Origin of the sequence: Saccharothrix sabaoui, assembly GCF_051756985.1 — a bacterium.
GTDB lineage: Bacteria > Actinomycetota > Actinomycetes > Mycobacteriales > Pseudonocardiaceae > Actinosynnema.
Genome location: NZ_JBPKJK010000048.1, coordinates 1 through 57480, shown reverse-complemented (window position 1 = coordinate 57480; position 57480 = coordinate 1). Strand labels below are relative to the sequence as shown.

53 protein-coding genes are annotated in these 57480 nt (G+C 74.1%); 26 read left to right on the top strand and 27 right to left on the bottom strand.

Annotation, left to right across the window (positions count from 1 at the left end):
• Positions 1-292: 292 nt before the first annotated feature.
• Positions 293-2605, bottom strand: a complete 2313-nt coding sequence (gene pcrA, locus ACR807_RS17335; protein ID WP_438922359.1) for a DNA helicase PcrA — start codon at positions 2603-2605, stop codon at positions 293-295.
• 217 nt (positions 2606-2822) lie between these two features.
• Between pcrA and ACR807_RS17330 the strand changes: the two genes are divergently transcribed.
• A complete protein-coding gene (locus ACR807_RS17330; RefSeq protein ID WP_438922358.1) occupies positions 2823-3128 on the top strand; it encodes a chorismate mutase in 306 nt (101 codons plus the stop codon).
• Here ACR807_RS17330 and ACR807_RS17325 read toward each other — a convergent pair.
• A complete protein-coding gene (locus tag ACR807_RS17325) occupies positions 3097-4194 on the bottom strand; it encodes an arginase family protein (protein ID WP_438922357.1) in 1098 nt (365 codons plus the stop codon). The genes ACR807_RS17330 and ACR807_RS17325 overlap by 32 nt on opposite strands.
• Positions 4195-4258: 64 nt before the next feature.
• On the opposite strand from ACR807_RS17325, the gene ACR807_RS17320 reads away from it, so the two are divergent.
• The 6 genes from ACR807_RS17320 to ACR807_RS17295 all read left to right on the top strand — a co-directional run bounded on the left by ACR807_RS17320 (position 4259) and on the right by ACR807_RS17295 (position 11117).
• Positions 4259-4576 (top strand): hypothetical protein, encoded by a 318-nt coding sequence (locus tag ACR807_RS17320; protein ID WP_438922356.1) that lies wholly within the window; start codon positions 4259-4261, stop codon positions 4574-4576.
• A gap of 208 nt (positions 4577-4784) precedes the next feature.
• Entirely contained in the window at positions 4785-5693 is a 909-nt protein-coding gene (locus ACR807_RS17315; protein ID WP_438922355.1) for a hypothetical protein, read from the top strand.
• A 254-nt stretch (positions 5694-5947) separates the two neighbouring features.
• Positions 5948-6643, top strand: coding sequence for a hypothetical protein (locus ACR807_RS17310; RefSeq protein WP_438922354.1), 696 nt, complete (start codon positions 5948-5950; stop codon positions 6641-6643).
• Positions 6644-6802: 159 nt separating this feature from the next.
• Positions 6803-7681 (top strand): hypothetical protein, encoded by an 879-nt coding sequence (locus ACR807_RS17305; RefSeq protein WP_438922353.1) that lies wholly within the window; start codon positions 6803-6805, stop codon positions 7679-7681.
• Positions 7682-8039: 358 nt separating this feature from the next.
• Positions 8040-9395 carry a serine/threonine-protein kinase gene (locus ACR807_RS17300; RefSeq protein WP_438922352.1) on the top strand — a complete coding sequence of 452 codons (1356 nt, stop codon included), beginning with the start codon at positions 8040-8042 and terminating at the stop codon, positions 9393-9395.
• A gap of 105 nt (positions 9396-9500) precedes the next feature.
• Complete coding sequence (locus tag ACR807_RS17295) at positions 9501-11117, top strand: serine/threonine-protein kinase (RefSeq protein WP_438922351.1); 1617 nt, start codon at positions 9501-9503, stop codon at positions 11115-11117.
• 30 nt (positions 11118-11147) lie between these two features.
• On the opposite strand, the gene ACR807_RS17290 is transcribed toward ACR807_RS17295, so the two are convergent.
• The gene (locus tag ACR807_RS17290) at positions 11148-12041 is read right to left on the bottom strand and encodes a LysR family transcriptional regulator (RefSeq protein WP_438922350.1); all 894 of its coding nucleotides are present in this window, start codon (positions 12039-12041) and stop codon (positions 11148-11150) included.
• Positions 12042-12104: 63 nt separating this feature from the next.
• On the opposite strand from ACR807_RS17290, the gene ACR807_RS17285 reads away from it, so the two are divergent.
• The 3 genes from ACR807_RS17285 to ACR807_RS17275 all read left to right on the top strand — a co-directional run bounded on the left by ACR807_RS17285 (position 12105) and on the right by ACR807_RS17275 (position 15003).
• Complete coding sequence (locus ACR807_RS17285) at positions 12105-13040, top strand: DMT family transporter (protein WP_438922349.1); 936 nt, start codon at positions 12105-12107, stop codon at positions 13038-13040.
• Between the two features lie 184 nt (positions 13041-13224).
• Entirely contained in the window at positions 13225-13635 is a 411-nt protein-coding gene (locus ACR807_RS17280) for an SsgA family sporulation/cell division regulator (protein ID WP_438922348.1), read from the top strand.
• A gap of 24 nt (positions 13636-13659) precedes the next feature.
• Positions 13660-15003, top strand: coding sequence for a serine/threonine-protein kinase (locus tag ACR807_RS17275; RefSeq protein WP_438922347.1), 1344 nt, complete (start codon positions 13660-13662; stop codon positions 15001-15003).
• Between the two features lie 51 nt (positions 15004-15054).
• Here ACR807_RS17275 and ACR807_RS17270 read toward each other — a convergent pair whose 3' ends face one another.
• Positions 15055-15705: a response regulator gene (locus ACR807_RS17270; protein WP_306743570.1), complete on the bottom strand. Its 651-nt coding sequence runs from the start codon at positions 15703-15705 to the stop codon at positions 15055-15057.
• 20 nt (positions 15706-15725) lie between these two features.
• Positions 15726-16985, bottom strand: coding sequence for an ATP-binding protein (locus ACR807_RS17265; protein WP_438922346.1), 1260 nt, complete (start codon positions 16983-16985; stop codon positions 15726-15728).
• A 60-nt stretch (positions 16986-17045) separates the two neighbouring features.
• On the opposite strand from ACR807_RS17265, the gene ACR807_RS17260 reads away from it, so the two are divergent.
• The gene (locus ACR807_RS17260) at positions 17046-18257 is read left to right on the top strand and encodes a PspC domain-containing protein (RefSeq protein WP_438922345.1); all 1212 of its coding nucleotides are present in this window, start codon (positions 17046-17048) and stop codon (positions 18255-18257) included.
• Positions 18250-18453 (top strand): hypothetical protein, encoded by a 204-nt coding sequence (locus ACR807_RS17255; RefSeq protein WP_438922344.1) that lies wholly within the window; start codon positions 18250-18252, stop codon positions 18451-18453. Before ACR807_RS17260 ends, ACR807_RS17255 begins: the two co-directional genes overlap by 8 nt.
• Positions 18454-18536: 83 nt before the next feature.
• Here ACR807_RS17255 and guaA read toward each other — a convergent pair whose 3' ends face one another.
• Entirely contained in the window at positions 18537-20096 is a 1560-nt protein-coding gene (guaA, locus tag ACR807_RS17250; RefSeq protein ID WP_438922343.1) for a glutamine-hydrolyzing GMP synthase, read from the bottom strand.
• A gap of 51 nt (positions 20097-20147) precedes the next feature.
• On the opposite strand from guaA, the gene ACR807_RS17245 reads away from it, so the two are divergent.
• Both ACR807_RS17245 and ACR807_RS17240 read left to right on the top strand, forming a co-directional pair.
• Positions 20148-20858 (top strand): phosphotransferase, encoded by a 711-nt coding sequence (locus ACR807_RS17245; protein ID WP_438922342.1) that lies wholly within the window; start codon positions 20148-20150, stop codon positions 20856-20858.
• A 35-nt stretch (positions 20859-20893) separates the two neighbouring features.
• Positions 20894-22339 (top strand): aldehyde dehydrogenase family protein, encoded by a 1446-nt coding sequence (locus tag ACR807_RS17240; RefSeq protein ID WP_438922341.1) that lies wholly within the window; start codon positions 20894-20896, stop codon positions 22337-22339.
• Here ACR807_RS17240 and ACR807_RS17235 read toward each other — a convergent pair.
• Positions 22329-22892, bottom strand: a complete 564-nt coding sequence (locus tag ACR807_RS17235) for a TetR/AcrR family transcriptional regulator (RefSeq protein ID WP_438922340.1) — start codon at positions 22890-22892, stop codon at positions 22329-22331. The two genes, ACR807_RS17240 and ACR807_RS17235, sit on opposite strands and share 11 nt — an antisense overlap.
• 122 nt (positions 22893-23014) lie before the next feature.
• Between ACR807_RS17235 and ACR807_RS17230 the strand changes: the two genes are divergently transcribed.
• Positions 23015-23806 carry an SDR family NAD(P)-dependent oxidoreductase gene (locus ACR807_RS17230; RefSeq protein WP_438922339.1) on the top strand — a complete coding sequence of 264 codons (792 nt, stop codon included), beginning with the start codon at positions 23015-23017 and terminating at the stop codon, positions 23804-23806.
• Positions 23806-25152 (top strand): cytochrome P450, encoded by a 1347-nt coding sequence (locus ACR807_RS17225; RefSeq protein WP_438922338.1) that lies wholly within the window; start codon positions 23806-23808, stop codon positions 25150-25152. The genes ACR807_RS17230 and ACR807_RS17225 overlap by 1 nt, the downstream gene beginning before the upstream one ends.
• Here ACR807_RS17225 and ACR807_RS17220 read toward each other — a convergent pair.
• The 4 genes from ACR807_RS17220 to guaB all read right to left on the bottom strand — a co-directional run bounded on the left by ACR807_RS17220 (position 25133) and on the right by guaB (position 30707).
• Positions 25133-26104 carry an MBL fold metallo-hydrolase gene (locus ACR807_RS17220; protein ID WP_438922337.1) on the bottom strand — a complete coding sequence of 324 codons (972 nt, stop codon included), beginning with the start codon at positions 26102-26104 and terminating at the stop codon, positions 25133-25135. The two genes, ACR807_RS17225 and ACR807_RS17220, sit on opposite strands and share 20 nt — an antisense overlap.
• A gap of 67 nt (positions 26105-26171) precedes the next feature.
• Positions 26172-27893: an FAD-dependent oxidoreductase gene (locus ACR807_RS17215; protein WP_438922336.1), complete on the bottom strand. Its 1722-nt coding sequence runs from the start codon at positions 27891-27893 to the stop codon at positions 26172-26174.
• 108 nt (positions 27894-28001) lie between these two features.
• On the bottom strand, positions 28002-29135 hold the full coding sequence (locus ACR807_RS17210; RefSeq protein ID WP_306743583.1) for a GuaB3 family IMP dehydrogenase-related protein: 1134 nt from the start codon (positions 29133-29135) through the stop codon (positions 28002-28004).
• 60 nt (positions 29136-29195) lie between these two features.
• A complete protein-coding gene (guaB, locus tag ACR807_RS17205; RefSeq protein ID WP_438922335.1) occupies positions 29196-30707 on the bottom strand; it encodes an IMP dehydrogenase in 1512 nt (503 codons plus the stop codon).
• Between the two features lie 66 nt (positions 30708-30773).
• Here guaB and ACR807_RS17200 point away from each other — a divergent pair, with 66 nt between their 5' ends.
• Complete coding sequence (locus ACR807_RS17200; protein ID WP_438922334.1) at positions 30774-31223, top strand: DUF5319 domain-containing protein; 450 nt, start codon at positions 30774-30776, stop codon at positions 31221-31223.
• Positions 31224-31303: 80 nt separating this feature from the next.
• On the opposite strand, the gene ACR807_RS17195 is transcribed toward ACR807_RS17200, so the two are convergent.
• The 5 genes from ACR807_RS17195 to ACR807_RS17175 form a co-directional block, all read right to left on the bottom strand.
• Positions 31304-32203 (bottom strand): anti-sigma-D factor RsdA, encoded by a 900-nt coding sequence (locus tag ACR807_RS17195; RefSeq protein ID WP_438922333.1) that lies wholly within the window; start codon positions 32201-32203, stop codon positions 31304-31306.
• A gap of 36 nt (positions 32204-32239) precedes the next feature.
• Positions 32240-32812 carry a sigma-70 family RNA polymerase sigma factor gene (locus ACR807_RS17190; protein ID WP_438922332.1) on the bottom strand — a complete coding sequence of 191 codons (573 nt, stop codon included), beginning with the start codon at positions 32810-32812 and terminating at the stop codon, positions 32240-32242.
• 228 nt (positions 32813-33040) lie between these two features.
• Entirely contained in the window at positions 33041-33637 is a 597-nt protein-coding gene (locus ACR807_RS17185) for a response regulator transcription factor (protein WP_015805222.1), read from the bottom strand.
• Positions 33638-33717: 80 nt separating this feature from the next.
• The gene (locus ACR807_RS17180) at positions 33718-34614 is read right to left on the bottom strand and encodes a hypothetical protein (RefSeq protein ID WP_438922331.1); all 897 of its coding nucleotides are present in this window, start codon (positions 34612-34614) and stop codon (positions 33718-33720) included.
• A 243-nt stretch (positions 34615-34857) separates the two neighbouring features.
• Positions 34858-35853 (bottom strand): MerR family transcriptional regulator, encoded by a 996-nt coding sequence (locus ACR807_RS17175; protein ID WP_438922330.1) that lies wholly within the window; start codon positions 35851-35853, stop codon positions 34858-34860.
• A gap of 186 nt (positions 35854-36039) precedes the next feature.
• Here ACR807_RS17175 and ACR807_RS17170 point away from each other — a divergent pair, with 186 nt between their 5' ends.
• The gene (locus ACR807_RS17170) at positions 36040-36336 is read left to right on the top strand and encodes a WhiB family transcriptional regulator (RefSeq protein WP_438922329.1); all 297 of its coding nucleotides are present in this window, start codon (positions 36040-36042) and stop codon (positions 36334-36336) included.
• 98 nt (positions 36337-36434) lie between these two features.
• On the opposite strand, the gene groL is transcribed toward ACR807_RS17170, so the two are convergent.
• Both groL and groES read right to left on the bottom strand, forming a co-directional pair.
• The gene (groL, locus tag ACR807_RS17165) at positions 36435-38057 is read right to left on the bottom strand and encodes a chaperonin GroEL (RefSeq protein ID WP_438922328.1); all 1623 of its coding nucleotides are present in this window, start codon (positions 38055-38057) and stop codon (positions 36435-36437) included.
• Between the two features lie 80 nt (positions 38058-38137).
• Positions 38138-38431, bottom strand: coding sequence for a co-chaperone GroES (gene groES / locus ACR807_RS17160; protein WP_033428811.1), 294 nt, complete (start codon positions 38429-38431; stop codon positions 38138-38140).
• 273 nt (positions 38432-38704) lie between these two features.
• Between groES and ACR807_RS17155 the strand changes: the two genes are divergently transcribed.
• Positions 38705-40225, top strand: a complete 1521-nt coding sequence (locus tag ACR807_RS17155; RefSeq protein WP_438922327.1) for an alkaline phosphatase D family protein — start codon at positions 38705-38707, stop codon at positions 40223-40225.
• 10 nt (positions 40226-40235) lie between these two features.
• Here the strand turns inward: ACR807_RS17155 and ACR807_RS17150 are convergent, their stop codons facing one another.
• Positions 40236-41102 (bottom strand): NAD(P)-dependent oxidoreductase, encoded by an 867-nt coding sequence (locus ACR807_RS17150; RefSeq protein ID WP_438922326.1) that lies wholly within the window; start codon positions 41100-41102, stop codon positions 40236-40238.
• Positions 41103-41173: 71 nt separating this feature from the next.
• Here ACR807_RS17150 and ACR807_RS17145 point away from each other — a divergent pair, with 71 nt between their 5' ends.
• Both ACR807_RS17145 and ACR807_RS17140 read left to right on the top strand, forming a co-directional pair.
• On the top strand, positions 41174-44368 hold the full coding sequence (locus ACR807_RS17145) for an AfsR/SARP family transcriptional regulator (RefSeq protein ID WP_438922325.1): 3195 nt from the start codon (positions 41174-41176) through the stop codon (positions 44366-44368).
• Between the two features lie 225 nt (positions 44369-44593).
• Complete coding sequence (locus ACR807_RS17140) at positions 44594-44764, top strand: hypothetical protein (RefSeq protein ID WP_438922324.1); 171 nt, start codon at positions 44594-44596, stop codon at positions 44762-44764.
• Positions 44765-44785: 21 nt separating this feature from the next.
• On the opposite strand, the gene tsaD is transcribed toward ACR807_RS17140, so the two are convergent.
• The 3 genes from tsaD to tsaB are packed head-to-tail and all read right to left on the bottom strand — an operon-like array spanning position 44786 to position 46960.
• Entirely contained in the window at positions 44786-45838 is a 1053-nt protein-coding gene (gene tsaD, locus ACR807_RS17135) for a tRNA (adenosine(37)-N6)-threonylcarbamoyltransferase complex transferase subunit TsaD (RefSeq protein ID WP_438922323.1), read from the bottom strand.
• Positions 45831-46289, bottom strand: a complete 459-nt coding sequence (gene rimI, locus ACR807_RS17130; protein WP_438922322.1) for a ribosomal protein S18-alanine N-acetyltransferase — start codon at positions 46287-46289, stop codon at positions 45831-45833. Before rimI ends, tsaD begins: the two co-directional genes overlap by 8 nt.
• On the bottom strand, positions 46286-46960 hold the full coding sequence (gene tsaB, locus ACR807_RS17125) for a tRNA (adenosine(37)-N6)-threonylcarbamoyltransferase complex dimerization subunit type 1 TsaB (protein ID WP_438922360.1): 675 nt from the start codon (positions 46958-46960) through the stop codon (positions 46286-46288). The genes rimI and tsaB overlap by 4 nt, the downstream gene beginning before the upstream one ends.
• A 102-nt stretch (positions 46961-47062) precedes the next feature.
• Between tsaB and ACR807_RS17120 the strand changes: the two genes are divergently transcribed.
• Genes ACR807_RS17120 through ACR807_RS17105 form a run of 4 tightly spaced genes read left to right on the top strand, consistent with a single transcriptional unit; the run spans position 47063 to position 50328 of the window.
• Positions 47063-47434 carry a MerR family transcriptional regulator gene (locus tag ACR807_RS17120; protein ID WP_438922321.1) on the top strand — a complete coding sequence of 124 codons (372 nt, stop codon included), beginning with the start codon at positions 47063-47065 and terminating at the stop codon, positions 47432-47434.
• Positions 47422-47736, top strand: a complete 315-nt coding sequence (locus ACR807_RS17115; protein ID WP_438922320.1) for a thioredoxin family protein — start codon at positions 47422-47424, stop codon at positions 47734-47736. Before ACR807_RS17120 ends, ACR807_RS17115 begins: the two co-directional genes overlap by 13 nt.
• 34 nt (positions 47737-47770) lie before the next feature.
• Positions 47771-49096 (top strand): acyl-CoA synthetase, encoded by a 1326-nt coding sequence (locus ACR807_RS17110; protein ID WP_438922319.1) that lies wholly within the window; start codon positions 47771-47773, stop codon positions 49094-49096.
• Positions 49093-50328: a carboxyl transferase domain-containing protein gene (locus ACR807_RS17105; RefSeq protein ID WP_438922318.1), complete on the top strand. Its 1236-nt coding sequence runs from the start codon at positions 49093-49095 to the stop codon at positions 50326-50328. The genes ACR807_RS17110 and ACR807_RS17105 overlap by 4 nt, the downstream gene beginning before the upstream one ends.
• Positions 50329-50374: 46 nt before the next feature.
• Here ACR807_RS17105 and tsaE read toward each other — a convergent pair whose 3' ends face one another.
• The 5 genes from tsaE to glmS all read right to left on the bottom strand — a co-directional run bounded on the left by tsaE (position 50375) and on the right by glmS (position 56494).
• A complete protein-coding gene (gene tsaE, locus ACR807_RS17100; RefSeq protein WP_438922317.1) occupies positions 50375-50833 on the bottom strand; it encodes a tRNA (adenosine(37)-N6)-threonylcarbamoyltransferase complex ATPase subunit type 1 TsaE in 459 nt (152 codons plus the stop codon).
• The gene (locus tag ACR807_RS17095; RefSeq protein ID WP_438922316.1) at positions 50830-51933 is read right to left on the bottom strand and encodes an alpha/beta fold hydrolase; all 1104 of its coding nucleotides are present in this window, start codon (positions 51931-51933) and stop codon (positions 50830-50832) included. The genes tsaE and ACR807_RS17095 overlap by 4 nt, the downstream gene beginning before the upstream one ends.
• The gene (gene alr, locus ACR807_RS17090; RefSeq protein ID WP_438922315.1) at positions 51930-53042 is read right to left on the bottom strand and encodes an alanine racemase; all 1113 of its coding nucleotides are present in this window, start codon (positions 53040-53042) and stop codon (positions 51930-51932) included. Before alr ends, ACR807_RS17095 begins: the two co-directional genes overlap by 4 nt.
• Positions 53043-53212: 170 nt before the next feature.
• Positions 53213-54616: an NAD(P)H-hydrate dehydratase gene (locus ACR807_RS17085; protein WP_438922314.1), complete on the bottom strand. Its 1404-nt coding sequence runs from the start codon at positions 54614-54616 to the stop codon at positions 53213-53215.
• 15 nt (positions 54617-54631) lie between these two features.
• Positions 54632-56494: a glutamine--fructose-6-phosphate transaminase (isomerizing) gene (gene glmS, locus ACR807_RS17080; RefSeq protein ID WP_438922313.1), complete on the bottom strand. Its 1863-nt coding sequence runs from the start codon at positions 56492-56494 to the stop codon at positions 54632-54634.
• 135 nt (positions 56495-56629) lie between these two features.
• Here glmS and ACR807_RS17075 point away from each other — a divergent pair, with 135 nt between their 5' ends.
• Positions 56630-57445 (top strand): dienelactone hydrolase family protein, encoded by an 816-nt coding sequence (locus ACR807_RS17075; RefSeq protein ID WP_438922312.1) that lies wholly within the window; start codon positions 56630-56632, stop codon positions 57443-57445.
• Positions 57446-57480: the final 35 nt, after the last annotated feature.

Here is a 57480-nt window from a genome sequence, read left to right as displayed (position 1 = left end):
CCCCCCGGCGGTGTCACCCCTCGGTGCGGCCACCGCCCCGACGCGGTGGTGACGCACCACTTCCCCCCTCGCCACCGGCGGCTCCCCGATGCCCGCCCCGCCCCGAACGGCGCGGGCGTCCCGCTGGTGACACCCCTATAGACGCCCACTCGCCGCCCGGGTTGCACCCGAATCCGGATTTCCCCGATCGAGTGATCCCAGGCGGCTCGTGGAGCTTTCGGCGGCGCAGCCGAGCGCGGCAGGGCGGTCGAGCACGTGCAGAGCGGTCGAGCACGTGCGGGGAGAGGACCCCTCAGAGCTTCACGAGGGGCACGCCGCCGATGAGCATCAGCCGCACGGTGCCCGAGCCGCCGAAGTCGATCGTGGCGGTCGCCCGCGGCCCGGAGCCGTCCACGGCCACCACGCGCCCCAGCCCGTACTTGTCGTGGGTGACCCGGTCGCCCACGTCGAGCTTGATCGCGGGCGTGTCCTTCCACTGGTTGCCCGCCGGCGCGGGGCGCGACGAGGTCGACGACCGGCCCCACGACGTGGGCGCGGACGGCGCGGACCGCCGGGGCTCCACCCGCCGCCAGTCGACCAGGTCGGCCGGGATCTCGTCCAGGAACCGCGACGCGGGGTTCGCCGACGGCTGGCCCCACGCCGAGCGCACCAGCGCCCGCGACAGGTACAGCCGGTGCTGGGCCCGCGTGATGGCCACGTAGGCCAGCCGCCGCTCCTCGGACAGCTCCGCCGGGTCGCCCAGGGCCCGCATGTGCGGGAAGACGCCGTCCTCCCAGCCCGTGCAGAACACCACCGGGTACTCCAGGCCCTTCGCGGTGTGCACGGTCATCAGCGTGACCACGCCGTCGGACTCCGCGTCCGGCACCGAGTCGGCGTCGGCGACCAGCGACACCCGCTCCAGGAACGCGGCGAGCGAGCCCTCGGCGGGCAGCCCCTCGTCCTCCTCGGGGACCGGGACCGCCGTGCCCAGGTCGGTGAACTCGCGGGCCACCGTGACCAGCTCGTTCAGGTTCTCCACCCGGGTGTGGTCCTGCGGGTCGTCGCTGGCCTCCAGCTCGGCCCGGTAGGCGGTCTTCTCCAGCACCGCCTCCAGGACGTCGGCCACGTCGGCGCCGCGCTCGACCAGCACGCCCAGCTCGTCCATCATCTCGACGAACCCGGCGATGGCGTTGCGGGAGCGGGGGTTGAGCATCGGCACCTTGCCGACCACGGCGTCGCGCAGGGCCTGGGCGAACCCGACCCGCTCGCGCTCGGCGTAGGTCGACACGCACGCCTCGGCGCGGTCGCCGATGCCGCGCTTGGGCACGTTGAGGATGCGCCGCAGCGACACCGTGTCGTCCGGGTTGGACAGCGCCCGCAGGTATGCCAGGGCGTCCCGCACCTCGCGCCGCTCGTAGAACCGCACGCCGCCGACGACCCGGTAGGGCAGGCCGAGGCGGATGAAGATCTCCTCGAACACGCGCGACTGGTTGTTGGTGCGGTAGAACACGGCGATCTCGCCGTTGTTCGCCTCGCCGGAGTCGACCAGCCGGTCGATCTCGTTCGCGACGAACTGCGCCTCGTCGTGCTCGTTGTCCGCGACGTAGCCGACGATCTTCTCGCCGTCGCCCAGGTCGCTCCACAGCCGCTTGTCGCGCCGGTCCGGGTTGCGCGAGATGACCGCGTTGGCCGCGGACAGGATGGTCTGCGTGGACCGGTAGTTCTGCTCCAGCAGGATCGTGGTGGCCTGCGGGTAGTCCCGCTCGAACTCCACGATGTTGCGGATCGTCGCGCCGCGGAACGCGTAGATCGACTGGTCCGCGTCGCCCACGACGCACAGCTCGGCCGGCGGGACGCCGTCGGAGCCGGTGCCGACCAGCTCGCGGACCAGCGTGTACTGCGCGTGGTTGGTGTCCTGGTACTCGTCGACCAGCACGTGCTTGAACCGGCGGTGGTAGTGCTCGGCCACGTCCGGGTGGCCCTGGAGCAGCTCGACCGTCTTCATGATCAGGTCGTCGAAGTCGAGCGAGTTCGACTCGGTGAGCCGGCGCTGGTAGCTCTCGTAGACCTCGGCGACGCGGCGCTCCAGGTCGTTGGCCGCGCGGTCCTTGGCCGTGGCCGCGTCCACCAGCTCGTTCTTGAGGTTCGAGATGTGGACGGCGAGCGTGCGCGCCGGGTACCGCTTCGGGTCCAGGTCGAGGTCGCGGGCCACCAGGGTGATGAGGCGGCGCGTGTCGTCCGAGTCGTAGATCGAGAAGGTGGACGACATGCCCAGCACCTTGGCCTCGCGGCGCATGACCCGGACGCACATCGAGTGGAACGTGGACACCCACATCGAGCGGGCGCGCCCGCCGACCAGGTCGGCCACGCGCTCCTTCATCTCGGCGGCGGCCTTGTTGGTGAAGGTGATGGCCATGACCTCACCGGGGTGCACGTCGCGCTCGGACAGCAGGTACGCGATCCGGCGCGTGAGCACCCTCGTCTTGCCGGAACCCGCTCCGGCGACGACGAGCATCGGCGACCCGGCGTGCTCGACGGCCCGGCGCTGGGCCGGGTTGAGGTCGTCGAGCAGTCGAGCGGACCTGGGGGAGGGAGGACTTGCGGGCAAGTCGAACAAGGCGCTCATCGTCCGTCCACGTTACCGGGTGCCCCCGACAAGCCGGGGGCTGTGGCATAGTGGGGTTGTGCGCGCGACCCACTTCGAGTTTTTCTACGGGAACCGGACTCCGGCTCCCGTGGGACGCTAGCGCGCCAAGCCACCACGAAGCCCCGGAGTCCTCGGACCCCGGGGCTTTCGCCGCTTCCGGGACGGGGACTCCCCCGGAGTTCGAGAGGTCCTCACGATGAACAGCACCGACACCGCCCCCGCCGGCGCCAACCACGACGACGCCGACCAGGGCGACACCGACCACGACATCGACGCGCTGCGCCAGGAGATCGACCACTTGGACGCCGAGCTGCTGCGGCTGGTCAAGCGGCGGATCGAGGTCTCCAAGATCATCGGCGCGGCGCGGATGGCCGCCGGCGGCACGCGGATCGTGCACAACCGGGAGATCGACGTGCTCAACCGGTACCGGGAACTCGGCCCCGAGGGCCGCGACCTGGCCATGATCCTGCTCAAGCTGGGCCGCGGTCCGATGGGCCGCTAGTGCCCGCCCGGACGAACCCCCAGCCGGTGAGCGCGGCCCTGGCCCGCGCCAGGTCCGCGTCCACCAGCTGGGTGTCGTCCGGCACGTAGGCCAGCGGGTCCTCCAGCAGCTCCAGCCCCAGCAGGCCCTCCACGAGGGCGTGCAGGCACAGCGCGGCGTACCCGCGCAGGTAGCCGCCCTCCTGGGTGAGCACGGCGGGCGGGCCGAGGCCGGCCACCGCGCCGCCGATCCACCGGTAGCCGGCGGCGGTGAGGTTGTGCCTGCCGTTCGGGTCGAACGCCGAGCCGTCGAAGCCCGAGGCGCAGACCAGCAGGTCCGCGCCGTGCTCGGCGATCGCCGGGAACGCCACCTCCTCCAGCGCCCGCCGGTAGGCGTGGTCGCCCGCGCCCAGGGACAGCTCGACGTTGACGTTGCCCGGCCCGCTCTCCTCCGGCCCGCCGGTCTGCGCGTGGTTCGCCCCCCACGGGCCGTGCCGCATGTGCACGGAGACGGTGAGCACGTCCGGCTGGTCGCGGAACACCTCCTGGGTGCCGTTGCCGTGGTGGACGTCCCAGTCCAGGACGGCGACCCGGCGCCCGGCGCGGCGGGCCGTCTCGGCGACCAGCGCGGCGTTGTTGACCAGGCAGTACCCGTCCGCGAGGCCCGGCTGCGCGTGGTGGCCGGGCGGGCGGACCAGCGCGTAGGCCAGGCGCGTGCGGCCCGCGGCGACCGCCTCGTACGCGGTCAGCGCGGTGCCGGCGGCGGCCCGGACCGCGTCCCACGAGCCGGGGCCGACGACCGTGTTGACCTCGACGTTCGTCCGCCGCCGGCAGGCGTCGCGGAGGTCCGCGAGGTACTCGGGGGTGTGCACGCGGGCCAGCTCGTCGTCCGTCGCGAACCGGCCGGCCGACCACGTCAGGTGCTCCGCGACCGGGCCGTGCCGCAGGGCGTGCCGGAACGTGCGCAGCCGGGCGGCGCTCTCCGGGTGCGGTTCGGCGACGTCGAGCCAGTCCCACGAGCCCGGCAGCTCCCACAGGCCCGAGCCCGTGTCGTGCTCCAGGCAGGCGTCGTGCCAGAAGACCTCCACGACCGGTGGATATCAGGGCGATCACGGATGGTCCAGCGGGTTTGGCCGCGGGCACACTGTGCACATGGGAGTCATCGGTCTGATCACGGGCCTCGTCGCGATCCTGGGTGTGCTGGCCGCGCTGGCGCACGACGGGTACCTCGCGATGCTGGGCTCGGTCGCCAAGTCCAAGCGCGCCGCGGGCGCGCCCGTCGCGCAGTACGTCCGCAGCCGGTGGACCGTCGCCGGGGTGACCACGATCATCGCGCTGGTGGGCCTGCTCATCACGGCCGGCGAGGGTGTGTCCGGCGACGTCATCGGCGCGCTGATCGCGGGCGGCGCGGGGCTGGCCGCCACCAACGCGCTCCAGGGCACCCGGAAGCGGCTCAACAGCGGAAGCTGATCGATAAACCTCCAAAATTCACTCTTAAGTGTGGAGGTGGCCGTCACGGGGCCGGTCCGGGCGGCCCGGTGCCGACCCCGGACCTACGGTGAGGTCGATGCGGGGTTCACGACACCCACCCCCGGTGCCCCCGCAAGTCACTTGAGCCCACAGGTGAACCGCCCTTCCCGGGCCTCCGACCAGGGGGTGGGAGGGGTATGCGCGAACTATGGGCATCGGGGAACCGGGACGGTCGGGCAGGCACCGGGTCGAGGACGGGGCGGCGATCTGGCTGCCCGTGGGCGGCGAGCTGACGCGCACGTCCGCGCCGCCGGCCTCCCTGCCGGCGCAACGGGTGCGCGACCCGCTCGTCGACACCGACGCGGTGGGGTTGCGGAAGTTCAACATCGGGCTGGTGCCCGCCTCGGTGACGCCGCCGAGGACGTGGAAGCGGGCCGCGTGGTTCGCGGTGCTGTCCTCGGCGGGCGTGCTGGTGGGCCTGGCCATCGCCGCGGCGAAGCTGGTCGGGTCGGTCAACCCGGTGGAGCGCATCGGGATGCCCGGCTACCCGACCGACGTGCCGCTGCTGACCGGTTTCCCGAGCAGCTCCCCGTCGACGGCGGGCACGACGGCGGCCCCGGTCCCGCGCGACCAGCGCGCCCCCGCCGCCGGCCGGGCGGGTGAGGGCCTGCGCGCCGCCCAGGGCGACCGCTCCCCCGCCGGCGCGGGCGACCCGCCCGGCGGCTCGTCCGGGAGCCGCACCGCGACCGCGGTCGCCCCCGCCGCGCCCAGCGTCACGACCGTGCCCGGCGACTCGGCGCCGCTGGTCGACGCCGAGACCATCGCCGACCGCACGGAGCGGTTCTACGAGGAGGCGGTGCGCAACGCGGACACCGCCGCGGCGATGGTGTCGGAGGGGTTCCGGTCGACCGCGCGGGCGCTGGCCGCGGGGCGGTTCGCCGACGTGGCGCTGGTCGAGGTCGAGCGGATCAGCGTGGACCCGGCCCGGGGCGTCACGGTCAGCACCATCCGCGTGACGCGCGAGGACGGGACGACCAGCACCGAGCGGCGGGAGCTGGTGTTCACCACCGTCGGCGAGCTGCTGATCGACGCCGAGCGGCCCGCCGGGAGCGCCTAGCGGTCGTTCACGGACGCACAGCGGAACGCCGTTCCGTAGTGCTTCCCCCGATCGAGCGACAACTGTTGGCCACTCACCGCCACTAAAGGGTGAACTCATGCGCTGAACTGGCTTTCCGCTGGTCGGACGCGGTACGTGTCTTGCGTCGTCCAGCCGAGGAGTCGTCAGTGCAGCGCCCCACGACGAGCGGTCGCCGGCACAGCCGCGCGGGTTCGGTGTCCGTTGCCGAGCTCATCAGGAAGCAGCCGGCGCCGGTGCGCGTCCTTCCCCCCGGGCGGGCCGCGGCGCACGCCCCGGTGACCGGCCCGCTCGGCCCGGAGCCCGTCCCGCCGGCCCGCCCGGACCGGCGGGGCAGGCGGGCGCGGCTCGTCGGCGTGGCCGCCGGGGCGGCGCTGGTGCTGGCCTCCGCGACCGCCGCGTCGCTGCTGGCCGCGCACCGCGACCCCGGGCCGGGGGAACCGCGCGTCGAGGCGCCGGAGGCGATCAGCGGGGCGTCCGCGCTGCGCCCGGACGTGCTGGCGGACCGCCTGGGCGGCTTCACCGGCGACGACCCGGCCGACCAGCCGCCGCTCGCCGCGCCGCTCGCGGTCGACGTGCCGTCCCCGGTCGGGGAGGACGTGCGGGCCGTCCTGCCGATCGGGCCGAGGCCGCAGGTGGACACCGTGCGCCGGTTCTTCGAGCTGCTCCCCGCCCGGCCCGCCGACGCCTCCCGGCTGCTGTCGCCGGAGCTGCTGGGCGACGACGCCCGCGAGTTCGTGTCGGCGTGGCGCGGGGTGCAGGCGATCACGATCGAGTCGACCACCCTGCGCCCGGACGGCGCGGTCCTCGCCGTGGTGTCGATGCAGGAGCGCGGCGGCGGCTGGATGCGGGTCGAGCAGGTGTTCCGGCTGACCGACACGACGGTGCCGCGCATCCTCGACACGGAGGTCCTGTCCGCGCAGCGACATTGACGGTGAGTGACGATCCACCGCTGTCAGTTGACCGAATGTGCATGTCAACTGTGTTTATCAGCCAAACTTCCCCCAAAGGGGTTACGTACTCGGTCACGATTCGGTATCCATAGCCCGGTCAGCAGTGCAACGCACTCCACCGGGAGAGGTGTTCAAGCGGTGTCGAACGACGACAAACGCCGGCGGTTGGACGGTGATTCGACGGCGAAGCTGTCGGTCGCCGACCTGATCGCGCGGCGTGAGGCGGAGACGCAGCCGATCCCGAGGATCACCGACGCCGAGCCGGCGGGCGGGTCCGAGGAGACGGTGCGCTTCAAGCCCTCCGCGAACCTCTCCGGGCGCGAGCTGCACATCACCGAGCTGCTCAAGCGCGAGGGGCGCGCCGGCGAGGAGGAGCGCGGCGGCGGCGGGTTCTCCGTGCCGAAGATCGTCGCGATGGCCGGTGGCGGCGTGGTGCTCGCGGGCACCGTCGCGTTCACCGCCTCCAACCTGCTCTCGTCGCCCGACGAGCGACCGCTGGCGGAGGTGCGCTTCGACGCCCGCCCGGCCGCGCGGGCCACGAACACCCTCACCAAGGACCTCGGGGCCGCGGCGGCCAAGCAGCAGGAGACGCAGCAGGCGCAGGTCGAGACCACGACCGCCGCGCCGGAGCCGACGACCACCCAGCGGCAGCAGCGCACCCAGCAGCAGCAGGCGCCGCGCCAGCAGCCGGTGACCACGACGCCGCAGGCCCCGGCGACCACGACGCCGGCGCCGACCACCGCCACCGAGCAGACCACGCCGCCGCCGCCGACCACCGGCACGACGACGCCCGCGCCGCCGAGCGGCAGCACCCCGCCGTCCTCGTCCTCCACCGCGCCGCCGCCCGCCTCGGACGCGAGCACCCCGCCGTCCTCCTCGACCCCGCCGTCCTCCAGCGCCCCCTCCCCCGGCGCCCCCTCCTCCAGCGCGCCGTCCGCCGGTGTCGGGATCGGCCTGGACCTGGGCGCCGTGCTCGACCCGCTCGGCGGCTTCGACTTCTTCGCCCCGGCGAGCTGATCGCAGCACCCACCACACCACCCGCCGACCCGGGACACCCGGGTCGGCCGTTCGGCGTGCGCGTGACGGGCGTCGCCCCGCCCGTTGGGCCGTTCGGCCCCAATGTGCGCGTTCTTCACGCGAACGGCTGCCGTCCCGGGCCCGCGTCCGGTATCCCTTCCCGGTCGCCCCTCCCCCGGCGCCGCCCCGGCACGGGTGACCCGCACAACGGTGCGAAAGCGGCCGCCACCACCGAGGTAGGCTCTGCGGGCGAGCGGTGGCCTAGCCTGTTCCGCGCACCGACCCGCACGACGAGGAGCCCGAGCGTGAGACCAGCTGCCCTTGCCGCGGTCACGCAGCGCCCCAGCGAGGTGGTCCGGTGAGCAACGACGGTCGCGTGATCGCGGACCGCTACCGTTTCCTGGACAGGATCGGCAGCGGCGCGATGGGCGTCGTGTGGCGTGCCCAGGACGAGCGGCTCGGCCGCGTCGTCGCGGTCAAGCAGCTGCTGCTCCAGCCCAGCCTGGAGGCGCGCGAGAAGGACGAGGCCATCCAGCGCGCCATGCGCGAGGGCCGCATCGCCGCGAAGCTGCACCACCCCAACGCCATCGCCGTCTACGACGTGGTGGAGGAGGACGGCGCTCCGTGCCTGGTCATGGAGTACCTGCCGTCCTACAGCCTCGCCGACACGATGTCCGAGCACGGTCCGCTGGACCCGCTGGAGGTCGCGCAGATCGGCATGCAGGCCGCCTCCGCGCTGGCCGCCGCCCACGCCGCCGGGATCGTGCACCGCGACGTGAAGCCCGGCAACGTGCTGCTCGCCGACAACGGCCTGGTCAAGATCACCGACTTCGGCATCTCCCGGGCCAGCGACGACGTCACGGTCACCAAGACCGGCCTGATCGCGGGCACCCCCGCCTACCTGGCGCCGGAGATCGCGCGCGGCCAGGACCCGACGCCCGCCTCGGACGTGTTCTCGCTCGGCTCGACGCTGTACGCGGCGGTCGAGGGCGAGCCGCCGTTCGGGTTGTCGGAGAACACCCTGGGCGTGCTGCACGCGGTCGCCGCGGGCCGGATCAACCCGCCGACGGTCGACCACCCGCTGACCGACGTGCTGCTGCGGTTCCTCAACTACGACCCCGCGGACCGGCCGACCATGGCCCAGGCCCGGGACCTGCTCAACGCGGTCGCGCACGGCCGCAACCCGAGCCTGACAGGGCTGGCCCCGGCCACCTCCATCGGCCTGGCGCCGCTGGGCGCGGGCGCGACGACCGTGCTGGACGCCGACCGCACCCGCGTGGTGCGCCCCGGCCCGCGCACGGTCGGCCCCCGGACGACGGGCTCCATCCCGCCGGTGGCCCCGCCGCGGTCGAACAACAACCGGGCGCTGGCGATCGCCGCGGTCGTGCTGGGCGCCGTCCTGCTGATCGGTTTCCTGCTGGTCGCGCTCGACGTGTTCGACAAGGCCCCGGCCACCCCGCCGGCGGGCGGCTCCAGCTCGTCCACGCCCGCGCCGACGACCACCACGACGCCGTCGCAGGTGGTGACGACGACCCAGGAGGTGGTCCCCACGACCACGATCCCGGAGCCGACGACCACCACGACGCAGGAGCCGACGACCACCACCACGACGACCACCACGACCACGAAGCCGCCGGTGTCGACGCCGGCGGCGACCACGACGACCACCACGACGACGACGACCACGACGACTGCCGTCCAGGAGCAGCCGTGAACCTCGTATGGTGTGCGTCGAACCCAATCGGGTGATGCACCGTTCTTGTCCTAGTGGCGTCCGGTCGTTCGCCACAGAAGTCCTAGCACTTACTGGGAGCACGCCGTGACCGACGATGGCCGCCTGGTTGCCGGCCGCTACCGACTGGGCCAGCGGATCGGCAGCGGTGCGATGGGCATCGTCTGGCAGGCGCACGACGAGCGCCTGCACCGCACCGTGGCCGTGAAGCAGCTGCTGCTCCAACCGGGGCTGGCGGAAGCCGACACCGACGAGGCGAAGCGCCGCGCGATGCGCGAGGGCCGGATCGCGGCCCGCCTCCAGCACCCGCACGCCATCGCGGTGTACGACGTGGCGGAGGACGACGGCCAGCCGTGGCTGGTGATGGAGTACCTGCCGTCCAAGAGCCTGTCCACGGCGCTGTCGGAGCGCGGCACGCTGCCGCCCCGCGACGTGGCCTCCATCGGGCAGCAGGTGGCGTCGGCGCTCGCCGCCGCGCACAACGCGGGCATCGTGCACCGCGACATCAAGCCCGGCAACATCCTCCTCGGCAACGAGGGCACGGTGAAGATCACCGACTTCGGCATCTCCCGGGCCACCGGCGACGTCACGGTCACCGCGACCGGCATGCTCGCCGGCACCCCGGCGTACCTCGCGCCCGAGGTGGCCAAGGGCTACGACCCGGGCCCGCCGTCGGACGTGTTCTCGCTGGGCTCGACGCTGTACGCGGCGATCGAGGGCATGCCGCCGTTCGGCCTGAACGAGAACACCATCGCGCTGCTGCACCAGGTGGCGTCGGGCAAGGTCGTGCCGCCGAAGCAGGCCGGTCCGCTGACGGCGCTGCTGATGCGCCTGCTGCGCGCCGAGCCGGAGGACCGGCCGACGATGGCCGAGGCGCGCGAGGCGCTGGCGGCGGTGGCCGCGGGCCGGTCGGCCCCGGAGTTCCCGGTGCCGATGCCGCAGAGCCACCCGCCGTCGTGGCAGGGCGCGCCCGTGCAGGCGCCGGCCACGGCGACCCGTGCGATGACGCCCGCGTCCGGCGTCCCCCAGGGCCGCCAGGGCTCGCCCGCAGCGACGCGGGTGGCCGCCCCGGTCGCGCCGCAGCCCGCGCACCAGCCCCGGCCCGCGGCGTACGTCCCGCCGCCGGACCGCCAACGCGGCGCGTCGAGACCGGTCGGTCGCGGCGGCCCGCTCAAGGGCAAGCGCTCCGCCGTGATCACCGCGCTCGCCATCGCGGGCGCGGCCACCGCGGGCATCCTGCTGGCCAGCCTGATGTCCGACAGCGGTGGTCAGCCGAACGACCAGGCGGGGCCGGGCACCTCGACCACCGCGCCCGCCGCGGGCGGCGAGCCGTCCACGACGTCGACGCGGAAGGTGGTGGCCCCGCCCGCCACCTACACCAGCGCGCCGACCCAGCAGGACCAGGAGCGGACGGTCCGCGAGTACTACGAGCTGCTGCCGGTCGACCTGGACGCGAGCTGGGGCCGCCTGGCCCAGCCCATGCGGGACGCCAAGGGCGGGTTCGAGCAGTACAAGTCCTGGTGGAACCAGTTCGAGACGGTCGAGCTGACCGGTGTGACGAGGAACTCCGACTTCGCCTACGAGGTCGAGCTGACCTTCACCACGAAGAGCGGGTCGAAGGTCGTGGAGCGCAAGCTGATCGTGCTCCAGTGGGCGCAGCAGAGCCTGTTCATCTCCAACGAGCAGGACCTCGGCCGCCCGTAGGCGACCCCCGGGCGGCGACGCCCGGGAGGCTCAGGCGGCGGCCTCCGCCAGCGCCGCCAGCAGGCTGGCCACGGCGGGCGAGCCGGCGGCGTCCTCCCGCACGGCCGCGCAGATGGTCCTGGTCGGCTCGGGGCGGCGCAGCCTGCGCACCACCACGCCGGGGTGCACGACGCCCAGGCTGAGCTTGGGCACGACGGTCACGCCGAGCCCGGCCGCGATGAAGCCCTGCGCGGTCGGGTAGTCGTCGGCCTCCACCACGACGTTGGGCGCGAAGCCCGCCCCCGCGCACGCGTCGAGCACGATGTCGCGGCACGGCCCGGGCGGCACGACGGCGTCCACCCACTGCTCCCCGGCCAGGTCGGCGAGGTCGAGCACGCGCTTGCGGGCCAGTTCGTGCCCGCGCGGCAGCACGGCCAGGTACGGGTCGTCGAGCAGGTGCACGAGGTGCACGCCGCGCGGCGGCCCGCCGGCCGCGTGGTGCACGACGACGGCCACGTCGGCGCGCCCGGCACCCACCTCGACCACCGGGTCGTCCGGTTCGGTGAGCTTCAGGTCGAGCCGCACGTCCGGGTGGGCGGTCCGGAACGCGGCCACGGCGGGCGGCACGAGCGCCGCGCCCGCGGTGGCGAAGTACCGGACGCGCAGCAGCCCGGTGCGGCCCTCGCGCAGGTCGGCCAGCGCCGCCTCGGCCTCGACGAGCCGGTCGGTGATGTGGGCGGCGTGCTCGGTGAGCACCCGGCCCGCCTGGGTGGGCCGCACGCCGCGCCCCACGCGGTCCAGCAGCGGCAGCCCCGCCTGCCGCTCCAGGGCCGCCACCTGCTGGCTGACGGCCGAGGGCGTGTACCCGAGGTTCGCCGCCGCGGCGGTGATGGAACCGGTGGAGACCACGGCCCGGAGCACCTGCATCCGTCGCACGTCCAACATGACGTGATCGTACATTTCTGCTTAAAGGTCGTGCAGTTCTATTAACTTGTCCTTACGTTCCGAATGGCCCAGTGTAGGGCCGTGAACAGTCCTGCCACGCTGATCAGGATGGGTGTCCTGGCCCTCCTGTGGGGTTCCAGCTTCCTGTGGATCAAGATCGCCCTCACCGGCCTGTCGCCGGTCCAGATCGCCCTGGCGCGCACGGTCCTGGGCGCGGCCGTGCTCGTGGTGCTGCTCCGGGCGGGCGGGCAGCGCCTGCCGCGCGACCGCGCCGTGTGGGGCCACCTGGCCCTCGCCGCGGTGTTCGGCAACGTCATCCCGTTCGTGCTCTTCGCGGTGGGCGAGCAGACGGTGGACTCCGGCGTGGCCGGCGTGCTCAACGCCACCACGCCGCTGTGGGCGCTGGCGATCGGCCTGGTGCTGGGTTCCGAGCGGAACGGCGGCGCGGCGCGGGTCACGGGCCTCGCGCTCGGCTTCGCGGGCACCCTGCTCATCTTCGCGCCGTGGGAGAGGTCCGGGCTGGCGAGCTGGGGCGCGCTGGCGTGCCTGCTGGCCGCGGCGTCCTACGCGCTCTGCTACGCCTACGTGGGCCGCACGGTGGCCGGGCGCGGCCCCACGCCCCTCCAGCTCTCCGCCACGCAGCTGGTGGCCGCCTCGGGCCTCACGGCGCTCGTCGTGCCCGTGGGCGGCCTCCAACCGGTGCACCTCGACTGGCGCCCGCTGGCGGCCGTGGCCTTCCTCGGCGTGTTCGGCACCGGCGTGGCGTTCGCGCTCAACTACCGGCTCATCCAGGACGTGGGCGCGACCGACGCCACGACGGTCAGCTACCTGCTGCCGGTGGTGTCCGTCCTGCTCGGCGCCGCGTTCCTCGGCGAGCCCCTCGACGCGCGCGTCGTGGTCGGCACGGTGGTCGTCCTGGCGGGGGTCGCGCTGACCCGGAAGCGGCCCGCCGCGGTGCCCGCCGAGCCGGCGCGGGAGTTGGCGACTACGCTCAAGTGACCTGCGATAACACTGGGTTACCCGCCGGTATGGGCCAGTTGAGACACCCGTCCTGGGCAAACGGGTGGACTTGAGACCCAGGTCTCCCCCGATCGCGTGGTGTTCAGGCGAACCACGTCCCGATTCGCCCCCTCGGACGTCTCTTCACATGAAAGGGACGCACACCGGAGGGAACCCCCGAGTCATGAGCACCGAGAGCATCACCACCACGACGACGTTCCACCTCCTCGTCCCGGGGATCGCCCCGGCACCGGTGGAGGCCGAGCTGCACTACGAACCGGAGGACCCGTACGCGGTCGCCGTCCTGTTCCACACCGGGCAGGGCAAGGTCGAGTGGATCTTCGCCCGGGACCTGCTGGCCGACGGCCTGCTGACCCCGTCCGGCGAGGGCGACATCCTGGTCCGCCCGGCCGCCGACGACCCGGAGCGGGTCCTGCTGGAGCTGAACGCGCCGACGGGCTTCGCGATCCTGTCCGCCGAGGCCGAGCACATCGCCGAGTTCCTGGACCTCACCTACGACGTGGTGCAGCCCGGCGAGGAGGACCTGTGGATCGACTTCGACCGCGAATTGGCCAAGCTGGTCTCGACCAACTGACCCCGTCGCCTACCCTCGTAACCCGTGACGGGGTCCGGGGGGACGGTAGGCGGCGGTCGGTACGCGCTGGTCGAGCGGATCGGCAGCGGCGCCATGGGCGTCGTCTGGCGGGCGCACGACGAGCTGCTGGACCGCGAGGTGGCCGTGAAGCAGCTCCGGATGCCCGACCTGACGGCCGAGGAGGCCGAGGTCGCCAGGGCGCGGGCGATGCGCGAGGCGCGCAACGCGGCCCGGCTGCACCACCCCAATGCGGTCGCGGTCTTCGACGTGGTGGTCGAGGACGACCGGCCATGGCTGGTCATGGAGCACCTGCCCTCCCGCAGCCTCGCCGGGCTGCTGGCGGAGGACGGTCCCCTGGACCCGCCCGAGGTGGCCAGGATCGGCGGTCAGGTCGCCGCCGCGCTCGCCGCCGCGCACGCGGCGGGCATCGTGCACCGGGACGTGAAACCCTCCAACGTCCTCATCGGGCACGACGGCACGGTGAAGCTCACCGATTTCGGCATCTCCCGCGCCGCGGGCGACGGCACGCTGACCGACAGCGGCATGATCACCGGCACCCCGGCGTACCTGGCGCCCGAGGTGGCGCGCGGCGAGCAGCCGGGCATGGCCTCCGACGTCTTCTCCCTCGGCGCGACCCTGTACGCGGCGACCGAGGGCAAGTCACCCTACGGCGCCTCCGAGAACAGCTTCGGCCTGCTCTACCGGGCCGCCGCGGGCCGGATCGAGCCGCCGACCCGGTCGGGCGAGCTGACGGACCTGGTCACGCGCGTGCTGTCCGCGTCCCCGGAGGACCGGCCCACCGCGGCCGAGGTGGTGGACCTGCTGGCCGCGCACGGACCCCCGACCGCGCCGATGACCGCGCCGCCCGCGGCGGAACCCGGTCGGACCCGCCGCCCGCGCCGGCTGGCCGCCGCGGTCGTGGCCGCCGTGGTGGCCGTGCTGCTGGGCGGGGGCACGCTGGCGGCCGTGCGGTACTGGCCGGACCGCGCCGGGCCCCCCGCGGACGACCGCGCCGCGCCGTCGCCCGCGCCCGCCCGGGAGTCGGCCCCGCCCGCCCCCACCGCGGACGACGCGGTGGCCCTGGTGCGCGACCACTACCGGGCGCTGCCCGAGGACACGACCACGGCCTACCAGAACCTGGCGCTGTCGTTCCGGCAGCCGTTCGAGCAGTACCAGCGGTTCTGGGGGCAGTACGAGGACGTGCTGACCGACGACCCCCGGGTCGTGCGGCACGAGGGCGACGCCTACGCGGTGCGGGTCCTGGTGACGTTCGTGTCCGGCGGCACCAGCTCGTCCCTGCCCTACGAACTGGACGTGCGGCCGGCCGAGGGCAGGCTGCGGATCGCCTCGGCGGAGCAGCTGGAGTAGCCCCGCCGCGCCCCCGTCGGACCGGGCGCCCCGTCAGACCGGGCGCCCCCGTCAGACCAGGCGGCGGTCCGACGCCCAGCGCGACAGTTCGTACCGGTTGGACAGCTGCGTCTTGCGCAGCACGCTCGACACGTGCGTCTCGACCGTCTTCACCGAGATGAACAGCTCCGAGGCGATCTCCTTGTACGCGTAGCCGCGCGCCAGCAGCCGCAGCACGTCCCGCTCGCGCGGGGTCAGCAGGTCCAGCTCCGGGTCGCTGATCGGGGCCGCGCCCGGCCGGTCGGCGAACGCGTCCAGCACGAACCCGGCCAGCCGCGGGCTGAACACCGCGTCGCCCTCCGCGACCCGCACGACCGCGCGCACCAGCTCCTGGCTGGAGATCGTCTTCGTCACGTACCCGCGCGCGCCGGCGCGGATGACCGCGATGACGTCCTCGGCCGCGTCGGACACCGACAGCGCCAGGAACACCACCTCGGGCAGCGCCGTGCGGACCTGCCGCAGCACCTCCGCGCCGCCGCCGTCCGGCATGTGCACGTCGAGCAGCACCACGTCGGGCCGGTGGTGGCCGATGCCGACGACCGCCTCCCCGACGGAGCCCGCCTCGCCGACCACCTCGACCTCGTCGGTGATCGAGTCCAGCTCGGCCCGCACACCCGCGCGGAACAGCGCGTGGTCGTCCACCAGGAACACCCGTACCGCCACGGTCCGGCCCCCGTCCGTCACTAGTCGTACTTCCTCGGCATCATCAGCTGCACCTCCGTGCCCTCGCCGAGCGAGGTGCGGATGCGGACTTCGCCGCCGTGCCTCTCCATCCTCCCCCCGATGGAGTCCGCGAGGCCATGCCGGTCCTCCGGGACGGTCCCCGGGTCGAACCCCTTGCCCCGGTCGCGCACGAACACGGTGACGCGTTCCGGCTCCACCTCGCCGTACACGCTGATCTCCGCGACGCCCGCGTGCTTGGCCGCGTTGACCACCGCCTCGCGGGCCGCCTGCACCAGGGCGTACAGGTCGGGGTCCAGCTCGCAGTCGCCGACCACGACCTGCTGCACGGCCAGCGCGAACTGGTCCTCGACCTCGCCGGACGCCTTCGCGATGGCCGCGGACAGCGTCTTGGGCCTGCTGTTGTCCTCCAGGACGTTGCCGTACAGCCACTCGCGCAGCTGCCGCTCCTGGCCGCGGGCGAGGCGCTTGACCTCGCGCGGCTGCTCGGCCTGCTTCTGGATGAGCGCAAGCGTTTGCAGCACGGAGTCGTGCAGGTGGGCGGCGATCTCGGCGCGTTCCTCGGTGCGGATGCGGACCCGGCGCTCCTCGCCCAGGTCGTTGATCAGCTTGATCCACAGGGGCACGGTGAGCACCGCCACGCCGCCGAGCGTGGCGACCACGGCGAGCAGGGCGAACCGCAGCTGGTCGATGCCGTAGCTGTTGACCAGCAGCACGCCGATGCCGATGGCGACCAGCGCGACGCCCGCGAGCACCCGCACGAGCGTGGTGCGACCGCTGCCGAGGAGCCCGGACCGCGCGCCGTCCCGCCAGCGGCGGCGCTGCGCCTCGTCCGCCTCCCGCCACACCACGGCCGCGCCGACCATGGCCACCGCGAGCGGCCCGGTGATCCAGCCGCTGACCGGGCCGGAGAACAGGCCGGTGACGACGGCCGCGCCGATGCCCAGGGCCAGCAGGCCCAGCGCCTGCTGGCGCTCCCTCGGGTTCGGGGGCCGCTCGGGCACGTCGGCGGCCCGCTGCGGCACGAACAGCCACAGCAGGCCGTAGGCGATGACACCGACGCCGTTGAGCGCGGTCAGCGCGGCGAACACCGCGCGCACCCAGAACACCTCGACGCCCAGGTGCTCCGCGACACCGCCCGCCACACCCGCCACCACGCGTCCCGTGCGCCTGCGGCGGACCGGCTCCAGGGCCTTCGTCTCCACGCTCACCGCACGATCGTCACACGCGCGCGGGGGCCGGTCATCAGGGTTCCACCCCATGCCCGGTTCAGGGTGCGTCCCGGATGTGCCGGGCCCTCCCCGGCGGGCAAGCTCGTCACCGTGAGCGGGAACATCAGCGCAGCCGGCGTCGAGGAGACGCTGAAGGACTTCTGGGTCAGCCGACCCAGGCGGCCACACGACGGTCGCAAGATCGCGGGTGTCGCCGCCGGTATCGCGCAGCGGTACCAGATCGACCCGGTGATCGTCCGGGTGGCGTTCGTCGCGATGGCGCTGTGCAACGGCGCCGGGGTGCTCGTCTACCTGCTGGGCTGGCTGTTCCTGGCCCAGGAGGGCGACGAGTCGTCGGCGGCCGAGGCACTGGTGGGGCGCGGTCGCAGCTCGACCCCGACCCCGCTGACCGTGGCGCTGGGGATCGCCGTGCTGCCCGCGACGGGCTTCTTCGTCGACGGCGGGTTCACGATGGTCGGCGGCGTGCTGCTGTCCGTCGGCGGGATCTACCTGCTGCACCGCGGTCGCGGGCAGCTCAACCGACCGGACGCGCCACCGCCGCTGCCGGCCTACGACCCGGGGGTGCCGGTGCAGGAGCGGACGACCGAGCGGGTGACGCCACCGGCGTGGGACCCGCTGGGCGCGGCCCCCTTCGCGTGGGACCTGCCGGAGCCGGCGGGCTTGCCCGAACCGGTGGTGGCGCGGCCGGTGCGCCGCAGGTCCCGGGTCGGCGTGGCCACGTTCGGCGTGGCGATGCTGGTGCTGGCCGGTTCGGTGGTCGCGGCGGGCTACTCGGCCTGGTTCACCGCGCCGCACGTCATCGGGCTGCTGGTCGCGGTGATGGGCCTGGGCCTGGTGGCCGGCGCGCTGCGCGGCGGCGGCGGGGGCAAGGGCCTGCTGTGGTTCATCGTGCCGCTGTCGTTCGTCGGGGCCGGCATGACCGCCGCCGACCTGGACTCGATCAACACCGAGGGCATCGGCAGCAACCGGTCCGCCCCGACCTCCGTCGAGCAGGTGCTGGACCGCTACGAGACGGGTGTCGGCGAGGTCGACCTGGACCTGACCGGCCTGCCCGCCACGGGGACGGTGAAGACCTCCGTCGAGGTCGGCGTGGGCAGCGCCCGGGTGCGGGTGCCGGCCGGCGCGGACGTGGAGGTGACCTGCCGCACGGACCTCGGCTCGGTGCGCTGCCTGGACCGGGTGTCGGACGGCGAGGACCGGGAGGAGCGCGTCGAGGACGACGGCGCGGACGGTCCCGGTGGGCTGAGGATCGAGCTCGACGTGCGCAGCGACCTGGGAGAGGTGGAGGTGAGCCGTGGCTGACGGGGACTCGGTGGAGAAGCGGGGCGTCGACGTGGTCGGGCTGGTGTTCGGGGTCGCCGCCCTGGTCGCCGCCGCCTACATGCTCTCGGACGGCGCGTCGTGGCCCGACTTCCTCGACCTGAGGTGGGCGCTGGCGGGCGGGGCCGTGGTCATCGGCATCGGCCTGCTGGCGGGGTCGGCCCGGCGTCGCGGCTGAGGGTCCGGCGCCGCGGCCGGGGTTCAGGAGAAGCAGGAGGCCCGTCCCGGGTGGGACGGGCCTCCTGGCCGTTCAGGCGGGGATCACTCCCACTCGATGGTGCCCGGCGGCTTGCTCGTCACGTCCAGCACGACCCGGTTGACCTCCGCCACCTCGTTGGTGATGCGGGTCGAGATGCGCTCCAGCACGTCGTACGGCAGGCGCGTCCAGTCCGCCGTCATGGCGTCCTCGCTGGACACCGGCCGCAGCACGACCGGGTGGCCGTAGGTGCGGCCGTCGCCCTGGACGCCGACGCTGCGCACGTCCGCCAGCAGCACCACGGGGCACTGCCAGATCTGCCGGTCGAGGCCCGCGCTGGTCAGCTCCTCGCGGGCGATGGCGTCGGCCTTGCGCAGGATCTCCAGCCGCTCGGCGGTCACCTCGCCGATGATCCGGATGCCCAGGCCCGGCCCGGGGAACGGCTGCCGCTGCACGATCGTCTCCGGCAGGCCCAGCTCGGTGCCGACCCGGCGCACCTCGTCCTTGAACAGCGCGCGCAGCGGCTCGACGAGGGTGAACTGGAGGTCGTCCGGCAGGCCGCCGACGTTGTGGTGGCTCTTGATGTTCGCCGCGCCCGCGCCGCCGCCGGACTCGACCACGTCCGGGTACAGCGTGCCCTGCACGAGGAACCCGTAGTCGCCCTCGGCCTTGAGGTCGCGCTCGGCCTGCTCGAAGACGCGGATGAACTCGCGCCCGATGATCTTGCGCTTCTCCTCGGGGTCCGTGACGCCGGCCAGGGCGCCCAGGAACCGCTCGCGGGCGTCCACGGTCACCAGGTTCACGCCGGTCGCGGCCACGAAGTCGCGCTCGACCTGGGCGCGCTCACCGGCGCGCAGCAGGCCGTGGTCGACGAACACGCAGGTCAGGCGGTCACCGATGGCGCGCTGCACGAGTGCCGCGGCCACCGCCGAGTCGACGCCGCCGGACAGGCCGCAGATGGCCTTGCCGTCGCCGACCTGCTCGCGGACGCGCGCCACCTGCTCGTCCACGATCGACGAGGTCGTCCACTGGGGGCGGATGCCCGCGATCTCGTGCAGGAACCGGCGCAGCACCTCCTGGCCGTGCGGCGAGTGCCCCACCTCCGGGTGGTACTGCACGCCCGCGAACCGGCGCTCCCGGTTCTCGAACGCGGCCACCGGCGCGCCCTCGCTGGTCGCGGTCACGGTGAAGCCCTCGGGTGCCTTGGTCACCGAGTCGCCGTGGCTCATCCACACGGGGTGGCTGGCGGGCAGCTCCTCGTGCAGGAGGCCGCCGGACGCCCGCACGCCCAGCTCGGTGCGGCCGTACTCGCGGACGCCGGTGCGCTCGACCGTGCCGCCGAGGGCGCCCGCCATGGCCTGGAAGCCGTAGCAGATGCCGAACACCGGCACGTCGACGTCGAACAGCTTCGGGTCCACCTGCGGGGCGCCGGGCTCGTAGACGCTGGACGGCCCGCCGGACAGCACGATGGCGGCCGGGTCGCGTTCGAGCAGCTCCGCCACGGGTGTGGTGTGCGGGACGACTTCCGAGTAGACCTGCGCCTCCCGGACCCGTCGGGCGATCAGCTGCGCGTACTGCGCGCCGAAGTCGATGACCAGCACAGGGCGGTTGTTGCTCTCGGCCACTGCTGCAAAACCTCTCGTCTGGCGGATTCGCGCAGGTGAAGGATGTCATGCGTGGACGAGGAACTGCTCACCGGAGGCGGGCTCAACGAGGTGGTCCGGGTCGGGGCGACGGTGCGGCGCCCGACCGGGCCGTGGACGCCGAACGTGCACCGGCTGCTGGAACGCCTTGCGCCGCTTGGCATCGCGCCCCGCGCGCACGGCGTGGACGAGCGCGGCCGGGAGGTGCTGACCCACCTGGCGGGTGAGGTGGCCCACCCGCCGCTGCCGGGGTGGGCGCGCTCGGAGGAGGTGCTGGTGGCGGTGGCCCGGCTGGCCCGCCGGCTGCACGACGCGTCGGCCGGGCTCGCGCACGTGCGGGACGGCTGGCAGTTCCCGGCGCTGTCACCCGTCGAGGTGATCTGCCACAACGACCTGGCGCCGTACAACACGGTGTTCCGGGACGGCCTGCCGGTCGCGTTCATCGACTTCGACGGGGCCCGGCCGGGGCCGCGCTGGTGGGACCTCGCCTACACCGCGTACTGCCTGGTGCCGTTCTCGCCCGAGTGGGGGACACCCGACGAGCAGTGGCGGCGGGCGGAGCTGTTCTGCGCGGCCTACGGCACCGGGGTGACGGGCCTGGGGGCGCGCGTGCTCGCCCGGTTGGACGACATGGTGACCATGATCCGGGAGCGCCCGGAGTTCCACCGGCAGCGCGCGGAGCGCCACGACGAGTACTACCTCGGGCACGCGGTGTATGTGAAAGAGCACTTCCAAGATCGATAGGTAGAACCAACCCGGACGGGCATACGGTGTGGCCCATGGACGCGACCACCCCCGAGCCGAGGCCCTGCTGGATCGCCGGACACGCCGAGCAGGGCGTGCGGGCCATCACCGTCTTCCACCCGTTCGACGGCACGGAGGTGGCGTCGGTCGCGGTGCCGGGACCCGATCAGGTGGAGCGGGCCGTGGCCGCCGCGGCGGCCGTCGCCAAGGAGTTCCGGCGCACGCCGGCGCACGTCCGTGCCACCGCGCTGGTGCAGGTTTCCGAAGCGTTGGCCGAGCGCGCCGAGGAGATCGCCGAGACGATCACGGCGGAGAACGGCAAGCCGCTGCGGTGGGCGGAGATCGAGGTCCAGCGGGCCGTGAACACGTTCCGGTTCGCCGCCGAGGAGGCCCGCCGGTTCACCGGCGACCTCCAGCGCCTCGACACCGACCCGAACGGCGAGGGGCGGCTGGCCCTCGTGCGCCGGGTGCCGCGCGGCCCCGTGCTGGCCGTGGCGCCGTTCAACTTCCCGCTGAACCTGGTGGCGCACAAGGTCGCGCCCGCGCTGGCGGTCGGCGCGCCGGTGATCGTGAAGCCCGCGTCGGCGACGCCGCTGTCCGCGCTGCTGCTCGGCGAGCTGCTGGCGGCGACCGACCTGCCCGAGGGCGCGTTCTCCGTGCTGCCGGTGCGCGGCGGCGACATGAAGTCGCTGGTGACCGACGAGCGGCTGCCGGTCATCTCGTTCACCGGCTCGACCTCGGTCGGCTGGTCGCTGATGGACGACGCGCCGCGCAAGCACGTCGTGATGGAGCTGGGGTCGAACTCGGCGGCCGTCGTGTGCCCGGACTGGCCGGACCTGGACCTCGCGGCCTCGCGGATCGCCACGTTCGGCAACTACCAGGCCGGGCAGTCGTGCATCGCCGTGCAGCGGGTGATCGTGCACCGGGACGTGGCGGACGAGTTCGTGCCGAAGCTGGTGGCGGCCGTGCGGTCGCTGCGGACCGGCGACCCGCACGACCCCGAGGTCGAGGTCGGGCCGCTGATCGACGAGGACAACGCGCGCCGGGTCGAGGAGTGGGTGGCCGAGGCCGTCGCGGGCGGGGCGACCCTGCACGTGGGCGGCGGGCGCACCGGCACCACGGTCGAGCCGACCGTGGTGCAGGACGTGCCGGAGACGGCGAAGCTGTGGCACCAGGAGGTGTTCGGGCCGGTGCTCGCGGTGTCCGTGGTGGACTCGGTCGCGGAGGCGTTCGAGCAGGCCAACGCCACCGACTACGGGTTGCAGGCCGGTGTGTTCACCCGTGACGTGGCGGTCGCCTTCGAGGCGGCGGCCGAGCTGGAGGTCGGCGGCGTGATCATCGGCGACGTGCCGTCCTACCGGGCCGACCAGATGCCGTACGGCGGCGTGAAGGGCTCGGGCACGGGCCGCGAGGGCGTGCGGTCGGCGATGGAGGACTTCACCGAGGAGCGCACGATGGTGCTCACCGGCATCACCGTGTGAGCGCCTTGGCGACGGCCACGAGGCCGTCGACGAGCGCGCCGGGGTCGGAGCCGGTGGACAGGGCCCGCAGCTTGAGCCCCATCACCATGGCGACGACGGCCCCGGCGACCTCGTCGGCGACCTCGACGCCGATGGAGGCGAGCACGGTCGAGGCCAGCTCGTCGTACGCGGCGAAGCACTCGGCGGCGGCGGCGCGCAGCTCCGGGTCGCGCCCGGCGTGCAGGTACAGCTCGTAGGGGGCGATCCGGTCGCTGTCCGCCGGGGTCGCCTCGCCGACCTGGCACACCACCTCGACGACCTGCTCCAGGTCGGCGCACCCGGCCTGGTTCTCCCGCGCCAGGTCGGCGAACCGGCGCGTCTCCTCGGCGACGAAGTGCCGCATGCTCTCCCGCAGCAGGTCCTGCTGCGTGGCGAAGTGGTAGGTGATCGAGCCGAGCGAGACGCCCGCCTCCTGGGCGATGCGCCGGTTGGTCACGCCGGCGACGCCGTCCTCGCCGATGATCCGCAGCACGGCGCCGACGATCCGCTGCCGGGTTTCGACGGGCTTGGTCATAGCGCCATTCTCCCCTGCCGCCCGGTGTCCCCCCGCGCGCCCGCCGGATCGCTCCCGCTCCCCGCCGAACACCGCCGGTGATACTGTTCGTTCGAACGAACAATACGTCTCGGGGAGGGTCAATGCACGTCAGGGGAATGACCGCGCTGGTCACCGGCGCCTCCGGCGGGCTCGGGCAGGCCATCGCCCGCCGCCTGGCCGACGAGGGCGCGACGCTCGTGCTCACCGGCCGCCGGGTCGCCGAGCTGGAGCGGGTCGCCGACGCGACCGGCGCCCGCGTCGTCGTCGCGGACCTCGCCGACCCGGCCGACGTGACCCGGCTGGCCGAGGAGGCGGGCGAGGTGGACGTGCTCGTCGCCAACGCCGCGCTGCCCGCCAACGGCCCGGTCCTCGACTTCACGCCGGAGCAGGTCAAGCGCGCGCTCGCGGTCAACCTCGAAGCGCCGATCACCCTCACCCACGCCCTCGTGCCGGGGATGGTGGCGCGCGGGCACGGCCACGTCGTGCACATCGGCTCGCTCGCGGGCAAGGTCGCGAGCGCCTACTCCGCGCTCTACAACGCGTCCAAGTTCGGCCTGCGCGGCTTCAGCCTCGGGCTGCGCGAGGACCTGCGCGGCACCGGCGTCGGCGTCTCGGTCGTGGAGCCGGGCGTGGTGCGCGACGCCGGCATGTTCGTCGAGGCGGGCGGCGTGGCGCCCAAGGGCGTGCGGACCGTGTCGCCGGAGCAGGTCGCGGACGCCGTGCTCGCCTCGATCACCCGGGACCTGGCCGAGGTCACCGTGGCGCCGCCGGAGCTGAAGGCCGCCGCCGCGCTGGGCGGGACGTTCCCGGCGTTCTCGTCGTGGTTGCAGCGCCGGTTGGCCACCGGCGAGATGCAGCGCCGCATGGCCGGCCCGAACCGGGCGAAGCGCTGATGGCGGGCCCGGCCGCCCCGGCGCTCCCCCACCCGCGCTGGCGGGTGCCGGTCCTCGGCGACGTGGTGGGCCTGGACCTCCGCGCGCCCGTGCAGGACTCGATGCGGCACGGCCGCGAGCTGGGACCGATCTTCGCCCGCAAGTTCCTCGACCGGGAGATCGTGTTCGTCGGCGGCGCGGCGCTGGCCGCCGACCTGGCCGACGAGGCGCGGTTCACCAAGCACCTGGGCGTGGGCGTGGAGGCGCTGCGCGACATCGGCGGCGACGGGCTGTTCACCGCCTACAACGAGGAGCCGAACTGGAGGGCGGCGCACGACGTGCTGCTGCCCGGGTTCACCCAGGCCGCGATGCGCGGCTACCACCCGACGATGGTCGACGTGACCTCGCGGCTGGTGGCGAAGTGGGACCGCGGCGGACCCGTGGACGTGTCGGCGGACATGACCGCGCTGACGCTGGAGACCATCGGCCGGGTCGGGTTCGGGTACTCCTTCGACTCGTTCGAGCGGACCGGCGCGCACCCGTTCGTGAGCGCCATGACCGGCTCGCTGCGGTACGCGCAGCGCAAGGGCTTCACGTTCCCGCTGGTGCGCAAGCTGTTCGGCGCGCGGGCGGCGGAGCGGTACCGGCGCGACCTCGCGTACCTCGCCGAGGTGGTGGACGAGGTGATCCGGGCGCGGCGCGGGAAGGGCGGCGCGGACCTGCTGGCGCTGATGCTGGGCTCCGGCGCGCTGGACGAGGTGAACATCCGCAACCAGGTGATCACGTTCCTCGTCGCCGGGCACGAGACGACGTCCGGCGCGCTGTCGTTCGCCCTGCACTACCTGGCGCGCGACCCGGCGGTGGCGGACCGGGCGCGCGCCGAGGTCGACGCGGTGTGGGGCTCGGCGGAGGTCCCGGAGTTCGAGCAGGTCGCGAAGCTGCGGTACGTGCGGCGGGTGCTCGACGAGGCGCTGCGGCTGTGGCCGACCGCGCCCGCGTTCGCGCGCCAGGCGCGGCACGACACCGTGCTGGGCGGGCGGTACCCGATGAAGGCCGGCCACTGGGCGCTCGTGCTGCTGCCGCTGCTGCACCGCGACCCCGCGGTGTGGCCGTCGCCGGAGGAGTTCGACCCGGACCGGTTCGCGCCCGAGCGGGTCCGCGCCCGGCCCGCGCACGTCTACAAGCCGTTCGGGACGGGTGAGCGGGCGTGCATCGGGCGGCAGTTCGCGGTGCACGAGGCCACGCTGGCGCTGGGCACGCTGCTGCGCCGCTACGACCTCGTGGGGTCGCCGGACTACCGGCTGCGGGTCGCGGAGACGTTGACGCTCAAGCCCGAGGGGTTCACGCTCACGCCCCGTCGCCGCTGAGGCGGTCCGGGCCGCGGAGGGCGGCCAGCACCTCGCGCTCGTGCTCGGCGGTCCAGATCCGCGGCCAGTCCACGCCGTCGCACTCGTCCCAGTAGCGCTGCACGTCGAACGGCAGGCCGTGCTCGAACCCCGGCCACCGGCCGTAGCGCGGGGCGAGCGCGGCGCGCGCGGCCTCGTACGCGTCGCGCACCGAGCCGCCGGAGACGTGCGCCGTGCCGACGGTGCGGCGCAGCCCGTCCAGGTAGCGGCGGGACCGGGCGACGGCCGCCTCCACCTCGGCCCTGTCCCGCGCGGGCGCGCCCCGCCCGCCGACGAGCTGCTCCGCGCCCAGCGCCGCCACCCGGTCGAGGGTCGAGGTGGCCCACTCGTCGTGGAACGCCTCCCCGCCGCACGGCGCGGCGTGCGGCTCCACCAGGTCGCCCGCGAACAGGACGCGCTGGTGCGGCAGCCACACCACCGCGTCGCCCGCGGTGTGCCCGCGACCGGCGTGCCGCAGCTCGACCACGCCCCGGTCACCGCCGAGCGGGATGGTCAGCCGGTCGGAGAACGTCAGGGTCGGCCAGGTCAGGTCGGGGACGCCGCCGGGGTCCCCGAACAGCCGGGGCGACCGGGCCCGCGCCCGCTCCCGGTCCGCGCGACCGCGTTCGGCGATCAGCGCGCGGGTGTTCTCGTGCGCGACGACCTCGCGCGCGCCGAACGCGGGGGCGCCCAGCGCCCGCACCGCGTGGTAGTGGGTCAGGACGAGGTGGCGGACCGGTTTGCCGGTGCGCCGGCGCAGCACGTCGAGCCAGCGGCGGGTGGCGCCCGGCGTGGCGCGGGCGTCCACGCAGACCAGGAAGTCCTCCCCCTCGACGGCACCCACGTTCGGGTGATCCTCGGCGGTGAGGGCGTAGACGCCCTCGGCCAGTTCGACGAGGACCCCGTCCGCGGGGTCGGGCGCGAGCGGGGCCACACCCCCACCATAGGGGTGTTCCGGTCACACCGAGTGATTGCCCGTTGACGGGCCGGTCAGCGGGCCCTCAGGACGTCCTGACCTCCACGACCGGCAACCGCAGCGCGCCCGGCGCGTGCGCGGGGACGGCGGGGGCCTTCGGCGCCACGGGGGCGATCCGCCGGTACCCCTCCCCCTGCGCCGGGCGCCGGTCCGGTTCGCCCTTGTTCGGCCAGAGCGAGAACGCGCGCTCGGCCTGCGCGGTGATGGTGAGGGACGGGTTGACGCCCAGGTTGGCCGAGATCGCGGCCCCGTCGACGACCGACAGGGTCGGGTAGCCCCAGGCGCGGTGGTACGGGTCGATGACGCCCGCCGCCGGGTCGGAGCCGATGGGGCAGCCGCCGATGAAGTGGGCGGTGAGGGGGATGTTGACCAGCTCGCCCCAGGTGCCGCCCGCGATGCCGCCGATGATCCTCGCCGCCCGCGTGTTCGCCTCGTGCCCGGCCGGGATGAACGTCGGGTTCGGCTCGCCGTGCCCCTGCTTCGACGACAGCCCGCGGCGGCCGAACAGCCCTTTGCGGCTGTACGTGGTGATCGAGTTGTCCAGGCTCTGCATCACCAGCAGGATCACCGTCCGCTCGCTCCACCGGTGCACGGACAGCAGCCGCGCCAGGCGGACCGGGTGGCGGACCGCCTGCACCAGGAACTGGAGGATGCGCGGCGTGGACTTCGCGCCGTCCGTGGCCAGCGTCTGGAGCAGCCCCATGACGTTGCTGCCCCGGCCGTACCGCACCGGCTCGACGTGGGTCTGCTCGTCCGGGTGGATGGACGAGGTGATCGCCACGCCCCGGCTGAAGTTCCGCTCCTCGTCCACGGTGAACCGGCCCGCGCCGATGATCGCCTCGGAGTTGGTCCGGGTCAGCTCGCCCAGCCTCGGCGACAGCCCCGGCAGCGCGCCGGTGGCCTTCATCCGGTGCAGCAGCTGCTGGGTGCCCCACGTGCCGGCGGCCAGCACGACCTGTCCGGCGGTGATCGTGCGGCGGCCCCGGCGGACCTTGGCGCCCGTGCGCCGGGTGTCCACCGCCCACGTGCCGTCCGGCGCCTGCCGCAGGTCGGTGACGGTGGTGAGCGGCAGCACGGTGGCCCCGTTCCGCTCGGCCAGGTACAGGTAGTTCTTGACCAGGGTGTTCTTCGCGCCGACCCGGCAGCCGGACATGCACGCGCCGCACTGGGTGCAGCCGGTCCGGGCGGGTCCCGCGCCGCCGAAGTACGGGTCCTCGGCCCGTCGGCCGGGCTCGCCGAAGTACACGCCGACCGGCGTCGGGTGGTAGGTGTCGGCCACGCCCATCTCGGCCGCGACCTGCTGCATCACCACGTCCGACGGCGTGGTGGTCGGGTTCTCCACGACGCCGAGCACCCGCGACGCCTGGTCGTAGAACGGCGCCAGCTCGGACTCCCAGTCGGTGATGTGCGCCCACTGGCGGTCCTGGTAGAACGGCTTGAGCGGCCGGTACAGCGTGTTGGCGTAGACGAGGGACCCGCCGCCGACGCCGGAGCCCGCCAGCACCATCACGTTGCGCAGGGCGTGGATGCGCTGGATGCCGTAGCAGCCCAGGGCGGGCGCCCACAGGTAGCGGCGCAGGTTCCACGACGTCGTGGCGAACTCGTCGTCGGCGAACCGGCGACCGGCCTCGACGACGGCCACCCGGTAGCCCTTCTCGACCAGCCTGAGCGCGGCGACGCTGCCGCCGAAGCCAGAGCCCACGACCACGACGTCGAAGTCGGTGTTGTTACCGGCGAGTTCACCCATGCCCGCGAGGTTAGGCGTAACTTCCGGTAACAGCTAGTTCTCAATCGGTTCAGACGCCCGCACGCGAAAGGGCCCCCGCCGGAGCGGAGGCCCTCCGCGCACGACCGGTCAGCCGCGGATCGTCAGGCCGACCTTCTGGAACTCCTTCAGGTCGGAGTAGCCCGTCTTGGCCATCGCCCGGCGCAGCGAGCCGAACAGGTTCGTCACGCCCCGCGGGTCCACCGACGGACCGAACAGCAGGCTGCGCAGGTCCACGACCTGGTCCACGCCCGTCGACACGTGGCTGCGCGGCACCGAGGGGTGCGCCGACGCCGCCGTCCAGTACAGGCCCTGCGCGGGCGCCTCCGCCGCGGCGGCCAGCGGCTCGCCCAGCATCACCGCGTCCGCGCCGCAGGCGATCGACTTCGCCACGTCACCGCTGGTCAGCACGCCGCCGTCGGCGATCACGTGCACGTACCGGCCACCGGTCTCGTCCAGGTAGTCCCGGCGCGCGGCGGCGGCGTCCGCGATGGCCGTGGCCATCGGCACGCCGATGCCCAGCACCGCGTCCGTCGTCGTCACGCCCGGCGTGTAGCCGTAGCCGACGATCACGCCCGCCGCGCCCGTGCGCATCAGGTGCATCGCGGTCCGGTAGTCGCCGACGCCGCCCGCGATGACCGGCACGTCCAGGTCCGCGATGAACGACTTCAGGTTCAGCGGCTCCCCGTCGCGCGACACGTGCTCCGCGGAGATGATCGTGCCCTGCACGACCAGCACCTCCACGCCCGCCGCCAGCAGGTCCGGGGTCAGCTCGGCGGCCCGCTGCGGGCTGACCCGCACCGCGACCGTCACGCCCGACTCGCGCACCTGCTTGATCGCCTCGGCGATCAGGTCCATCCGGACCGGGGCGGAGTGCAGCTCCTGGAGCACCCTGACCGGCGCGGCCGGGTCGTCGGTGTCCTCCACCGACTGCACCAGGCGGAACAGCGCCTCCTCCACGTCGCCGTGCCGGGCCCACAGGCCCTCCGCGTTGAGGACGCCCAGGCCGCCCAGCTCGCCGATCGCGACCGCCGTGCCCGGCGACACGATGGCGTCGGTCGGGTGGGTGATCAGCGGGATCTCGAACCGGTAGGCGTCGATCTGCCACGCCGTCGAGACGTCCTTCGAGGACCGGGTCCTCCGGGACGGGATGATCTCGACGTCGTCCAGCTCGTAGGCCCGCCTCGCGGTCCGGCCCATGCCGATCTCGACCAGATCGCGCACCTCAGTCGTCCTTCCGTGGAACCAGCAGAACCAGTGGACCTTAGCTCAGCACCGCCCGGTTCAGCGGGTCGTGTAGTTCGGCGCCTCGACGGTCATGGTGATGTCGTGCGGGTGGCTCTCCTTCAGGCCGGCCGCCGTGATCCGCACCAGCTGCTTCTGCTGGAGGTCGGCGATCGTCCGGGAGCCGGTGTAGCCCATCGCGGCGCGCAGGCCGCCGGTGAGCTGGTGCACGACCGTGGACAGCGGCCCGCGGAACGGCGTGCGGCCCTCGATGCCCTCGGGCACCAGCTTGTCCTCGGACAGCACGTCGTCCTGGAAGTAGCGGTCCTTCGAGTACGACTTGCCCTGGCCGCGGCCCTGGAGCGCGGCCAGCGAGCCCATGCCCCGGTAGGTCTTGAACTGCTTGCCGTTGACCAGCACCAGCTCGCCCGGCGCCTCCGCGGTGCCCGCCAGCAGGCTGCCCAGCATGACCGCGCTCGCCCCGGCCGCGATGGCCTTCGCGATGTCGCCGGAGTACTGGATGCCGCCGTCGCCGATGACCGGCACGCCGGCCGGGCCGCACGCCAGGCTCGCCTCGTAGATCGCGGTGATCTGCGGCACGCCCACGCCCGCCACGACGCGCGTGGTGCAGATGGAGCCGGGGCCGACGCCGACCTTCACGCCGTCCGCGCCCGCGTCCACCAGGGCCTGCGCGCCGGCGCGGGTGGCGACGTTGCCGCCGACCACGTCCACCTCGTCGCCCAGCTCCTTCTTCACCCGGGCGACCATCTCCAGCACGTTGCGCTGGTGGCCGTGCGCGGTGTCGACCATGATCACGTCCACGCCCGCCTCGGCGAGCGCCATGGCGCGGGCGAAGCTGTCCTCGCCGACGCCGATCGCGGCGGCGCACAGCAGCCGGCCGTCCGGGTCCTTCGAGGCGTTCGGGTACTGCTCGGTCTTGACGAAGTCCTTGACCGTGATCAGGCCGCGCAGCTTGCCGTCGCCGTCCACGATCGGCAGCTTCTCGATCTTGTGCCGGCGGAGCAGGCCCAGCGCGGCGTCCGCGGACACGCCCACCTGGGCGGTGACCAGCGGGCCCTTGGTCATGACCTCGCTGACCCGACGCGAGTGGTCGACCTCGAACCGCATGTCGCGGTTGGTGATGATGCCCACCAGCTTGCCGCTCGCGTCGGTCACCGGCACGCCGGAGATGCGGTAGCGGGCGCACAGCTCGTCCACGTGCTTGATGGTGTCGTCGGGCGTGCAGGTGACCGGGTCGCTCACCATGCCCGCCTCGGAGCGCTTGACCGTCTCCACCTGGCGGGCCTGCTCGTCGACGGAGAGGTTGCGGTGCAGCACGCCGATGCCGCCCTGGCGGGCCATCGAGATGGCCATCCGGCCCTCGGTCACGGTGTCCATGGCGGCCGAGGCCAGCGGGACCCGGAGCGAGGTGTTGCGGGAGATCCTGGTGGCCGTGTCCACACCGCTCGGCACGATCTCGGATTCGGCGGGCAGCAGCAGTACGTCGTCGAAGGTCAGTCCCAGCATGGCGAACTTGGTCGGGACTCCGTCAGCGTTGAGCTCGCTGGTCATGGCGGCTGGCTTGCCTTCCGTCGTGCGGTGATCCCGCCGCCGCGGATCGGGTTTCCACAGGCGGCGATGGGTTCAGCCCATGGTATCTGGACGTGGTCGGGGGTCCGCCCGGTACCGTGCGGGGTCGTGCCGCACGACGCGTTGCCACCAGACCCGTTCGCGGGGGACCCGGACGACCCGGCCAGGGAGCTCGGCGAACCCGACCACGACCACGACCACCCGCCGATGGACGACGACGAGCGGGCCGAGCTGATCGGCGACCTCAGCGACCTCGCCGTCTACCAGGCGCTGCTGGAACCCCGTGCCGTGCGCGGGATCGTGGTCGACTGCGGCGAGTGCCAGGAGCCGCACTACCACGACTGGGCGCTGCTCCGGTCGAGCCTGGAGCAGCTGCTGGCCGACGGTCGGATGCGCCCGCACGAACCCGCGTACGACCCGGACCCGGCGTCCTACGTCAGCTGGGAGTACTGCCGCGGCTACGCGGACGGGGTCACCGCGACCGAGAGCGCCCGCTGACGGTGTGACGAAGCCCGCCCCCCGTGGGGGAGCGGGCTCGGTCACACCTCGTCGTGCCGCCCGGTCAGCCGGGCTCGGGGTCAGTTCTCCGGGACGTCCTGCGTGCCGGCCTCGCCCGGGGACTGGCCCGAGTTGCCCGGCGACTCCGTCTCGCCGCGCGTCCCGCCGGTCCCGCCCGTCGGGTCACCGCTCGACCCACCGGTCGGCTGGGGGTCCGGGCTGACGGTCGTGGTCGTGGTCTCCTCGGGCTGCACCACCGGGGTCGTCGTGGTCGACTCGGCCGGGACGGTCGTCTGGACCGGCAGGTCGGCCGACGGGACCGGGGCGACCGGCTGGGTCGACAGGGCGGGCGAGGGGGGCGTGCCCGTCGGCGTCTGCTCGGTGCTCTCCAGCATCTGCTTGAGCGACTCGTGCGTCTGGGTCAGGTCGCCCTTGTCGTCGTCGGAGACCGACTTCAGGATCTCCCCCGCCTTGTCGAGGATCTCCCCGGCCTCGTCGTAGCGGCCCTCGCGCAGTGCGGCGGTCGCCCGGCCCAGGTCGCCCTTGACCGTGACGGCGGCCTCGACCGACCGCGCGTGGTCGGAGTAGAGGACCCTCGTCAGGCCCCAGAGCGTGTCGCCGGGCTGGGCGTCCCGGGCGACCAGGCTCATCCCGGTGAACGCGATGGCCAGCACGGCCGCGGCGCTCGCGAGGGGGATGAGGAAGCGGTGCCTGCCCCGCTGCTGGGGGCGTGCCGCGGCGATGGTCGCCACGGCGGTGTCGGTGTCGACCAGCTCGCCCACCGGGCGGCTGTCCACCTCTCGCCGCCACGCGAGCAGCAGCGCGTTCAGCTCGTCCTCGACGAGCGCGTCCGCCTGCTCGGTGTCGCGCCCGCCGAGCGCGTCGAGCAGTGCGTCATCAGCTCGGATGCCCGCCAGGTCGTCCCCGGGGCCGACGACCGCGTCATCAGGTTGCGGCGGTCTCTCACCTCGTCCGCGCACGACTTCTCCGTTGCCCTTCCCGTGCTGGTCAACCACTCAGACCACCTCCTCCGACGCCAACGTCTTGCGCAAGCGGGCCAAGGCGCGGTGCTGCGCCACCCGGACCGCGCCAGGCGTGGACCCGACCGCATCGGCGGTCTCCTCGGCCGACAGGCCGACGACCACCCGGAGCAGCAGGATCTCCCGCTGCTTCTCCGGAAGGATCTTCAGGAGGACGGCCATCCGGTCGGACATCTCGCCCTGCATGGCCCGCTGTTCCGGGCCCGCCTCCGTTTCGGGGGCGTCGGGGACTTCCGGGACCGGCTCGGACCGGTTCCGGGCTGCGGAGCGATGAGCGTCGGCCACCTTGTGCGCGGCGATCCCGTAGACGAACGCCAAGAACGGCCGACCCTGGTCGCGATAGCTGGGCAGGGCCGTCAGCACCGCGAGACACACCTCCTGGGCCACGTCGTCCGCCGAAGCGAAAGACCTCTCCTGCCTTCCGACTCGGGCGCGGCAGTACCGCACCACCAGAGGGCGGATGGATGCCAGGAGCCGCTCGATCGCGAGGCGGTCGCCATCGACGGCTGCGCCCACTTCGGCGTCCAGTCCGTCCCCCAAGTTGGTCATCGCAGACAACAGCCCTGGTGTTACGCGTAGGCGTACCGACAACGAACGGCACGGGACGATCGACGTCGCCCGTACCGGTGACGCCTACCGTACCGGTCCGACCGCCCTCAGGAGGGCAACGGGTGCGCACTTCGCGCGTGACCAGCGGACACGCCGAGCGCAACGAGCCGGCCCGGCGACGATGACGTCGACCGGGCCGGCAAGAGGGAGGAACCGGTGTGACCCGTCCTACGAGACGAGGCCGCGCCGGAAGCCGTGCGCGACGGCCTGGGCGCGGTCGCGCACGCCGAGCTTGCGGAACAAGCGCCGCGCGTGCGTCTTCACCGTGTCCTCGGACAGGTAGAGCTCGCGCCCGATCTGCCCGTTGCTCTTGCCCTGGCTCATCCCGCGCAGTACCTGGAGCTCGCGCTCCGTCAGCTGCACGCCCGGGTCGGACGGCTGGCGCGGCGCGGGCACGCTGGTGCTCGCGAGCGTGTGCGCCAGCGCGGCCACCAACTCCGGGCGCGAGGCGTCCCAGCGGAGGTACCCGCGGGCCCCGCCGGCGATCGCGGCGGCGATGCTGCCCGCGTCGTCCGGTGCGCCGAAGACGATGACGTTTGCCTGCGGGTTGGCCGAGACGAGTCGCCGGGTCGCTTCGACCCCGGTCGGCACGGCGCGCTGGGTTCCCACCAGTACGACGTCGACCGGCTGCCTGGAGAAGCGCGCCAACAACTCGTCACCGTGCGCTACGCAGTCGATGCGGCTAACCCCGGGGACAGCCGACATCACGCGGGTGAGACCCTCCCGCACACTGCGCCGGTCGTCGCAAATAAGGACCGTGGTCACGGGGACTCCTTCCTGCAGCCGAGTGACGTTCCATATCCCCTATCGGACGCTAGGGGCCGAACCTTGACACGATCCGGTGCTTAATCCGTCAAGAACTTCGCCTCGGGGTCTGCGTTCGGGGGTTCCCCGGAACGGAGCAGCGATGTCGGGACCCAAGGCGAGCGCTCGGCCAATCGTCGGCCAATGGGATCGGCCCGTCTCAACACGCAGCTCAGAGCGCTTTTCGCACGATCTCTCATGTTCCAGCCATCCGCAGAAGTGCGGTCTGCCTGGGCGTTTGCGAGCACGAGTGCCGCTGGCCAGGACAACGACAGGAGGCCCGTTCGGTACGTGTGATTTAGGTCACAGTGCAGCATTCGGGTCCCCCTGTCAACGCTTTCGGGGGTCCCCAGGACCACCAGGGCGGTACCCAGGACGAGGTCCGACTTGAGGGTGTGGCGCAGGGCCCCGGCCTCGCGGGCGAGTGACGCGGCCACCTCGGCCGGAGCAACGGCTCGCTCCGCGTGACCACCGGCCAACTCGACCTCGGCGGCCACCCAGGCGTGGCGGACGCGCGTGCGCCAGCCCACCGGTTCGACCCGCGCGTGCAGCCGGCGGGCCTCGCCGAGCCTGCCCGCGCCCAGGGCGTCCGCCGCCAGGCCGAGCAGCGCGTCGGCGCGGGCGCCCGCCGCGTCCACGCCGTCGGGGTCCTCCGCTCCCCCGGCGGCGGGCGCGGTCGCGAGCGCCACGGCGTCGAGGCGGCGCGCGGCGGCGTGGCCACCGAGCTGGCGGCGGTGCGAGGCCAGCGCGGAGGCCGCCAGCGACCCGAACAGCCCGCCGCCCCGGACCAGCCCGCCCAGCGCCGACGCCGCCGCCGCGTAGTGCCCGCGCCCGCCGAGCGCGACGGCGGCGAGCCACCGCTCCTCCGGGCCGCCGCGCAGCCCGGCCCACACGTCGGCGTCGGGCCGGTCGCCGAACGCGGCTCGTCTCAGTTCCACTCCCCCATCCTGCAACCCACCCCCGACAGTCCCGACGACGAGCGCAGGACTCACCCGTCACGAGCGCATGACTCACCCGTCGCGAACGCAGGACTCAGGGGTCCTGAGCGTTGGACTCGCGGGGCCGGAACGTACGACTCTCGCGCGAGTCCGACGCTCGCGACGCGTGAGTCCAACGCTCAGGGCTCGTGAGTCCAACGCTCAGGGCGGGTGAGTTCTGCGTTCGAGGGGGGGAGGGGTGGGTCAGCAGACCGCTTGTTCCAGGCGGTCGGCGGCGGTGGGCAGGTCGGGCAGGCGCTCGGCCGGGCGGGGGACCGCGGCGCGCGCCCAGCCGGGGCCGCCGGCGAAGAAGCGGACCTGCTGGCGGGTCCGGGGCAGGGCGGTGACCAGGACCGGGTCGGCGTAGCGGGACAGCTGGGCCCACACGACCACGGCGGCGGGGGCGGTGCGGCGGACGGCGGCGACCAGGGCGTCCAGCGGGAGGGCGGCGCCCAGGTGGCGGACGCCGACGCCGCGCCGGGACAGTTCGGCGACGAGGGGGTGGAGGGGCAGGTCGTGCCGCTCGCCCGGGGCGCACGCCAGCAGCACCGGCCGGTGGTTGCGGGGCTCGGTGACGATCGGCGTGGCGCGGACCAGGGCAGCCCGGACGCACTCCTCCAGCAGGTGCGCCACCTCGACGCCCTGGCCCGACCGCTCCCGGCGGGCGGCGACGGCGGCCATCACCGGGCGGACCACCTCGTTCCAGGTCGCGACCACGCCGTCGGCCTCGACGGCGTCGGCGAGCAGGGTCTGCGCGGCCGCCGAGTCCAGCGCCAGCACGGCCCGGCCCACGCCCCTGGCCCGCCGGTTCGCGCCCCGCAGCCGCAGGCCGGGTCCGGCAGCCGAGGCGACGGGCCGGCCGGGAGCGGGAGCGGTGGGCGCGGGGCCGGTGGGAGCGGCGCCCGTGAGGGCGTACTCGGCGGCCTCGGCGGACGACGCGCCCCGCTGGAGGGCGCGCCGCATCAGCTCCAGGCGGGCCACGTCGTGCGGGCCGTACTTGCGGTGTCGCCCGGTCGTGTGATCACCAGGTCCGAGGCCGTAGCGCCGGTCCCAGGTACGGAGCGTGGCGGGCGCGACGCCCAGCCTGCGGGCCACGGCGGCCACCGACAGGGTCAGCGGGGGCGCGGGATCGCCCTCTGCCGCAACGGTTTCCCGCTCGCCCTCGGGCGTCGGTCCGGGCCGGTCGGCGGGCGTTGTCACACCGACATCGTGCGTTCACCCGAAGTCACCGGCAACCCCGGGTTTCAACCTCATTCCAACACCCTTCGAATGAATTGCCGCCAATACCTCCTCCGCCCTCTTGAACAAGTTTTGGCGCGGTTCTACGGTGGATCATCGTTAAGCCGAATGGAGCAGTGACGGCCATGGGCCAAGGAGGCGGTCTCGATGGCGGACACCCGAAGGCTTCCCGGTCCCAACGCGGATCTCTGGGACTGGCAGATGCGCGGCTCGTGCCGCGGGATGGACAGCGCGTTCTTCTTCCACCCGGACGGTGAACGCGGACCGGCAAGGGCACGGCGCGAGGCGAGGGCGAAAGCCGTGTGCCTCTCGTGCCCGGTACTGGAGATGTGCCGGCGGCACGCGCTGGCGGTGCAGGAACCGTACGGGATCTGGGGAGGGCTCTCCGAATCCGAACGGGACAGCATCATCAAGGCTCGGAAGAGGCACCTCACGCCGGCCTGACCGAAGAACGCCGAAGGGCGGCACCCGCGTGGGGTGCCGCCCTTCGGCGTCGGAACGCGACCGGGAGGTCCCGGCGGCCGTTCCTCGGTGGTCGTTGCTCAGTGGCCGTGCCCGTGACCGTGGCCGTGACCGGCCGAGGCGGGCTCGTCCTCCTTCTTCTCCACGATGGCGCTCTCCGTGGTGAGCACCATGCGCGCGATGGACGCGGCGTTGGAGACCGCGGAGCGGGTCACCTTCACCGGGTCGATGATCCCGGCCTCCAGCAGGTCGCCGTAGGTCAGGGTCGCGGCGTTGAGGCCGAAGCCCCAGTCGCCCTCGCGCACCTTGTTGACCACGACGGCGCCTTCGAGACCCGCGTTCGCGGCGATCCAGAACAGGGCCGAGCCCAGCGCCTCGCGGACGATGGCGACACCGGTCGCCTCGTCGCCCGACAGGCCGAGCCCGCCGTCGAGGACCTTGGCGGCGTGGATCAGCGCGGAACCGCCACCGGGGACGATGCCCTCCTCCACCGCGGCCTTGGTCGCCGCGACGGCGTCCTCGATGCGGTGCTTGCGCTCCTTGAGCTCGGTCTCGGTGGCCGCGCCGACCTTGATGACCGCGATGCCGCCGGAGAGCTTGGCCAGCCGCTCCTGGAGCTTCTCGCGGTCCCAGTCGGAGTCGGTCGCCTCGATCTCGCGGCGCAGCTGCTCCGCGCGACCCGCCACGTCGGCCTTGGTGCCGCCGCCGTCGACGATGGTGGTGTTGTCCTTGGAGACCACGACGCGGCGGGCGGAGCCCAGCACGTCGAGACCGGCCTCGGACAGCTTCAGGCCCACCTCGGCCGCGATGACCTGGCCGCCGGTGACGACGGCGAGGTCGTCCAGGAACGCCTTGCGGCGGTCGCCGAAGTACGGCGCCTTGACCGCGACGACGCGCAGGGTCTTGCGCAGGGCGTTGACCACCAGGGTGGACAGCGCCTCGCCCTCGACGTCCTCGGCGACGATGACCAGCGGCTTGCCGGCCTCGGCGACCTTCTCCAGGATCGGGAGCAGGTCGGCCAGCGCCGAGATCTTCTCGCGGTGCAGCAGGATGCGGGCGTCCTCGAACACCGTCTCCTGGGCTTCGAGGTCGGTGGCGAAGTGCGCCGACACGTAGCCCTTGTCGAACTGCACGCCCTCGGTGATCTGCAGCTCGGTCGCCATCGAGGAGGACTCCTCGACGGTGATCACGCCGTCCTCGCCGACCTTCTCGATGGCCTCGCCGAGCAGCGCGCCGATCGACTCGTCGCGTGACGACACGGTGCCGACCTGGGCGATGTTGTCGCGGCCCTTGACCGGGGTGGCCTTGCCCTTGAGGGCGTCCACGACGGCGTCGGCGGCGGCGCGGATGCCGACGCCGAGCGACATGGGGTTGGCGCCGGCGGCCACGTTGCGCAGGCCGACCCGGACCATGGCCTGGGCCAGCACGGTCGCGGTGGTGGTGCCGTCACCCGCGACGTCGTTGGTCTTGGTGGCCACGCTCTTGGCGAGCTGCGCGCCGAGGTTCTCGAACGCGTCGTCCAGCTCGATCTCGCGGGCGATGGTCACGCCGTCGTTGGTGACGGTCGGGCCACCGAACTTCTTGTCGAGCACCACGTGCCGGCCGCGCGGACCGAGGGTCACCTTGACCGTGTCCGCGAGCTTGTTCACGCCGCGCTCAAGAGCCCGACGAGCGTCCTCGTCAAAGCTGATCTGCTTGGGCATTGCTTACCTCTCCTGGATGCGAAACGCCCCGGTAGCCCCGGTCATGGGGTCGCCGGGGCGCCTTGCGTGACAGCCGGACGTCAGTTGATGACGGCCAGCACGTCGCGGGCGGAAAGGATGAGGTACTCCTCGCCGTTGTACTTGACCTCGGTGCCGCCGTACTTGGAGTAGATGACGACGTCGCCGACAGCCACGTCCACCGGGACGCGGTTGCCCTTGTCGTCGATCCGGCCGGGGCCGACCGCGAGGACCTTGCCCTCCTGGGGCTTCTCCTTCGCGGTGTCCGGGATCACGAGGCCGGAAGCGGTCGTGGTCTCGGCCTCGCTGGCCTGGACGACGATCTTGTCCTCGAGCGGCTTGATGTTCACGCTCACCGGGCTGACCTCCACGGTCGTCGAAAGCGTTGGCAGGTTGCGTTACGGCTCCTGCCACCCCGCCGTCGCGGGGGTCGGGGCGGTTGCTGGCGCCGTGCATCTAGCACTCTACCCATGCGAGTGCCAACGCTTCAACGACCCCCTGTCACTCGTCCCGGGGACCGGTCGCGCCACGCCGTCGAAACGGGGGGGAAGCGGACGTGCGGAACGCTCGACTTCCGGCGTCATGCTCCAGTTCACCCGTTCGCCACCACCGTCGACAACGGTGGGCGCATGACCACCGTTACCCGGCGTTCCCTGCTCATCGGCGGTGCGGCCCTGGCGGTCGCGGGAGCCACCGCGGGCGCGGGCTACCCGAAGCTCGACGACCCCTTCACGCTCGGCGTCGCCTCGGGCGACCCGAGCCCCGACGGCGTGGTGCTGTGGACGCGCCTCGCCCCGCGCCCCCTGGCCGAGGACGGCCTCGGCGGGATGCCGGACCGGGTCGTGCCGGTGCACTGGGAGCTGGCCGAGGACGAGCGGTTCCGGCGCGTGGTGCGCCGCGGCACCGCGGTGGCCCGGCCGGAGTCGGCGCACAGCGTGCACGTCGAGCCGTTCGGCCTGCGGCCCGGCCACGAGTACTTCTACCGCTTCCGCGTCGACGGGCACGTGTCGCCGGTCGGCCGCACCCGCACGACGCCGCAGCCGTGGGTGCTGGGGCAGGACCTGAGCATGGCGTTCGCGTCCTGCGCGCACTACGGGGAGGGCTACTTCACCGCCTACCGGCGGATGGCCGAGGATCACCCGGACGTGGTGCTGCACCTGGGCGACTACCAGTACGAGTACGCGGCGAAGGCGACCGACGTGCGCACCGTGCTCGGCCCGGAGACGCGCACGCTCGCCGACTACCGGCTGCGGCACGCCCAGTACAAGACCGACGCCGACCTCCAGCTCGCGCACTCGGTCGCGCCCTGGGTCGTCGTGTGGGACGACCACGAGGTCGAGAACAACTGGGCCGACGAGGTGCCCGAGCAGCCCGACCCGTCGTTCGCGGCCCGCCGCGAGGCCGCGTTCAGGGCCTACTACGAGAACATGCCGCTGCGCCGGGGCGCCCGTCCGAACGGGATCGACATGGAGCTCCACCGGCGCGTCGGGTGGGGCGGCCTGGTGAACTTCCACGTGCTCGACACCCGGCAGTACCGCGACGACCAGGCGTGCGGCGACGGCTGGAAGACGTGCGCGGACGCGGGCGCGCCGACCAGGACCATCACCGGCGTCGAGCAGGAGCGCTGGCTGCTCGACGGGTTCCGCCGGTCGCGGGCGCGCTGGGACGTCCTCGCCCAGCAGGTGTTCTTCGCCGAGCGCGACCGGAAGGACGGCCCGGAGAAGGAGGTGTCCATGGACTCCTGGGACGGCTACCTGGCCTCGCGCGACCGGATCACCCGCGGCTGGGTGGACGCGAAGGTGCGCAACGCCGTCGTGCTGACCGGTGACGTGCACGCGCACTACGCGGCCGACGTGAAGCTGGACTGGAACGACCCGGCGGGGTCGCGGACCGTCGGCACCGAGCTGGTCACCACGTCGGTGACCAGCGGCGGCGACGGCAACGACACCGTGGACGAGGTGCAGCTGCGGCTCAACCCGCACATCAAGCTGCACAGCAGGCGGCGCGGGTACGTGCGGACGAAGTTCACCGCGCGGGAGCTGCGGGCCGACTTCCGCACGCTGCCGTCCGTGCGCACGCCCGGGGCGGAGGCCACCACGCTCAGGTCGTTCGTCGTGGAGGACCGCAACCCCGGCCTGAACGCCGTCTGACCGACCCCGGCTAGACCTTCCCCCTGATCACGTCGACCAGGGCGGTCCAGTTGTCCCGACCCCGACCGGCCGCGACGGCGCGGTCGTAGAGCGACTGGACCGCCCCGGGCAGCGCGGTGTCGAGGCCGGCGGCCTCGGCGGCACCGGTGACGTGCGCGGCCGTGGCGCCCATCATCAGGACGTTCGCCAGGTCGCCGGGGTGCTCGCCCGAGTCGACGTTGCGCGCCGTCTCGTCCAGGTAGGTCCCGAGCGAGCCGACGAGGTCCCGCAGGTAGGGCGTGAACCGCTCGGCGGCGACGCCCGCCGTGCCGACGAGCGCCAAGCCGTGCAGGACGCCCGCCAGCGCGGTCAGGAAGACGTCGAGCTGCGCCTGGTAGAACAGCTGGGCGAGGCCGTGGTCGTCGCCGACGTGGTCCGGCCTGCCGATCACCGACAGCACGTCGGCGTACCGGTCGAACACCCCGCGCGGGCCGCTGTAGAACGCGTACGCGCCGTCCTCGCCGATCAGCGGCGGGGGCACCATCACGCCGCCGACCAGCAGTTCGGCCCCCCGCCGGGCGAGGTCCGCGGCGGCACCGAGGGTCTTGCCCGGCGTGTCGGAGCTGAGGTTGACGACGACCCGGCCCGCGAGGTCCGCCCCGTCGAGGACGGCGTGCGCGGCGTCGTAGTCGGTGAGGCTGAGCAGGACGAGCCGGTTCGCGGCCACGGCGTCGGCGGCCGTGGCGGCACGGGTGGCGCCCGCGGCGACCAGGTCGTCGGCGCGGCCCGGGGTGCGGTTCCACAGGGTGATCGGGTGGCCGTGCGCCAGGAACTTCGCGGCCATGGCCTGTCCCATGGGGCCGAGGCCGATGAGGGTCAACGGGGTCTTGTCGGTCATGCGGCCACGGTGCCGGGGGCCGCGCACGGAACGCCGACGGTCCGCTGGGGGTCGCCGGATACGGTCGTCCCGTGAGGTTCGGGGTGTTGGGGCCGCTCGCGGTGTGGGCGGCGGGCGGCGAGCCGGTGCGGGTGCCCGAGGCGAAGGTGCGGCTGCTGCTGGCGGACCTGCTCGTGCACGAGGGGCGGCCGGTGTCGGCGGACCGGCTGGCGTTCGACCTGTGGGGCGACGAGCCGCCCGGGAACCCGGTGAACACGCTCCAGACCAAGGTGTCCCAGCTGCGCCGCGCGCTGGGGGCGGCCGAGCCGGGCGCGCGGTCGCTGGTGCGGCACGGGCCGGCGGGCTACGCGCTGGCGGTCGGACCGGGCGGGCTGGACCTGCTCGCGTTCCGGGAGCTGGTGGCGGCGGGGAGGCCCGGGGAGGCGCTGGCGCTGTGGCGCGGCGCGCCGCTGGCCGAGTTCGACCTGTTCGGCGCGGTGACCGCGCGGTGGGAGGAGGAGCGGCTGGCGGCGGTGGAGGCGGTGGCCGAGGCCGGCGGGGCCGACCCGCTCGACCTGGCCGCCGAGGTGGCCCGGCACCCGCTGCGGGAGCGGCTGCGGGGTCTGCACATGCGCGCGCTGTACCGGGCGGGGCGGCAGGTGGAGGCGTTGGCGGCCTACGCCGAGCTGCGCGCCCTGCTGGCCGAGGAGCAGGGCCTGGAGCCGGGACCGGAGCTGACCGCCCTGCACCGCGCGATCCTCACCCACGACCCGGCCCTCACCCGCGATTCGGCCCTCACCCGCGACCCGGCACCCACCGGTCCCGCTCACGTGCGCGGCCCGGCACCCGCCCTCGGCCACCTCCCGGGCGCACGGCCCGCCGTCCCGGCTCCGGCTGCGGACCCGCCGGCGACCGCCGGCTCGGCGACCGTTGGCCCGGCGACCGTTGGCCCGGGAACGTCGCGGTCCACCCTGCCCCTCCCCCTCACCGGGCTGGTCGGCCGGGCCGGGGCGCTCGCCGAGCTCCCCGCGCTGCTCGGGCGCTCGCGGCTGGTGACGCTCACCGGACCGGGTGGCGTGGGCAAGACCAGCCTCGCCGTCGAGGTCGCCCGGCGGGTCGTGGACGACGGGGTGTGGGCCGACAGGGTGTGGCTGGTCGAACTGGCCGGGGTCGCGCGCGACGACCTGGTGACGGCGGCCGTGGCGGAGGTGCTCGGGGTGCGCGAGGACGGCGGTCCTCCCGGCGGCGACCTCGTGGACCGGGTCGTGGCGGCCTTGCGCGGGCGTGAGGCGCTGGTCGTGCTGGACAACTGCGAGCGCCTGGTGGAACCGGTGGCGGCACTGGTGTCGCGGCTGCTGCGGTCGGTCCCCGGGCTGCGGGTGCTCACCACGAGCCAGGAGCCGTTGGCGCTGGCGGCCGAGGTGGTGTGGCAGGTGCCGCCGCTCGACTTGGCCGACTCGGTGGAGCTGTTCGCCGCACGGGCCGCCGCGTCGGCTCCGGGGTTCGCCCTGACGCCCGCGAACCGGCCGGTCGTCGAGGAGGTCTGCCGCCGGCTCGACGGGTTGCCGCTGGCGGTGGAGCTGGCGGCGACGCGCGTGCGCGGCCTCGGCGTGGACGCGCTGCTCGACCGGTTGGCCGACCGGTTCCGGCTGCTGGCCGGCGGGCACCGGGACGCGCCCGCCCGGCAGCGCACGCTGCGCGCCATGATCGACTGGAGCTGGGACCTGCTCGACGAGCGCGAGCGGGCCGTGCTGCGCCGGTTGTCGGTGCACGTCGACGGCTGCTCGCTCGACGCGGCCGAGTTCGTGTGCGCGGGCGGCGCGGTGGCCGCCGAGGACGTGCTCGACCTGCTCACCGGCCTGGTCAACCGGTCGCTGGTGGTGGCGCCCGAGCAGGGCGGCGAGCCGCGGTTCCGGCTGCTGGAGTCCGTCGCCGACTACGGCCGCGAGCGGTTGCGCGAGGCGGGCGAGGCGGAGGGGGTGGCGCGGCGGCACGCCGGGTTCCACCTGGCCCTCGCCGAGCGCGCCGACCCGCTGCTGCGCACCCGCGACCAGGTGGGGTGGCTGCGGCGGCTGGACGCGGACGCGGCGAACCTGCGGGCCGCGCACGACGCCCTCGACCCCGCCGGCGCGGCCCGGATGACCCGGGCCCTCACCTGGTACTGGTTCCTGCGCGGCCGGCTGCGCGCGGCGCTGGACCGGATGACGTCGGACGACCCGGTGACCGCCGTGTGGCGGACCGCGTTCGAGCTGCTCGCGGGCGGGGCGGCGGACCCGGCGGTGGCGGACCTCCCGGCGGCGGTCGAGGACCCGGCGGAACGGGCGCGGGCGCGGTGGTTCCTCGGGTACGTGCTGTCCACGGTCGGCGACCCGCGCCGCGGCGAGGAGCTGAACGCGACGGCGCTGGCGGAGTTCGAGGAGCTGGGCGACGGGTGGGGTGTCGCGGTGGCGCTCAGCGAACGGGTCGGGCACGCGCTGGCGCACGGCCGGGTCGACGAGGCGCGGGAGGCGGCGGAGCGGAGCGCGCGGGCGCTGGCCGCGTCGGGCGAGCGGTGGGGGCAGTTGAAGGCGTCGTTCGCGCTGGGCGTGCTGGCCCAGCTGACCGGGGACTACGAGCGGGCCGCCGCCGTGCACCGGGAGGGGTTGCGGGTGGCCGAGGAGCTGCGGTCCTGGCCCGAGGTGTCGTACAAGCTGTCGTGGCTGGGGCGGGTGGCGCTGCTGGTCGGCGACCTGGCCGGGGCGCGGGAGCTGCACGGGCGCGCCCGGCGTGCGGCGGTGGAGCACGGGTTCGTGCCGGGTGAGGTGTTCGCGGTGACGGGGCTGGCGCTGGGCGCCCGCCGCGAGGGGCGGTTGGACGAGGCCGAGGAGCACCTGCGGTGGCTGCTGGCCCGCTACCGGAGGGCCGGGTTCGAGGCGGCGTCCGCGCTGGTGCTCGCCGAACTGGGGTTCGTGGCCGAGGCGCGGGGCGACGCGGTGGCGGCGCGGGGGTTCCAGGAGCGGGGGCTGGCCCTGGCGAGGGCGCACGGCGACCCGCGAGCGGTGGCGCTCGGGCTGGAGGGCCTGGCGGGCGCGCTGGTCCTGGCCGGGGACGCCGCCGGGGCCGCCCGGCTGCTGGGCGCGGCGGCGGCGACCCGCGACTCGGTCGGCGTCCCGCTGCCGGTGGGCGAGCGCTTCGACGTGGACCGGATCGCCGCCACCGCCCGCACCGCCCTGGGCGAACCCGACTACCGGGCAGCCTTCGACGCCGGGACCACCATGGACATCACCGACAACCTCGTTGGATCGTAGGATTGTTCAACAATCCTACGATCCAACGAGCCACCTGATCCGGATGGCAGTCACCGGCAGGCCGGGGATGGCGGTCACCGGCAGGCCGGGGATGGCGGACGGCGTCATCGGGGATGGCTCGACACCCGCCGCGACCAGGTGCGCGCCTGAGGCGGCGATCTCCGTCGGCGTCCTGCCGCCGATGGGGCAGGCGCTTCGACGGACGAGGACCTGGGCGCGGCGGCGGTGACCCGCGACTCGGTCGGCGTCCTGCTGTCGATGGGCGAGCGCTTCGACGTGGACCGGATCGCCACTGCCGCCCGCACCGCCCTGGGCGAACCTGACTACCGGGCGGCCTTTGACGCCGTGGCTGCTGCGGGCATGACTGGCGGGTTTGTTGGATCGCAGGATTGTTGAACAATCCTGCGATCCAACGACTTACTTGATCTGGATGGTGCTCACCGGCAGGCCGGGGGTGGTGGACAGGGTCATCGGGGACGGCTCGGCGCCCGCCGCGACCAGGTGCGCGCCCAGGGCGGCGATCATCGCGCCGTTGTCGGTGCACAGGCGGGGGCTGGGCACGCGCAGCTCGATGCCCGCCGCGGCGCAGCGCTCCGCCGCCAGACCGGAGAGGCGCGAGTTGGCCGCCACCCCGCCGGAGATCACCAGGGTGTCCACGCCCAGGTCCTTGCACGCCCGGATCGCCTTGGCCGTCAGCACGTCCGCCACGGCCTCCTGGAACGACGCCGCCACGTCGGCCAGCGGGATCTCCTCGCCGGCCCTCTCCTGCTTCTCCACCCACCGCGCCACCGAGGTCTTCAACCCCGAGAACGAGAAGTCGTACTTCGAGTCGCGCGGCCCGGTCAGCCCGCGCGGGAACGCGATGGCGCACCCGTCGCCCTGCTTGGCGAGCCGGTCGATGGGCGGGCCGCCCGGGTAGGGCAGGTCCAGCAGCCGGGCCACCTTGTCGTACGCCTCGCCCGCCGCGTCGTCGACGGTGGACCCGATCTCGGTGATCCGCTCCGCCAGCCCCTCCACCAGCAGCAGCTGCGAGTGGCCGCCGGACACCAGCAGCGCCAGGCAGCGCTTCGGCAGCGGCCCGTGCTGGAGGGTGTCCGCGGCGACGTGCCCGGCCAGGTGGTTCACCCCGAACAAGGGCTTGCCAAGCGCCGCCGCGTAAGCCTTGGCCGCCGACACGCCGACCAGCAGCGCGCCCGCCAGGCCCGGCCCGGCGGTGACCGCGATCGAGTGCACGTCGCGCAGCTCGACCCCGGCCTTCTCCACCGCCCGGCGCATGGTCGGGACCATCGCCTCCAGGTGCGCCCGGGACGCGACCTCGGGCACGACGCCGCCGAAGCGGGCGTGCTCCTCGACGCTGGAGGCGACCTCGTCGGCGAGCAGTTCCACCGCCCCGTCCGGGCCGAGCCGGACGATGCCGACGCCGGTCTCGTCGCACGAGCTCTCGATACCGAGGATGAGCCGGTCAGTCACGGTTCGCGGGCCTTCCCATCGTGTACGCGTCGGCGCCCGACGGCTGGTAGTAGCGGCGGCGCAGGCCGAGGTGCTCGAACCCGTGCGCCAGGTACAGGGTGATCGCGGGCACGTTGTCGGTCCGCACCTCCAGGAACACCGGCAGGCCCGCCTCGTCGGCCTTGGCCAGCAGGGTGCGCAGCAGCGCCTTGCCGACGCCGCCGCCCTGGTGGTCTCGGACCACGGCGATGGTGTGCACGCTGCTCTCGAAGTCGGTCAGGGCCAGGCCCGCGTACCCGATCAGCTCGCCGCCGAGGTACGCGCCGACGTAGTGGTTGCCGTGGTCCAGCTCGCTGCGGAACGCCTGCTCGCTCCACGGGTCGTCGCCGGGGAACAGGTCCTGTTCGATCTCCGCGCACCGCGCCGCGTCCTCGTGCCGCAGCGGGGCGATGGTGAGGGTGCGGGCCTTCACGCGCGGGTCACCCGCTTGCGGCCGACCGGTTCCACGGCGTCGGGCCGCCGCAGGTAGAGCGGGGTGAGGGCGGCCGGTCGGGCGCCGGCCAGCAGTTCGTCGGCCGCGGCGGCCACCAGGGACACCGGCGACGGGTGGCGCACCCCCACGACGGGCAGGCCCAGCACGTCGGCGTAGATCTCGGCGCCCTCGCCCGCGGCGGACGCCACGGCGGGCAGCTTCGCCACCAGGTCCGCGGGCCGGTCCACGTGCGGGCCGTCGGTGCGCCGCCCGGCCGCGTCGTAGGCCGCCCAGTAGACCTCCTTGCGGCGGGCGTCGGTGGCCACGAGCAGCGGCTTGCCGGTCGCCGCGTCGAGCGCGATGGCGTCGGGCGTGGGCACCGGGTAGACGGGCCGGTTGAGCGCCTGCCCGAGCGCGGCGGCGGTGACCAGGCCGACGCGCAGCCCGGTGAACGGCCCGGGGCCCGACCCGCACACGACGGCGTCGAGGTCGGCCAGGGTGCGCCCGGCCTCCGCCAGCGCCTCCTGGAGGTGCGGGGTGAGCAGCTCGCCGTGCGCCTTCGCGTTGACCGTCACCCGCTCGGCGAGCAGTCGCGGGGGCGAGTCGGGGGTCAGTTCCACGACACCGGCCGTCACGGCGGGGGTCGCGGTGTCCAAGGCGAGCACCAGCACAACGGACAAGGATAGAGGTGACCACCGCCACCCAGAACCCGGCGACCCGGTGGGCCGCTCACACTGGACTTGACGTGGACGTCAAGTCGGAGGATCGACACCGTGCGCATCGGAGAACTGGCGCGGCGGGGCGGGACGACCACCCGTGCGCTGCGCTACTACGAGTCCCTCGGCCTGCTGCCGGACCGGCGCGGGGCGAACGGGCAGCGGGAGTACCGCGAGGACGACCTGCGGCTGGTCGCCGAGATCCGGTCGCTGACCGGCATCGGGTTCGCCCTGGAGGACACCCGCCCGTTCGTCCAGTGCCTGCGCGACGGGCACGCCAGCGGTGACGCCTGCCCGGCGTCGGTCGCGGTGTACCGGCGCAAGCTCGCCGAGCTGGACGAGTGCATCGCGCGGCTGAACGAGGCCCGCGACCGGGTGCGCGCGCAACTGGACGACGCCGAGCAGAGGAGCAGACCGTGCGCACGCTGACCGAACTGACCGACGACACCTTCGCCGAGGCGGTGTCCACCGGGACCGTGCTGGTGGAGTTCCGGGCCGACTGGTGCCCGCCGTGCCGGATGCTCGAACCGGTGCTCGCCGAGATCGACGCCGAGCGCGACGACCTGACCGTGGTGAAGCTCGACACGGACCGGAACCCGCGCACGGCGCGCGACCAGCGGATCATGTCCGCGCCCACGCTCCAGCTCTACAAGGACGGCGAACTGGTGGCCCAGGCCGTCGGCGCACGGCCGAAGATCCACCTGATGGCGTGGCTCGAACCACACTTGTGATGCGCAGGGCGGTTCGGCCGGTCACTGTGGGTGGATGCTGCTGCCCGCGTTGGTCACGCCGTCGACGAAGACCGCCCTGCGCTTCCCCGACCGGGAGCTGACCTACGAGCAGGTGGCCGACGAGGCGCGCCGGGTCGCGTCCGGCCTGGCGGGGCTGCGGCGGGTCGCCGTGTGGGCCCGGAACACGCCGGAGACGTGCGTGACCGTCGTCGGCGCGCTGCTGGCGGGCGTGCCCGTGGTGCCGCTGAACCCGAAGATCGGCGAGCGGGAGCTGGCGCACGTCCTCGCCGACAGCGCGCCCGACCTGGTCGTGGACGACGAGCTGCCGTCCGGGCCGGCGCGCGACCTGCCCGAGCCGGACGCCGAGGCGCCCGCGCTGATCGTCTACACCAGCGGCACGACGGGCCCGCCCAAGGGCGTGGTGCTGCCGCGCCGGGCGCTGGCCACCAACCTCGACGCGCTGGCGGCGGCCTGGCGGTGGACCGCCGACGACGTCGTGGTGCACGGCCTGCCGCTGTTCCACGTGCACGGCCTGGGCGTCGGCGTGCTGGGGCCGCTGCGGCGCGGCGGCACCCTGCACCACCTGGGGTCGTTCAGCGTCGCGGCGGCGGCCGACGCGCTGGCGTCCGGCGGCACGATGATGTTCGGCGTCCCGACGATGTACCACCGGGTCGCGAACGAACCGGCGCACGCGGCGGCGTTCGCGGGGGCCCGGCTGCTGGTGTCCGGTTCGGCCGCGCTGCCCGCGACCGTGCACGAGCGCATCGAGCGGCTGACCGGGCAGCGCGTCGTCGAGCGGTACGGCATGACCGAGACGCTGATGAACACCAGCGTCCGCGCGGACGGCGACCGGCGGCCCGGCACGGTCGGCCTGCCGCTGGACGGCGTCGAGGTGCGGGTCGTGGGCGACGAGCCGGGCGAGGTCGAGGTGCGCGGCCCGAACCTGTTCCTGGAGTACCTGAACCGGCCCGACGCGACCGCCGAGGCGTTCCGCGACGGCTGGTTCCGCACCGGCGACCTGGCCGTGGTCGAGCCGGACGGGTACCTCCGGATCGTGGGCCGCCGCGCCACCGACCTGATCAAGAGCGGCGGCTACAAGATCGGCGCGGGCGAGATCGAGAACGCGCTGCTGGAGCACCCCGCCGTGGCCGAGGTCGCGGTGACCGGCGAACCCGACGAGGACCTGGGCGAACGGGTCGTGGCCTGGGTCGTGGCCCGCGGCGGCGCGCCCGCGCCGGAGGAGCTGGCCGACCACGTGGCGCGGCTGCTGTCGCCGCACAAGCGCCCGCGCGTCGTGCGGTACGTGGACGCGTTGCCGCGCAACGACATGGGCAAGGTGCTGAAGCGGGAGCTGCGGTGACCCCGGCCGATCCCCTCGGGTGGCCGGGCTACCGGGAGCAGCTGGCGCGGGCCCGGGCGCGCACGGGCGGGACCGAGTCGGTGTCGTGGCGGCGGGCCCGGCGGGCGGTGGAGGTCGTGTTCGACTTCCGGTTCCTCGGCGGCTCGGTCGGCGCGGCCACCGGCGACGTGGTCGAGGAGGCGTTCGCGCAGGCGCGGGCCGCGCGCCTGCCGGTGGTGTCGCGGATCGCCACCGGCGGCAGCCGGGTGCAGGAGGGGATGCTGTCGCTGCGGCAGCTCCAGCGGGTGGCGCGGCTGTGCGCGCGGCACCGGGAGGCCGGCCTGCCGCACGTGTCGGTGCTCGGCGACCCGACGACCGGCGGCCTGTGGGCGTCGCTCGGCGCGGGCGCGGACTACGTGATCGCGGTGGCGGGCGCGCAGGTCGGGTTCGCGGGCAGCAGGGTGCGCCCGGCCGACGACCTCGACGACCCCGCCTACACCGCCGAGGGCCAGTTCGCGGCGGGCGCGGTCGACGTCGTGGCGGAGCCGGGGGACGTGGACGTGCTGGTCGGCGCGGTCCTCGAACTGCTGACCCGCGGTGACGCCGTCCCGGCCGAGGTGCCCCGCGCCCTGGGCGCCGAGGACCTGCCCGCCGACGGGTGGGGCGCGGTGCTGCGGGCGCGCGACCCGGGGCGTCCCCGCGCGGCGCGGTACCTGGACGACCACTTCGACCTCCGGTTGCCGGTCAGCGGTGACCGGGCCGGCGGCGTGGACCCCGGGATGCTGTGCGGCATCGGCCTGCGCGGCGACCGGCCCGTCGCGTTCGCCGCGCAGACCGGCACGGCCACCACGCCCGCCGGGTTCCGCACCGCGGCCCGGCTGATCCGGTTGGCCGAGCGGTTCGCGCTGCCCGTGCTGACGCTGGTCGACACGCCGGGCGCGGCCAACGACGCGGCGGCCGAGCGCGCGGGCGTCGGCCCGGCCATCGCCGGGCTGTTCGCCGCCGTCGCCGGGAGCCGGGTGCCCGTCACGACCCTGGTGATCGGCGAGGGCGGCTCCGGCGGAGCGCTCGCGCTGGCCTCGCCCGAGCACACCTGGATCACGCCCGACGCCTACTTCTCGGTGATCGCGCCGGAACTGGCGGCGCACATCCTCAAGCGCGGCGACGTGCCCGCGCTCGCCGACGACCTGCGGCTGCGGCCGCAGGACCTGGTCGAGCTGGGCGTGGTGCGCGGGATCGCGTCACACGGGTAGCCCGCGGGTCACGGGCAGCCCGCGGGTCGCACCGGCGGTTCGCGGGTCACACCGGCAGTTCGCGGTCGGCCCACGCGCCGTGCGGGCTCAGGTGCGCCACCCGCACGTCGTCGTCGCGGCGCTCCAGGGTGATCAGCAGGTGGTCCTCGCTGAGGCGCTCGGCCACGCCCTCGCCCCACTCGACGGCGACCACGGCGTCCACCAGGTCGGTGTCGAGGTCGAGGTCGTCCAGCTCGTCGAGGTGCCCGCCGAGCCGGTAGGCGTCGACGTGCACCAGCGCCACGCCCCGGCCGCCCGGCGCGGGGTCGTGCACCCGGGCGATGACGAACGTCGGCGAGCTGACCCGCCCGGTCACGCCCAGGCCGGCGGCCAGGCCGCGCACCAGCGCCGTCTTGCCCGCGCCCAGCGGGCCGGACAGCAGCACGAGGTCGCCGCCCCGCACCAGCCCGCCCAACCTGCGCCCCAGGTCCTCGGTGTCCGCCACCTCGGGGAGCGTCACGCTCACGCCCGTCGCCACCACTGCCGTCCGCCCTCCACCCGTCCGGCGGCACTGCGCCGGACCAACCCGACCAGGTGCCCGGTGACCAGGTCCGCCTGCTCCAGCATGAGCATGTGGCCCGCGCCGGGCACGCGGACCAGCTCACCGTGCGGCATCTCCTCGGCCATCCGCTCGGCGTGCGAGAACGGCGTCAGCTTGTCCGCGTCGCCGCTGATCACCAGCACCTCGCAGTGCCGCAGACCGGCCAGCGCCTTGTAGCGGTTGTGCGTGCCGAGGGTGTCCAGGAACTCGGTGAGCGACTGGACCGTGACACCGTTGATCATCTTGCCCATCAGGTCCACCAGCGACGGGCTGACGTGCCGGTCGCCGAACGCCAACGCGCGGATGCCGCTCCAGGTGAGCGTCGACGCACGCCGCCGCACCCACTCGACCAGGCCCGGCTGGAGGCCGGCGAGGCGGCCGACGCCCATCGTCACCGGGTTGTGCCGGGACAGCACGGACTTGGGCAGCCCCGCGCCGCCGACCGCGCCCGCCGCCGTGCCGACGAGGGCGACGCCGAGCACCCGTTCGGCGAACAGCTCGGGCCGGTGCTCGGCCAGCGCCATGATCGTCATGCCGCCCATCGAGTGGCCGACGAGCACCAGCGGGCCGTCCGGGGCCATCGTGCGGATGACCGCGTCCAGGTCCTGGGCGAGCTGGTCGATCGTGCTGGCTTCGGCCGCGGAGCGGCCCGAGCGGCCGTGGCTGCGCTGGTCGTAGAGGACCTGCCGGACCCGCGGGTCGGTGAGCTTCGCCAGGTCGCGGCGCTGGAAGTGCCAGCAGCGGCGGTCCAGCGCGAAGCCGTGCACGAGGACGACCACCAGGTCCGCCGGGCCGCCGTCCACCGGGTCGACCTCCTCGACCGACAGCGGCACGCCGTCGTCGGCGGCCACAGTGGACTCGCGGTTCGGGGTGAGGCCGCCCAGCGGTTCGTCGGCGTGCGGGTCGTCGGCCTTGCGGTCGTCGGAGACCTTCTTCTGGTTCGCGGCCACGCCGACCGCCACGCCGGTCGCGGCGGCCCCGAGGATGCCGCCCGCCCAGCCGACGGCCTTCCACAGGGAGTTCACCGGTACACCCTGGTCACGCGGGGGCGGTACATGCCGGTGACGATCTCGTAGTCGATGGTGCCGGTGGTGTCGGCCCACTCGCGGGCCGTGGGCTCGCCGCGCCCGCCGGTGCCGAACAGCACGACCTCGGCGCCCTCGGCGGGCCGGTCGTCGCCGCAGTCGACCACGACCTGGTCCATGCAGACCCGGCCGACGACCGGTCGCCGCCTGCCGTCCAGCCACACGTGCATCCGGTTGGACAGGGCGCGCGGCACGCCGTCGGCGTACCCGACGGGAACCAGGGCCAGCGTGGTGTCGGTCTTCGCGGTCCAGGTCAGGCCGTAGGAGACGGACTCGCCGGCCGCGATGCGCTTGGTGAGGGCGACGGACGAGCGGAACGTCATCACCGGGCGCAGGTCGAGGGGGGTGGGCACCGGGTTGAGGCCGTAGACCGCGATGCCCGGCCGGACGAGGTCGAGGTGCAGGTCCGGGCGGGTGATGAGGGCGGCCGAGTTGGCCAGGTGGCGCAGCGGGTCCAGGCCGGCGGCGCGCGCCTCGCCCCAGGCGGCGGCGAAGCGCTCCGCCTGCATGTCGGTGGCCGGGTGGCCCACCTCGTCGGCGGCGGCCAGGTGCGACCAGACGGCGTGGACTTGCACGTTCGGGGTCCTGGCGGCCTTCTCGACCAGCTCGGGCCAGTCGGCGGGGGGACAGCCGCCGCGCGACAGGCCGGTGTCGACCTTGAGGTGGACGCGGGCGGGCCGGCCGACCCGGCTCGCCGCCGCCGCGATGTCGTCGAGCTGGCGGGTGGACGACGCCGACAGGTCGACGCCCTGCTCGACGCCGGGCGCGTAGTCCGTGCCGGGCGGGTCGAGCCAGGCGAGGACCGGCGCGGTGACGCCGTGTGCGCGCAGCCGCAGCGCCTCGTCCAGGGAGCACGACCCGAGCCAGGTGGCGCCGGCCTCCAGCGCGGCCCTGGCCACCTCCACCGCACCGTGGCCGTACCCGTCCGCCTTGACGACGGCCATGGTCTCGGCGCCCGGCGCGAGCGCGTCCAGGGTGGCGACGTTGTGCCGGAGGTTGTCGAGGTCGATCACGACCTCAGCGCGAGGAGCAGCCATAACACCGCTCATGGTGACACAGCCCGCCCACCGCCCCCGCGAGAGTCCAACGCTCAGGTCCCGAGAGTCCAACGCCCGGGTCCGGTGAGTTCTTCGTCCAGGTCCGGGGTGCCGGTCCCGAACGCAGAACTCAGGGGTCCTGGACGTTGGACTCTCGGGGCCTGGGGGTTGGACTCTCGGGGTCAGTGGGGGTGGGAGGTGCGGAGGGTGCGGATCGCGTCGGGGACGGCGTGGAGGAGGGCCGAGGCGGGGACGGGGGCGTTGGCGGCGGCCAGGGTGGCGGCGCGGGCGTGGAGGTGGGCGGCGGAGGCGGCGGCCAGGGGCGGGTCCAGGCCGGCGGCCAGGAGGGAGCCGAGGATGCCGGAGAGGACGTCGCCCGAGCCGGCGGTGGCGGCCCAGGAGTCGGGGGCCCGGTTGACCAGGGTGCGACCGTCCGGGGAGGCGATGACGGTGGTGCGGCCCTTGAGGAGGACCACGGCGTCGAACTTCTCGGCGGCACGCCGGGCGGCGGCCACGCGGTCCTCGCCGACCGGGCCGGCCAGGCGCTCGTACTCGCGGTCGTGCGGGGTGAGCACGAGCGGGGTGCCGGGGTCGCGCGCGTCCCACAGGTCGGGGTTGTTGGCGAGCATGGTGATGGCGTCCGCGTCGGCGCACACCGGGACACCCGCCTCCAGGACGGTGCGGAGGACCTGCTCGGAGCCGAGGCCCGTGCCCAGCCCGGGACCGACGACCCACGCCTGCACGCGGCCCGCGTCGGTGATCGACCCCGTGCAGATCGCCTCCGGCCAGTGCGCCCGCACGGCCCCCGCCGCCGCGCCCGCGTAGCGGACCATGCCCGAGGTGGCCAGCACGGCCGCGCCGGTCGAGAGCACGGCCGCGCCCGGGTAGGTGGACGAGCCGGCGGCGACGCCCGTCACGCCCTGGGTGTACTTGTCGGAGTCGGGCCCGGGGACCGGCCACGCCGCGCCCACGTCCTCCGCGTCCAGTTCGAGCAGGTCGGGGCCGTGCAGCTCACCGGTCAGGCCGATGTCCACCAGCCGCACGTCGCCGCAGTCGGCCAGCGCGTGCACGGGCTTGAGGCAGCCGAACGTCACGGTGGTGTGCGCCCGCACCGCGGGCCCGGCGACGTGGCCGGTGTCCGGGTCCACGCCGCTGGGCAGGTCCACGGCCAGCACCGGCGCGTCGAGCGCCGCCACGTGCTCGGCGGCGTCGGGTCGCAGCGGGCCGCGCGCCGACAGGCCCACGATGCCGTCCACCACCAGGTCCACCGGCCCCAGGCGGTCCACCACCCGGCCGCCGGCGCGGCGGAACGCGGCCAGCCCCTCGGCGTGCGCCCGCGACGGCGAGAGCAGCACCGCGGACACGGCCACGCCCCGCTTGCGCAGGTAGTAGCCGGCCCACAGCGCGTCGCCGCCGTTGTTGCCCGCGCCGACCAGCAGGCCGACCCGCCGCCGCCCGGCGAGCAGCTCCGCCGCGACGACGGCCACGCCGAACGCCGCCCGCCGCATCAGCGCACCCGGCGGCACGACCGCCAGGACGCGTTCCTCGGCCTCCCTGACCCGTGCCGTCGTCCACAGACCCCGCATGGGGTCCAGCCTGCCCTACTCGACGGTGACGGACTTGGCGAGGTTGCGGGGCTTGTCCACGTCGTACCCGCGGCTGCGGGCGATCTCCGCCGCCAGCACCTGGAGCGGCACGGTGGAGATCAGCGGCTGGAGCAGCGTCGGCACCGCGGGGATCTCGATCAGGTGGTCCGCGAACGGCCGCACCGTCTCGTCACCCTCCTCGGCGATCACGATCGTGCGCGCGCCGCGGGCCTGGATCTCCGAGATGTTGGACACCAGCTTCGAGTGCAGCTGCGCGCGGCCCTTGGGCGACGGCATCACCACGACGACCGGCAGGCCGGGCTCGATCAGCGCGATCGGGCCGTGCTTCAGCTCGCCCGCCGCGAAGCCCTCGGCGTGCATGTACGCCAGTTCCTTGAGCTTGAGCGCGCCTTCGAGCGCCACCGGGTAGCCGACGTGGCGGCCGAGGAACAGCACCGCCTTGGAGTCGGCCAGCTCGCGGCCGAGGGCGCGGACCTGCTCGACGGTGCCCAGCACCTTCTGCACGGCCTCGGGCATGGCCTCCAGCTCGTGGAACTCGCGGGCCACCTCGTCCGGGTACTTGGTGCCGCGCGCCTGCGCCAGGGCCAGGCCGACCAGGTAGTTCGCCGCGATCTGGGCGAGGAACGCCTTGGTGGACGCCACGCCGATCTCGGGGCCGGCGTGCGTGTAGAGCACGGCGTCGGACTCGCGCGGGATCTGCGCGCCGTTGGTGTTGCACACCGCCAGCACGCGGGCCTTCTGCGCGCGGGCGTGCCGCACGGCCTCCAGCGTGTCGGCGGTCTCGCCGGACTGGGACACGGCGACGACGAGGGTGTCGCGGTCGAGCACCGGGTCGCGGTAGCGGAACTCGGAGGCCAGCTCGACCTCGACGGGCAGCCGGGTCCAGTGCTCGATGGCGTACTTGGCGACCAGGCCGGAGTGGTAGGCCGAACCGCAGGCCACGACGAACACCTTGTCGACGTCGCGCAGGTCCTGGTCGGACAGCCGCTGCTCGTCGAGGACGATCCGGCCGTCGCGGAAGTGGCCGCGCAGCGTGTTGGCCAGCGCCTCCGGCTGCTCCTCGATCTCCTTGAGCATGAAGTACTCGTGGCCGCCCTTCTCTGCGGCCGACAGGTCCCAGTTGACCGTGAACGGCTTGGCGACGGCCTCCTCGCCGTGGAAGTCGGTCACCGCGTAGCCGTCGCGGTCGATGACGACGACCTGGTCCTGGCCCAGCTCGACGGCCTCGCGGGTGTGCTCGATGAACGCCGACACGTCGCTGGCCACGAACGTCTCGCCGTCGCCGACGCCCACGACCAGCGGGGACGAGCGGCGGGCGGCGACCACCAGGTCGGGCTGCTCGGCGTGCGTGACGACGAGGGTGAACGCGCCCTCCAGGCGGCGGACGACGGCGCGCACGCTGGCCGCCAGGTCGCCCTTGGTGTCGCCGTCGGCGTAGGCGCGGGCGACGAGGTGGGCGGCGGTCTCGGAGTCCGTGTCGCTGGCCATCTCGATGCCGTCGGCCTCCAGCTCGGCGCGCAGCGCGGCGAAGTTCTCGATGATGCCGTTGTGCACGACCGCGACCTGGCCGGTGGTGTCGCGGTGCGGGTGGGAGTTCCGGTCGACCGGGGCGCCGTGCGTGGCCCAGCGGGTGTGGCCCATGCCGGCGGTGCCCGCGAAGCCCTCGCGCCCGACCTCGTCGAGCCGGGCCTCCAGGTTGGTCAGCCGACCGGCCTTGCGCTCGACGGCCAGGCCGCCCGCGCCGTCCAGGACGGCGACGCCTGCCGAGTCGTAGCCCCGGTACTCCAGCCGTCGCAAACCGTCGAGCACGACGTCCAGCGCCGACCGGTGACCCACATATCCCACGATTCCGCACACGCCGCACAGCGTAACTAGACCAGCGGCATCACCCAAAAGAGCCACTTCAACGCGTTTGCGCAGGTCAAGACCACATTTGGTATAGACCAATCAGGAGGTGCGCCCCGAGTGGCGCGATCGACTACCGTTCACGCGGTGAGCGGCTACTCGGCGAAGCAGGTGCTCGACCAGCTCGGCAGGCCCGGCCCGCACCCCGTGCTGCGCGGCGACCTCGCCCTGGTCGGGCTCCCGGGCCTGGTCTACACGCCCGCGTCCGGGCTCGGCCTGCCCGCGGTCGCGTTCGGGCACGGCTGGTTGCAGCCCGTCGAGCGCTACCGGGCGCTCCTGCGGCACCTCGCGTCCTGGGGCGTCGTGGCCGCCGCCCCCGGCACCCAGCGCGGCCCCCTGATGTCCGCCCGCCTGCTCGCCGGGAACCTGCGCACCACGCTCGACGTGCTCACCGGCGTCCGGCTCGGCGACGGCGACATCAGCGTGGACGCCGAGCACCTCGCCGTCGCGGGTCACTCCATGGGCGGCGGGGCCGCCGTGCTGGCCGCCGCCGACGACAGCCGGGTGCGCGCGGTCGTGACGCTCGCCGCGTCCGAGACCCGACCGTCCGCCCTGGACGCGGCCCGCCGGGTCACCGCCGCGGGCCTGCACCTGGCCGCCGGCGAGGACCGCATCGCACCGCCCGTCGGGCACGCCGAGGCCATCGCCGACGCCTGGGCGGGTCCCGTGCAGCTGCGGTCGCTGCCCAAGACCAGCCACCTCGGGTTCGCCGAGGGCAGGCACTGGAGCGAACTGCTGCTCGACGGCAAGGGCGAGCGGGACGCGCAGCGCATCGGGCGGGCGCTGACCACCGCGTTCCTGCTGCGCCTGCTCAAGAACGACAGGCGGTGGGACGTCCTGCTCGACCACGACGTGAAGGGCGCCCCGCTGGGCTTCCAGCGGGGACCGCTCGTCCGCACCTGAGGAGGGGTGGCCGTACGCGGCGACCAGGCGCGGTT

Excerpts from the sequence above, each read along its gene's own strand:
- ACR807_RS17170 (WP_438922329.1), top strand. The coding sequence starts at position 36,040 with ATGGCGGACACCCGAAGGCTTCCCGGTCCCAACGCGGATCTCTGGGAC.
- ACR807_RS17230 (WP_438922339.1), top strand. The coding sequence starts at position 23,015 with ATGCACGTCAGGGGAATGACCGCGCTGGTCACCGGCGCCTCCGGCGGG.
- groL (WP_438922328.1), bottom strand. The coding sequence starts at position 38,057 with ATGCCCAAGCAGATCAGCTTTGACGAGGACGCTCGTCGGGCTCTTGAG.
- guaB (WP_438922335.1), bottom strand. The coding sequence starts at position 30,707 with ATGACCAGCGAGCTCAACGCTGACGGAGTCCCGACCAAGTTCGCCATG.
- ACR807_RS17285 (WP_438922349.1), top strand. The coding sequence starts at position 12,105 with ATGGCCCAGTGTAGGGCCGTGAACAGTCCTGCCACGCTGATCAGGATG.
- ACR807_RS17330 (WP_438922358.1), top strand. The coding sequence starts at position 2,823 with ATGAACAGCACCGACACCGCCCCCGCCGGCGCCAACCACGACGACGCC.
- ACR807_RS17155 (WP_438922327.1), top strand. The coding sequence starts at position 38,705 with ATGACCACCGTTACCCGGCGTTCCCTGCTCATCGGCGGTGCGGCCCTG.
- ACR807_RS17315 (WP_438922355.1), top strand. The coding sequence starts at position 4,785 with ATGGGCATCGGGGAACCGGGACGGTCGGGCAGGCACCGGGTCGAGGAC.
- ACR807_RS17280 (WP_438922348.1), top strand. The coding sequence starts at position 13,225 with ATGAGCACCGAGAGCATCACCACCACGACGACGTTCCACCTCCTCGTC.
- ACR807_RS17225 (WP_438922338.1), top strand. The coding sequence starts at position 23,806 with ATGGCGGGCCCGGCCGCCCCGGCGCTCCCCCACCCGCGCTGGCGGGTG.
- pcrA (WP_438922359.1), bottom strand. The coding sequence starts at position 2,605 with ATGAGCGCCTTGTTCGACTTGCCCGCAAGTCCTCCCTCCCCCAGGTCC.
- ACR807_RS17110 (WP_438922319.1), top strand. The coding sequence starts at position 47,771 with ATGCTGCTGCCCGCGTTGGTCACGCCGTCGACGAAGACCGCCCTGCGC.
- alr (WP_438922315.1), bottom strand. The coding sequence starts at position 53,042 with ATGAGCGGTGTTATGGCTGCTCCTCGCGCTGAGGTCGTGATCGACCTC.
- ACR807_RS17265 (WP_438922346.1), bottom strand. The coding sequence starts at position 16,985 with ATGGGGTGGAACCCTGATGACCGGCCCCCGCGCGCGTGTGACGATCGT.
- ACR807_RS17200 (WP_438922334.1), top strand. The coding sequence starts at position 30,774 with ATGGGTTCAGCCCATGGTATCTGGACGTGGTCGGGGGTCCGCCCGGTA.
- ACR807_RS17290 (WP_438922350.1), bottom strand. The coding sequence starts at position 12,041 with ATGTTGGACGTGCGACGGATGCAGGTGCTCCGGGCCGTGGTCTCCACC.
- ACR807_RS17240 (WP_438922341.1), top strand. The coding sequence starts at position 20,894 with ATGGACGCGACCACCCCCGAGCCGAGGCCCTGCTGGATCGCCGGACAC.
- ACR807_RS17150 (WP_438922326.1), bottom strand. The coding sequence starts at position 41,102 with ATGACCGACAAGACCCCGTTGACCCTCATCGGCCTCGGCCCCATGGGA.
- ACR807_RS17215 (WP_438922336.1), bottom strand. The coding sequence starts at position 27,893 with ATGGGTGAACTCGCCGGTAACAACACCGACTTCGACGTCGTGGTCGTG.
- ACR807_RS17190 (WP_438922332.1), bottom strand. The coding sequence starts at position 32,812 with ATGACCAACTTGGGGGACGGACTGGACGCCGAAGTGGGCGCAGCCGTC.
- ACR807_RS17235 (WP_438922340.1), bottom strand. The coding sequence starts at position 22,892 with ATGACCAAGCCCGTCGAAACCCGGCAGCGGATCGTCGGCGCCGTGCTG.
- ACR807_RS17085 (WP_438922314.1), bottom strand. The coding sequence starts at position 54,616 with ATGCGGGGTCTGTGGACGACGGCACGGGTCAGGGAGGCCGAGGAACGC.
- ACR807_RS17320 (WP_438922356.1), top strand. The coding sequence starts at position 4,259 with ATGGGAGTCATCGGTCTGATCACGGGCCTCGTCGCGATCCTGGGTGTG.